General features: G+C 71.7%; 78 protein-coding genes (1 of these 78 cut by a window edge). 12 read left to right on the forward strand and 66 right to left on the reverse strand.

The window, feature by feature from the left end:
• Nucleotides 1–119: 119 nt before the first annotated feature.
• A complete protein-coding gene (locus tag OO63_RS33760) occupies nt 120–458 on the reverse strand; it encodes a hypothetical protein (protein ID WP_030357904.1) in 339 nt (112 codons plus the stop codon).
• Between the two features lie 93 nt (nt 459–551).
• On the opposite strand from OO63_RS33760, the gene OO63_RS45695 reads away from it, so the two are divergent.
• The 3 genes from OO63_RS45695 (at nt 552) to OO63_RS45700 (ending at nt 1766) form a co-directional block, all read left to right on the forward strand.
• The gene (locus tag OO63_RS45695; protein ID WP_157854106.1) at nt 552–782 is read left to right on the forward strand and encodes a hypothetical protein; all 231 of its coding nucleotides are present in this window, start codon (nt 552–554) and stop codon (nt 780–782) included.
• A gap of 2 nt (nt 783–784) precedes the next feature.
• Entirely contained in the window at nt 785–1330 is a 546-nt protein-coding gene (locus tag OO63_RS33765) for a hypothetical protein (protein ID WP_157854107.1), read from the forward strand.
• Between the two features lie 247 nt (nt 1331–1577).
• The gene (locus OO63_RS45700) at nt 1578–1766 is read left to right on the forward strand and encodes a hypothetical protein (RefSeq protein WP_157854108.1); all 189 of its coding nucleotides are present in this window, start codon (nt 1578–1580) and stop codon (nt 1764–1766) included.
• Nucleotides 1767–1814: 48 nt separating this feature from the next.
• Here OO63_RS45700 and OO63_RS33770 read toward each other — a convergent pair whose 3' ends face one another.
• The 11 genes from OO63_RS33770 to OO63_RS33800 all read right to left on the reverse strand — a co-directional run bounded on the left by OO63_RS33770 (nt 1815) and on the right by OO63_RS33800 (nt 5986).
• On the reverse strand, nt 1815–2075 hold the full coding sequence (locus OO63_RS33770; protein WP_030357906.1) for a hypothetical protein: 261 nt from the start codon (nt 2073–2075) through the stop codon (nt 1815–1817).
• Nucleotides 2076–2222: 147 nt separating this feature from the next.
• Nucleotides 2223–2369, reverse strand: coding sequence for a hypothetical protein (locus OO63_RS45705; RefSeq protein WP_157854109.1), 147 nt, complete (start codon nt 2367–2369; stop codon nt 2223–2225).
• Between the two features lie 86 nt (nt 2370–2455).
• On the reverse strand, nt 2456–2884 hold the full coding sequence (locus OO63_RS33775; RefSeq protein WP_030357907.1) for a hypothetical protein: 429 nt from the start codon (nt 2882–2884) through the stop codon (nt 2456–2458).
• Nucleotides 2881–3402 (reverse strand): hypothetical protein, encoded by a 522-nt coding sequence (locus OO63_RS33780; protein ID WP_157854110.1) that lies wholly within the window; start codon nt 3400–3402, stop codon nt 2881–2883. The genes OO63_RS33775 and OO63_RS33780 overlap by 4 nt, the downstream gene beginning before the upstream one ends.
• Nucleotides 3403–3410: 8 nt before the next feature.
• The gene (locus OO63_RS45710) at nt 3411–3584 is read right to left on the reverse strand and encodes a hypothetical protein (RefSeq protein WP_157854111.1); all 174 of its coding nucleotides are present in this window, start codon (nt 3582–3584) and stop codon (nt 3411–3413) included.
• A 7-nt stretch (nt 3585–3591) separates the two neighbouring features.
• The gene (locus tag OO63_RS33785; RefSeq protein ID WP_030357909.1) at nt 3592–3801 is read right to left on the reverse strand and encodes a hypothetical protein; all 210 of its coding nucleotides are present in this window, start codon (nt 3799–3801) and stop codon (nt 3592–3594) included.
• Nucleotides 3798–3971, reverse strand: coding sequence for a hypothetical protein (locus tag OO63_RS45715; RefSeq protein WP_157854112.1), 174 nt, complete (start codon nt 3969–3971; stop codon nt 3798–3800). The genes OO63_RS33785 and OO63_RS45715 overlap by 4 nt, the downstream gene beginning before the upstream one ends.
• Nucleotides 3968–5239: a hypothetical protein gene (locus OO63_RS42595; RefSeq protein WP_051811428.1), complete on the reverse strand. Its 1272-nt coding sequence runs from the start codon at nt 5237–5239 to the stop codon at nt 3968–3970. The genes OO63_RS45715 and OO63_RS42595 overlap by 4 nt, the downstream gene beginning before the upstream one ends.
• A gap of 59 nt (nt 5240–5298) precedes the next feature.
• Nucleotides 5299–5511 (reverse strand): hypothetical protein, encoded by a 213-nt coding sequence (locus tag OO63_RS33795; RefSeq protein ID WP_030357911.1) that lies wholly within the window; start codon nt 5509–5511, stop codon nt 5299–5301.
• Nucleotides 5508–5678, reverse strand: a complete 171-nt coding sequence (locus tag OO63_RS46145) for a hypothetical protein (RefSeq protein ID WP_169786651.1) — start codon at nt 5676–5678, stop codon at nt 5508–5510. Before OO63_RS46145 ends, OO63_RS33795 begins: the two co-directional genes overlap by 4 nt.
• Nucleotides 5675–5986, reverse strand: coding sequence for a hypothetical protein (locus OO63_RS33800; protein WP_033264716.1), 312 nt, complete (start codon nt 5984–5986; stop codon nt 5675–5677). The genes OO63_RS46145 and OO63_RS33800 overlap by 4 nt, the downstream gene beginning before the upstream one ends.
• A 413-nt stretch (nt 5987–6399) precedes the next feature.
• Between OO63_RS33800 and OO63_RS42600 the strand changes: the two genes are divergently transcribed.
• Complete coding sequence (locus OO63_RS42600) at nt 6400–6762, forward strand: DUF6221 family protein (protein ID WP_078619533.1); 363 nt, start codon at nt 6400–6402, stop codon at nt 6760–6762.
• Between the two features lie 102 nt (nt 6763–6864).
• On the opposite strand, the gene OO63_RS33815 is transcribed toward OO63_RS42600, so the two are convergent.
• Entirely contained in the window at nt 6865–7248 is a 384-nt protein-coding gene (locus OO63_RS33815) for a hypothetical protein (protein WP_030357915.1), read from the reverse strand.
• 138 nt (nt 7249–7386) lie between these two features.
• Between OO63_RS33815 and OO63_RS33820 the strand changes: the two genes are divergently transcribed.
• Complete coding sequence (locus OO63_RS33820; RefSeq protein ID WP_030357916.1) at nt 7387–7602, forward strand: hypothetical protein; 216 nt, start codon at nt 7387–7389, stop codon at nt 7600–7602.
• A 104-nt stretch (nt 7603–7706) separates the two neighbouring features.
• On the opposite strand, the gene OO63_RS33825 is transcribed toward OO63_RS33820, so the two are convergent.
• From OO63_RS33825 to OO63_RS42620, 19 genes are all read right to left on the reverse strand, one after another.
• Nucleotides 7707–8021, reverse strand: coding sequence for a hypothetical protein (locus OO63_RS33825; RefSeq protein ID WP_030357917.1), 315 nt, complete (start codon nt 8019–8021; stop codon nt 7707–7709).
• Nucleotides 8018–8548 carry a hypothetical protein gene (locus OO63_RS33830; RefSeq protein ID WP_030357918.1) on the reverse strand — a complete coding sequence of 177 codons (531 nt, stop codon included), beginning with the start codon at nt 8546–8548 and terminating at the stop codon, nt 8018–8020. The genes OO63_RS33825 and OO63_RS33830 overlap by 4 nt, the downstream gene beginning before the upstream one ends.
• Nucleotides 8549–8561: 13 nt before the next feature.
• On the reverse strand, nt 8562–8939 hold the full coding sequence (locus OO63_RS33835) for a hypothetical protein (protein WP_030357919.1): 378 nt from the start codon (nt 8937–8939) through the stop codon (nt 8562–8564).
• 97 nt (nt 8940–9036) lie between these two features.
• Complete coding sequence (locus OO63_RS33840) at nt 9037–9678, reverse strand: hypothetical protein (RefSeq protein ID WP_030357920.1); 642 nt, start codon at nt 9676–9678, stop codon at nt 9037–9039.
• On the reverse strand, nt 9675–10403 hold the full coding sequence (locus OO63_RS33845) for a hypothetical protein (protein ID WP_030357921.1): 729 nt from the start codon (nt 10401–10403) through the stop codon (nt 9675–9677). The genes OO63_RS33840 and OO63_RS33845 overlap by 4 nt, the downstream gene beginning before the upstream one ends.
• A complete protein-coding gene (locus OO63_RS33850; protein ID WP_030357922.1) occupies nt 10400–10615 on the reverse strand; it encodes a hypothetical protein in 216 nt (71 codons plus the stop codon). The genes OO63_RS33845 and OO63_RS33850 overlap by 4 nt, the downstream gene beginning before the upstream one ends.
• Nucleotides 10612–11010, reverse strand: coding sequence for a hypothetical protein (locus OO63_RS45050; protein WP_051811430.1), 399 nt, complete (start codon nt 11008–11010; stop codon nt 10612–10614). The genes OO63_RS33850 and OO63_RS45050 overlap by 4 nt, the downstream gene beginning before the upstream one ends.
• Nucleotides 11007–11471, reverse strand: a complete 465-nt coding sequence (locus OO63_RS33860; RefSeq protein WP_030357924.1) for a hypothetical protein — start codon at nt 11469–11471, stop codon at nt 11007–11009. The genes OO63_RS45050 and OO63_RS33860 overlap by 4 nt, the downstream gene beginning before the upstream one ends.
• The gene (locus OO63_RS33865) at nt 11468–11668 is read right to left on the reverse strand and encodes a hypothetical protein (RefSeq protein WP_033264717.1); all 201 of its coding nucleotides are present in this window, start codon (nt 11666–11668) and stop codon (nt 11468–11470) included. Before OO63_RS33865 ends, OO63_RS33860 begins: the two co-directional genes overlap by 4 nt.
• Entirely contained in the window at nt 11665–11898 is a 234-nt protein-coding gene (locus tag OO63_RS33870) for a hypothetical protein (protein WP_030357925.1), read from the reverse strand. The genes OO63_RS33865 and OO63_RS33870 overlap by 4 nt, the downstream gene beginning before the upstream one ends.
• 372 nt (nt 11899–12270) lie before the next feature.
• The gene (locus OO63_RS47440; RefSeq protein WP_051811431.1) at nt 12271–13191 is read right to left on the reverse strand and encodes a LuxR C-terminal-related transcriptional regulator; all 921 of its coding nucleotides are present in this window, start codon (nt 13189–13191) and stop codon (nt 12271–12273) included.
• On the reverse strand, nt 13188–14108 hold the full coding sequence (locus OO63_RS33880; protein ID WP_030357927.1) for a hypothetical protein: 921 nt from the start codon (nt 14106–14108) through the stop codon (nt 13188–13190). Before OO63_RS33880 ends, OO63_RS47440 begins: the two co-directional genes overlap by 4 nt.
• Nucleotides 14109–14174: 66 nt before the next feature.
• Entirely contained in the window at nt 14175–14795 is a 621-nt protein-coding gene (locus OO63_RS33885; RefSeq protein WP_063750490.1) for a hypothetical protein, read from the reverse strand.
• 35 nt (nt 14796–14830) lie between these two features.
• On the reverse strand, nt 14831–15427 hold the full coding sequence (locus tag OO63_RS33890; RefSeq protein WP_030357929.1) for a hypothetical protein: 597 nt from the start codon (nt 15425–15427) through the stop codon (nt 14831–14833).
• 28 nt (nt 15428–15455) lie between these two features.
• Complete coding sequence (locus tag OO63_RS33895; RefSeq protein ID WP_030357930.1) at nt 15456–15926, reverse strand: hypothetical protein; 471 nt, start codon at nt 15924–15926, stop codon at nt 15456–15458.
• A 68-nt stretch (nt 15927–15994) separates the two neighbouring features.
• Nucleotides 15995–16186 carry a hypothetical protein gene (locus OO63_RS33900; protein WP_030357931.1) on the reverse strand — a complete coding sequence of 64 codons (192 nt, stop codon included), beginning with the start codon at nt 16184–16186 and terminating at the stop codon, nt 15995–15997.
• Nucleotides 16183–16812 (reverse strand): PDDEXK family nuclease, encoded by a 630-nt coding sequence (locus OO63_RS42615; RefSeq protein ID WP_030357932.1) that lies wholly within the window; start codon nt 16810–16812, stop codon nt 16183–16185. The genes OO63_RS33900 and OO63_RS42615 overlap by 4 nt, the downstream gene beginning before the upstream one ends.
• Complete coding sequence (locus OO63_RS33910; protein WP_033264718.1) at nt 16809–17543, reverse strand: ATP-binding protein; 735 nt, start codon at nt 17541–17543, stop codon at nt 16809–16811. The genes OO63_RS42615 and OO63_RS33910 overlap by 4 nt, the downstream gene beginning before the upstream one ends.
• Before the next feature lie 9 nt (nt 17544–17552).
• A complete protein-coding gene (locus OO63_RS42620; protein WP_030357934.1) occupies nt 17553–18440 on the reverse strand; it encodes a hypothetical protein in 888 nt (295 codons plus the stop codon).
• Between the two features lie 160 nt (nt 18441–18600).
• Between OO63_RS42620 and OO63_RS33920 the strand changes: the two genes are divergently transcribed.
• A complete protein-coding gene (locus OO63_RS33920) occupies nt 18601–18825 on the forward strand; it encodes a hypothetical protein (protein WP_030357935.1) in 225 nt (74 codons plus the stop codon).
• 62 nt (nt 18826–18887) lie between these two features.
• Here OO63_RS33920 and OO63_RS33925 read toward each other — a convergent pair whose 3' ends face one another.
• The 25 genes from OO63_RS33925 to OO63_RS34035 form a co-directional block, all read right to left on the reverse strand.
• A complete protein-coding gene (locus tag OO63_RS33925; RefSeq protein WP_030357936.1) occupies nt 18888–20090 on the reverse strand; it encodes an RNA ligase in 1203 nt (400 codons plus the stop codon).
• Complete coding sequence (locus OO63_RS33930; protein WP_030357937.1) at nt 20090–20296, reverse strand: helix-turn-helix domain-containing protein; 207 nt, start codon at nt 20294–20296, stop codon at nt 20090–20092. Before OO63_RS33930 ends, OO63_RS33925 begins: the two co-directional genes overlap by 1 nt.
• 117 nt (nt 20297–20413) lie before the next feature.
• The gene (locus OO63_RS47445) at nt 20414–20548 is read right to left on the reverse strand and encodes a hypothetical protein (protein ID WP_267885473.1); all 135 of its coding nucleotides are present in this window, start codon (nt 20546–20548) and stop codon (nt 20414–20416) included.
• Complete coding sequence (locus OO63_RS33935) at nt 20545–20781, reverse strand: hypothetical protein (RefSeq protein ID WP_033264719.1); 237 nt, start codon at nt 20779–20781, stop codon at nt 20545–20547. The genes OO63_RS47445 and OO63_RS33935 overlap by 4 nt, the downstream gene beginning before the upstream one ends.
• Complete coding sequence (locus tag OO63_RS33940) at nt 20778–21059, reverse strand: WhiB family transcriptional regulator (protein ID WP_030357939.1); 282 nt, start codon at nt 21057–21059, stop codon at nt 20778–20780. The genes OO63_RS33935 and OO63_RS33940 overlap by 4 nt, the downstream gene beginning before the upstream one ends.
• Nucleotides 21056–21631 (reverse strand): WhiB family transcriptional regulator, encoded by a 576-nt coding sequence (locus OO63_RS46150; RefSeq protein ID WP_063750491.1) that lies wholly within the window; start codon nt 21629–21631, stop codon nt 21056–21058. The genes OO63_RS33940 and OO63_RS46150 overlap by 4 nt, the downstream gene beginning before the upstream one ends.
• Nucleotides 21628–21801 (reverse strand): hypothetical protein, encoded by a 174-nt coding sequence (locus OO63_RS45720; protein WP_157854113.1) that lies wholly within the window; start codon nt 21799–21801, stop codon nt 21628–21630. The genes OO63_RS46150 and OO63_RS45720 overlap by 4 nt, the downstream gene beginning before the upstream one ends.
• Nucleotides 21798–22403, reverse strand: a complete 606-nt coding sequence (locus OO63_RS33950; protein WP_051811432.1) for a hypothetical protein — start codon at nt 22401–22403, stop codon at nt 21798–21800. The genes OO63_RS45720 and OO63_RS33950 overlap by 4 nt, the downstream gene beginning before the upstream one ends.
• Nucleotides 22396–22581: a hypothetical protein gene (locus OO63_RS33955; RefSeq protein WP_030357942.1), complete on the reverse strand. Its 186-nt coding sequence runs from the start codon at nt 22579–22581 to the stop codon at nt 22396–22398. The genes OO63_RS33950 and OO63_RS33955 overlap by 8 nt, the downstream gene beginning before the upstream one ends.
• Nucleotides 22578–22862 carry a hypothetical protein gene (locus tag OO63_RS33960; protein WP_033264720.1) on the reverse strand — a complete coding sequence of 95 codons (285 nt, stop codon included), beginning with the start codon at nt 22860–22862 and terminating at the stop codon, nt 22578–22580. Before OO63_RS33960 ends, OO63_RS33955 begins: the two co-directional genes overlap by 4 nt.
• The gene (locus tag OO63_RS33965; protein ID WP_051811433.1) at nt 22859–23287 is read right to left on the reverse strand and encodes a hypothetical protein; all 429 of its coding nucleotides are present in this window, start codon (nt 23285–23287) and stop codon (nt 22859–22861) included. The genes OO63_RS33960 and OO63_RS33965 overlap by 4 nt, the downstream gene beginning before the upstream one ends.
• The gene (locus tag OO63_RS33970; protein WP_030357944.1) at nt 23287–24012 is read right to left on the reverse strand and encodes a 3'-5' exonuclease; all 726 of its coding nucleotides are present in this window, start codon (nt 24010–24012) and stop codon (nt 23287–23289) included. Before OO63_RS33970 ends, OO63_RS33965 begins: the two co-directional genes overlap by 1 nt.
• Complete coding sequence (locus tag OO63_RS33975) at nt 24009–24773, reverse strand: ERF family protein (RefSeq protein WP_234311123.1); 765 nt, start codon at nt 24771–24773, stop codon at nt 24009–24011. The genes OO63_RS33970 and OO63_RS33975 overlap by 4 nt, the downstream gene beginning before the upstream one ends.
• Complete coding sequence (locus tag OO63_RS33980; protein WP_030357946.1) at nt 24770–25828, reverse strand: YqaJ viral recombinase family nuclease; 1059 nt, start codon at nt 25826–25828, stop codon at nt 24770–24772. The genes OO63_RS33975 and OO63_RS33980 overlap by 4 nt, the downstream gene beginning before the upstream one ends.
• On the reverse strand, nt 25825–26061 hold the full coding sequence (locus OO63_RS45725) for a hypothetical protein (protein ID WP_030357947.1): 237 nt from the start codon (nt 26059–26061) through the stop codon (nt 25825–25827). The genes OO63_RS33980 and OO63_RS45725 overlap by 4 nt, the downstream gene beginning before the upstream one ends.
• On the reverse strand, nt 26058–26510 hold the full coding sequence (locus OO63_RS42625; RefSeq protein ID WP_051811435.1) for a hypothetical protein: 453 nt from the start codon (nt 26508–26510) through the stop codon (nt 26058–26060). Before OO63_RS42625 ends, OO63_RS45725 begins: the two co-directional genes overlap by 4 nt.
• Complete coding sequence (locus OO63_RS33995) at nt 26507–26749, reverse strand: hypothetical protein (RefSeq protein ID WP_030357949.1); 243 nt, start codon at nt 26747–26749, stop codon at nt 26507–26509. The genes OO63_RS42625 and OO63_RS33995 overlap by 4 nt, the downstream gene beginning before the upstream one ends.
• A complete protein-coding gene (locus OO63_RS34000; protein ID WP_030357950.1) occupies nt 26746–27000 on the reverse strand; it encodes a hypothetical protein in 255 nt (84 codons plus the stop codon). The genes OO63_RS33995 and OO63_RS34000 overlap by 4 nt, the downstream gene beginning before the upstream one ends.
• Nucleotides 26997–27455, reverse strand: a complete 459-nt coding sequence (locus OO63_RS34005) for a hypothetical protein (RefSeq protein ID WP_030357951.1) — start codon at nt 27453–27455, stop codon at nt 26997–26999. Before OO63_RS34005 ends, OO63_RS34000 begins: the two co-directional genes overlap by 4 nt.
• Nucleotides 27452–27685 carry a hypothetical protein gene (locus OO63_RS34010; RefSeq protein ID WP_030357952.1) on the reverse strand — a complete coding sequence of 78 codons (234 nt, stop codon included), beginning with the start codon at nt 27683–27685 and terminating at the stop codon, nt 27452–27454. The genes OO63_RS34005 and OO63_RS34010 overlap by 4 nt, the downstream gene beginning before the upstream one ends.
• Nucleotides 27682–27906, reverse strand: a complete 225-nt coding sequence (locus OO63_RS34015; RefSeq protein WP_030357953.1) for a hypothetical protein — start codon at nt 27904–27906, stop codon at nt 27682–27684. Before OO63_RS34015 ends, OO63_RS34010 begins: the two co-directional genes overlap by 4 nt.
• The gene (locus tag OO63_RS42630; RefSeq protein ID WP_051811436.1) at nt 27903–28829 is read right to left on the reverse strand and encodes a hypothetical protein; all 927 of its coding nucleotides are present in this window, start codon (nt 28827–28829) and stop codon (nt 27903–27905) included. Before OO63_RS42630 ends, OO63_RS34015 begins: the two co-directional genes overlap by 4 nt.
• Nucleotides 28826–29176 (reverse strand): hypothetical protein, encoded by a 351-nt coding sequence (locus tag OO63_RS34025; RefSeq protein WP_030357955.1) that lies wholly within the window; start codon nt 29174–29176, stop codon nt 28826–28828. Before OO63_RS34025 ends, OO63_RS42630 begins: the two co-directional genes overlap by 4 nt.
• Nucleotides 29177–29266: 90 nt before the next feature.
• The gene (locus OO63_RS34030) at nt 29267–29587 is read right to left on the reverse strand and encodes a hypothetical protein (RefSeq protein ID WP_030357956.1); all 321 of its coding nucleotides are present in this window, start codon (nt 29585–29587) and stop codon (nt 29267–29269) included.
• Nucleotides 29544–29840 carry a helix-turn-helix domain-containing protein gene (locus OO63_RS34035; RefSeq protein ID WP_063750492.1) on the reverse strand — a complete coding sequence of 99 codons (297 nt, stop codon included), beginning with the start codon at nt 29838–29840 and terminating at the stop codon, nt 29544–29546. The genes OO63_RS34030 and OO63_RS34035 overlap by 44 nt, the downstream gene beginning before the upstream one ends.
• A gap of 162 nt (nt 29841–30002) precedes the next feature.
• On the opposite strand from OO63_RS34035, the gene OO63_RS34040 reads away from it, so the two are divergent.
• The 3 genes from OO63_RS34040 (at nt 30003) to OO63_RS34055 (ending at nt 32464) form a co-directional block, all read left to right on the forward strand.
• Nucleotides 30003–30470 carry a helix-turn-helix domain-containing protein gene (locus tag OO63_RS34040; RefSeq protein ID WP_030357958.1) on the forward strand — a complete coding sequence of 156 codons (468 nt, stop codon included), beginning with the start codon at nt 30003–30005 and terminating at the stop codon, nt 30468–30470.
• Nucleotides 30471–30896: 426 nt separating this feature from the next.
• Nucleotides 30897–32276 carry a hypothetical protein gene (locus tag OO63_RS47450; RefSeq protein ID WP_030357959.1) on the forward strand — a complete coding sequence of 460 codons (1380 nt, stop codon included), beginning with the start codon at nt 30897–30899 and terminating at the stop codon, nt 32274–32276.
• On the forward strand, nt 32276–32464 hold the full coding sequence (locus tag OO63_RS34055) for a hypothetical protein (RefSeq protein ID WP_051811438.1): 189 nt from the start codon (nt 32276–32278) through the stop codon (nt 32462–32464). Before OO63_RS47450 ends, OO63_RS34055 begins: the two co-directional genes overlap by 1 nt.
• Before the next feature lie 151 nt (nt 32465–32615).
• On the opposite strand, the gene OO63_RS34060 is transcribed toward OO63_RS34055, so the two are convergent.
• The 4 genes from OO63_RS34060 to OO63_RS34075 are packed head-to-tail and all read right to left on the reverse strand — an operon-like array spanning nt 32616 to nt 40721.
• Nucleotides 32616–33647, reverse strand: coding sequence for an alpha/beta hydrolase (locus OO63_RS34060; RefSeq protein WP_051811439.1), 1032 nt, complete (start codon nt 33645–33647; stop codon nt 32616–32618).
• Nucleotides 33644–34942, reverse strand: a complete 1299-nt coding sequence (locus tag OO63_RS34065; protein ID WP_030357962.1) for a CHAT domain-containing protein — start codon at nt 34940–34942, stop codon at nt 33644–33646. The genes OO63_RS34060 and OO63_RS34065 overlap by 4 nt, the downstream gene beginning before the upstream one ends.
• Before the next feature lie 5 nt (nt 34943–34947).
• A complete protein-coding gene (locus OO63_RS34070; protein ID WP_157854114.1) occupies nt 34948–37401 on the reverse strand; it encodes a hypothetical protein in 2454 nt (817 codons plus the stop codon).
• A 53-nt stretch (nt 37402–37454) separates the two neighbouring features.
• Complete coding sequence (locus tag OO63_RS34075) at nt 37455–40721, reverse strand: tetratricopeptide repeat protein (RefSeq protein ID WP_030357964.1); 3267 nt, start codon at nt 40719–40721, stop codon at nt 37455–37457.
• A 170-nt stretch (nt 40722–40891) separates the two neighbouring features.
• Here OO63_RS34075 and OO63_RS34080 point away from each other — a divergent pair, with 170 nt between their 5' ends.
• Entirely contained in the window at nt 40892–42919 is a 2028-nt protein-coding gene (locus OO63_RS34080) for a thioredoxin domain-containing protein (RefSeq protein WP_030357965.1), read from the forward strand.
• A gap of 110 nt (nt 42920–43029) precedes the next feature.
• Here OO63_RS34080 and OO63_RS34085 read toward each other — a convergent pair whose 3' ends face one another.
• On the reverse strand, nt 43030–43794 hold the full coding sequence (locus tag OO63_RS34085; protein ID WP_030357966.1) for a Mut7-C RNAse domain-containing protein: 765 nt from the start codon (nt 43792–43794) through the stop codon (nt 43030–43032).
• Nucleotides 43795–44035: 241 nt separating this feature from the next.
• Nucleotides 44036–44758: a PAQR family membrane homeostasis protein TrhA gene (trhA, locus tag OO63_RS34090; RefSeq protein ID WP_031192626.1), complete on the reverse strand. Its 723-nt coding sequence runs from the start codon at nt 44756–44758 to the stop codon at nt 44036–44038.
• A gap of 294 nt (nt 44759–45052) precedes the next feature.
• Between trhA and OO63_RS34095 the strand changes: the two genes are divergently transcribed.
• Nucleotides 45053–46903, forward strand: coding sequence for a phosphoenolpyruvate carboxykinase (GTP) (locus OO63_RS34095; RefSeq protein ID WP_030357968.1), 1851 nt, complete (start codon nt 45053–45055; stop codon nt 46901–46903).
• Between the two features lie 58 nt (nt 46904–46961).
• Here the strand turns inward: OO63_RS34095 and OO63_RS34100 are convergent, their stop codons facing one another.
• Both OO63_RS34100 and OO63_RS34105 read right to left on the reverse strand, forming a co-directional pair.
• Nucleotides 46962–47372 (reverse strand): SCO4983 family protein, encoded by a 411-nt coding sequence (locus OO63_RS34100; RefSeq protein ID WP_030357969.1) that lies wholly within the window; start codon nt 47370–47372, stop codon nt 46962–46964.
• A 123-nt stretch (nt 47373–47495) separates the two neighbouring features.
• Entirely contained in the window at nt 47496–48707 is a 1212-nt protein-coding gene (locus OO63_RS34105; protein WP_030357970.1) for a pyridoxal phosphate-dependent aminotransferase, read from the reverse strand.
• A gap of 251 nt (nt 48708–48958) precedes the next feature.
• On the opposite strand from OO63_RS34105, the gene OO63_RS34110 reads away from it, so the two are divergent.
• Nucleotides 48959–49828: a S1 family peptidase gene (locus tag OO63_RS34110; protein WP_030357971.1), complete on the forward strand. Its 870-nt coding sequence runs from the start codon at nt 48959–48961 to the stop codon at nt 49826–49828.
• 12 nt (nt 49829–49840) lie between these two features.
• Here OO63_RS34110 and OO63_RS34115 read toward each other — a convergent pair whose 3' ends face one another.
• Nucleotides 49841–51013, reverse strand: the 3' portion of a protein-coding gene (locus OO63_RS34115; protein WP_030357972.1) for an N-acyl-D-amino-acid deacylase family protein. It continues 450 nt past the right edge of the window; the window shows 1173 of its 1623 coding nt (coding positions 451–1623); the start codon falls outside the window, past its right edge; the stop codon is at nt 49841–49843.

Genomic DNA, 51013 nt, shown 5'->3' on the forward strand with positions numbered 1-51013 from the left:
ACAACTGCCCCGCAGGGACCGCCCCTGCGGGGCAGTCCGCTTCTCAACCATCGGCACCCTGAATGCCCCACCCGTGAGCATGATCAGTGCCGCCTAACAGGCATGTGCGTCTCTCTGGCTCAGGCGGCGAGGGCGAGGCGGGCGGCGGCGGTCTTGTAGGCGGCCTTGCGGGGGCGGTAGATGACGGCGATCGCGGCGACCTGTGCGGGGGTGTAGCGGGTGCACTGACGGGCGCGGCCGTGGGTGTAGCTGACGGAGGAGGTGCCGGTGACGCCTGCCTTGGTCGCGTTCTTGCGGAGGCTGCTGGCGACGGTGCGGGCCTCCTTGGGGGCGAGTCCGGCGGCGATGCAGTGGGTGGCGAGGGTGCCGTTGCCCTGGCGGCGGATCTTCGCGGCGGCGCGGTTGGTGCGGGTGCGGTCGCGGAGGATGCGGCGGGCGTTGCGGCTGCAGTCGTTCATCGGGTCCCCCTACGGTGTTGCGCTTGTCTGTTGCGATACACACTAGCGCTTCACCCTTATGTAGCGCAAGGGGATTGCGCTACTCTGTATCGCATGGATCCGATGACCAAGCTCGACAAGGCAACGGCCAGTTACCGGGAGGCCAAGGCGGTGCACGACGCGGCACAGAAAGCGGCGGCAGCTGCCGTGGTTGAAGCCCTCCGAGCGGGCGAGCGGCCGACCGACGTCACTGCTCGCTCGCCTTTCACAGCCGCCTACGTGAGGCGTATCGCTCGGGACAATGGCATCGAGCCTGCCAAGCCAGGGCCGAAGAAGGGAGCCTGATCGTGGCCAAGCCAGCCAAGCTCTGCTCATGCCGTGACCCCGAGACGAAGAGCCCGCTCGGCAAGCGGTGTCAGCAGTTGGCCAACCCGGATCACGGGAAGTGGTACGCCCGGTACGAGCGGCCTGCCGCGCCGAACGGCATGCGCCGACAGCCGCGCATCGGCCCGTACGACACGGAGCAGGAGTGCCAAGAGGCGTTGGACAACGTCCTGAACGGTGGCCCGACCGTCAACGAGATCCTGGACGACTACATGGAGTCGCTGACCTGCGTGCAGCGGACGCAGGACAACTACCGCCGCTCGCTGCGCATCGTGCGCGAGCTGATCGGCGAGTACCGCTCGCAGTACGTTGAGCGCGACGACATCGACTTCATGGTCAGCTACATGGAGAAGCACGGGAAGCGGGACGGCAGCGGCGGCCTGTCGAAGCGCACGATCGACATGGCCGTGTGCCAGCTGCGGGCCGCATACGAACTGGCCGTCCTTCGCAAGCGGATCAAGCGACGGACCATCCCTGTCGGACCTGACCCAAGGGTGGTGACCCTGTGAGCCGGTGCACTGCGCTGCTGCAGAAGGGCGGCGGCCGCCGCGTTCAGTGCGAGCGCCCGCAAGGCCACTACCAAGCGTTCCTGCGAGACCGGAAGCTTGAGTGGCCGAGTGGCGAGGCCCCTACCCCTGACGGCTGGCACCTGAACAGCGGCGCACTCTGGGGCGACTTCAGTAGAGGTGCTCTGCCGGACATGCGAGAGCAGGCACCGAGCGCGGGCCCGGTGCGCCCGGACGAGGAGCCCACACCATGAGCCTGACCGCACGCCTGCGCGCCCTGCTCCAGCGCCCGCGCGGTGGCCGTCTACATGCCACCCCGCCCGCGCGCGGGCGGCCCGTGGAACTCAGCCCCGGCCGCGCGATCACAGACCCAGACGACGCCGAAGCACTCGGCCTGACCGCCGACGCCCGCCGGATGCGAGGCCTCCCCACCGCATGACGAAGGCCCCGCCCGGACAACCGGAGCGGGGCCGCTGCGCACCCGGGCTCACCCCGGGTAGTCGTCGCCGAGCACCGCGCGCCGCTCCCGCTCGGCCCGCCGGTTCAGCGCGTTCGTCATCCGCACCGCCGTGACGGTGGCCGCGACACCGAGGCCGATGAATACGACCTGCGCGACGAGGCCCCACGGCTTCATTTCCTTGGTGGTGACCATGACGCCGACGCCGACCCAGCCGCCGCAGAACCAGGCTGCCCAGATGCGGAACTTCTCCACGCGCACGGCCTTCTGCACGTCGCTGTAACTGGCCACGGTGCCCCCAGAGGTCGGTGTGGCCCGGAGCGTAGCGGCGCGCGCACGGTGATCGGGCGGGAACGGCGAAGGCCCCGCCGCGACGGAGTAGCGCGGCGGGGCCGGTGCCGGGCGCTACCCGGCGTGAGATGCCAGTGTGGCGGGCGTTCAGCGGTCCTGTGGAGTGCCGGGGACGGGTTTCTCAGCGGTGGGGTACCAGCCGCCGCGGTTGGCTTGGTAGTCGGTGCCGTAGTGGGGGTCGGGCTCGGCGTCGTCGGGTGCTCGGGTGGGCATGTCCTGCGGGAGCGGTGCCACGAGGAGGCTCCTGTCTCGTGTCCGGGATGGGTGGTCCGGGGCGGCCGACTGCTTGGCGGTAGGGCGGCCGCCCCGGGGCGTGTGGGTCAGTCGGTGGGCTGGGTGGGGGTGCCCTCGACGCGGACTGGGTGGATGATGCAGCCAACCCCTTCTGCGATGAGGTCTACTCGCTCGACGTCGCCCGTCTCATCTGCGATGACGTCGCCGAGAGGGGCCACCCCTCTCGGTGGGGGAGTGGCGGACGAATCGGACATGTGCCATGCGCCGTAGAGCCACACGACCGGCACGGCGTAGATCAGGTGCGGGGCCCGCAAGAGCAGCAGTCCGTAGAAGGTGGCGGCGAGAACGGCGAGGACCAGGCGCCTCAGGAGGACTCCGGCGGCGTGGGCGAGGGCGGCGGGCCCGCGCCCGGCGGCGCGCGCGTCGGTGGCGGTCTGCCAGCGTCCCCACGCGGTGATTCCGAGCCACGTGCCGCGGCACAGTCGGCGGCCCGCGGCGGCCGCGCGCGCCTTCACAGGAGCCCCGCGACGTAGTCGCCCGCGGTGGATACGACGGGGGCCGTGATGTAGCCGACGACCCCGGCGATGCTGGAGGCGAGGCCGAGGCTGATTCCGGCGAGGATGCCGCGTACGAAGTCCCAGCGCAGGCCGCGGCGGCTCGTCACGGCGGCGACGATGACCGTGACGATGATGACGACGGCGTGTCCGCCCGGGGTGAGGGAGAGGTACGAGGTGCGCGTGACGTCGGGTGACGTGCCGCCGACGCCGTAGACCAAGGCGAACTCTCCGACCTGGTTGGTGCCCCACAGGGACCAGTCGGCGATGCCGCCGATGATGCCGCCGGCGGAGAGGACGAGCAGGGCGCCGTAGAGCATGCAGAGCACGAACGGGGCCAAGGCGCGCAAGGACTTGAGCGCGAGGCGCTTCTTGTGGCTGGCCCACCAGCGGGTGATGTCCCAGGCGGCGAGGGACAGGCCGACGGTCACGCCGCCGAGGGAGACGGCGGTGTACACGGGAATTCCGAGCGGGGTCACGGTGGGTCCTATCGGAGGACGGCGACGCCGAGGATGGCGAGGGCGAGGATGGCGAGGGTGGTGGCGCTGATGGGGCTGAGGTAGAGCAGGCGGGCGCGGCGGGGCGCGAGGGTGCAGAGGCCGAGGAGGCCGATGAGGGCTGCGGTGGGGAACAGGGCGTCGAGGGCGGGTGTGTTGGTCACGGGTGCCTCAGTGGATGAGGTGGGCGGCGAGGGCTGCGGTGGCGGTGACGGCGGTGAGGGTGGCGGCGGGGCGCCGGTGGCCGTGGGCTGCGGCGGACAGGGCCAGGAGCAGCGCGACGAGCTCGGTGAGGACGGCGCTGGTGGGGCTGGCGAGTCCGGCGAGGACGAACAGGTGCCATGCGTCGGCGACGTCCCGCCAGACGGTGGTGTCGCTCATGGGTTCACCGCGTTCAGGACGCAGGCGGTGAGCAGGCAGGCGATGGCCAGGACGACGGCGGCGGTGCGCACGATGAGGACGGGCCGGTAGCGGGTGGTGGGGGCTGCGGCGGTGAGGATCGCGGCGGTGGCGAAGGCGGTGAGCCCGGCGGCGTGGACGAGGTAGATCATGCGTAGCCACCCCCGCCCTTGCCGACCCCGTCCTCCGGCCGCGGGTTCCGGGACAGCACGGTGCGGATGTACGCGGTGTCGACGGCGTGGCCGTTCTGCGCGAGGAGCAGCGCGATATCGGCCGGGCGCGCGTGCGCATCAGGCTGCAGCATGGATGATGCGTAGAGGATCAGCTCGGTCTTGTTCGAGGTTTGCGGCAGTGCAACCGGGGGCTGCTGCGGCTCGCTGACCTGCGGCGCATCAGGGTTCGCATCATCCGCGTCAGGTGATGCGTCGTGCGCATCATCGGGCGTATCAGGTGATGCGTGGGTGTGCTGGTCGATGAAGGAGGCGAGGTCGCCGGTGTTCTCGAACCAGTCGGTGTCGCCGACGCGGTAGGGGGCGAAGAGGGCGTGCATGCGGCGTTGGATGTCGGGGCCGCCGTGGATGGCGCAGCGGAGATCGCTGTGGTCGGGGAGGCCACGGGTGGTGGAGATCTTGATGTGGTTGCCGCTGGCGAGGAAGTACACGACCGGGCCGTGCGTGCCGTGCAGGGTCGAGAGGTCGTCGACCGGTGTGCCCGCTGCGCCCCGGAGTTCGGTGCTCAGCGGTGGCTGGGCGGTGTCGCGGGCTTCTGCCGGTGTGCTGGCGCGGGGAACCGCTTCGTCTGCTGCTTCGAGGGCCCGTGTTTCGGCGTCGCGGATGGCGCGGGCGCGGTTGACGCGGCGGACGACGGGGATCCTGGCGAGCTCGGCGCCGGCCTCGCCGAGTTCCTGCTCCAGGAACGCGGCGGTGCGGTTGTCGAGGGGGGCGGACTGGTAGGCGAGGAGGATCGTCCAGGTGCCCTTGGCGAGTCCGGAGACGACGGCGCCGACGATGCCGGTGGCGGCGTTTCCGGCGAGCCAGCCGTGTGTGCCGACGGCGCCCATGGCGACGACGAGGGCGATGCCGCCGCCGATCTGTGCCGGGCGGGCGCGCGAGGGGGTGTAGCGGGCCAGCCACTCAATGATCATGAGGGCGATCCAGGCCAGGTCGAACACGGCGGCTGCGCCGTACGCGGCGGGCTCGGCGACGACTCGGTCGAGGAGGTCGCCGATGGAGACGGTCGACCAGACCACGCACGCGATGACGAGGGTGGTCACGATGACGGTGACGGTGTTGAGGGCGATCTGGTCCCAGTCGCGGGGTGGCAGGGGGACCTGGGTGATCTCCTCGTCGGGGACCATGCGGGTCTTGCCGTCGAGGGTGTGTGGGACGAGGCGCTTGCGTTTGATGGTGCGGGTCTTCACGGTGTGGCTCCGGGTGGAAGGGCCGGGCCCGCGCGGTGAGGGCCCGGCCGGTCGGTGCGTCAGGGGCGCGGCAGCGCGCGGCACTTCTCCGCGTGGCCCTGGGCGTGCTCGCGCGCGACCCGCTCGACCCAGCGATGGCCTGCGTAGCCGCAGCCGGTGCAGCGGTAGTCGGCGTGTTCGCCGCGCCTGGTGAGGTCGACGGTGGCGCCTGCGACGGTGAGGTAGCGGGCGATGACGCCGTCGGGCCAGGGCTCGGCGAAGGTGGTGGTCACCTGGTGCCTCCCGGGGTGGCGGCCTGCTCGGCGCCGTGGGCGCGGGCGAGGGCGAGTTGGTCGCGTGCGGCGGCCTGGGTGGCGGGGTCGTGCGCGTGGGCGTAGTCCCTGGCGGCTGCCTGCTGGAGGGCGGCGATGCGCTCGACCTCGGTGGGCTGCTGATTCATCGCAGCCCCCTCGCGGCGCCGCGGAGGACCTGGGCCTGGACGTGGTGCGTGTTGCCCTCGACGCCTGCGGGGATTGCCTCCCACACACGCTTCACGACCGCGTTGACGACGGCGGTGGGGAGACGGTGGAGGCGAGCGGCGACGGCGACCGTCAGGGCTCGGCGCAGCGTGCGCTCGGTGACGCGGCGGTCCTCGCCCATGTCCTCCAGCACGTCGGCCGCGGTCGTGAGGACCTGCGACGCGTACGAGGGCGTGGGCGGGGCGGGCGGCGGGGCTTCAGGAGGCGCGGTGTGGTGGATACGATCCATGGCTAGGACCTGCCATTTCGTCGCTGTTTTGGTGGGTCCGGCCCCCGGCCCATATGGCGCTCCAACGCCGGGCCGGGGGCCTTAACCGTTGCCGAATCGACCGTAGCGAGAAGTGTGGACAATGTCCACACTTCTCGTAGAGGATGACCCATGCCTGAATCCCCCGAGCGGCCTCAGCCGGAGAGGGAGACCATGACCATCCCCAAGCTTGCCGAGCGTGTCGGCAGGAGTCGGACCTTGATCCATCGACTCGCCACGAACCCCGCTGAAGGGTGGCCTGACCCTGTGTTCAAGCCGGGCAGTTCGCGCCCGCAGTACGACGTGGCCTGGTTCGATACGTACTGGGCGGAGCGCCAGGCTGGGATTCGTCAAGGGCGGCGTACGGACCTTGAGGACCCTGAGGAGTGAGCGGCGTGGATGATCTCGTGCAGTGGCTCGGCGAGCAGCTCGACGAGGACGAGCGGATCCTGAGCGAGGCGAATACGTCGCCCGAGATTGTGACGGGGATCCCCCGCTCCTACGCGGCGGCCCCCGTGGCGCTCCACATCGCAGCGTTCGCTGACCCGGCACGGGTGCTGCGCGAGATCGACGCCAAGCGGCGGGTGCTCACCGAGTACGTTGCCGCCGGGGACGCGATGGACCGGGCGGCGCGCGACAACGACACCGCCGGATACAACACGGCCCGTGCGGAGCGGCAGGTGCTGGGACGGGTGATCCGCCGTGACGCCGCCGTATACGCGGACCGGCCGGGATTCCGCGAGGAGTGGCGGCTGTAGCCCCTGTGGGCGTGTGGCTATGCGGCCGTCCAGCGACCAGCGGGCAGGCCTGACGTGCGCTCGTCGACGGCGGCGTGGAGTAGCTCGCCCGGTGTCGCAGTGCTACCGGCGGCCGTCGCGGATCTGGTAGATGCGGGCGCGCGTCAGCTCGGCAGCGTTCGCGATGGCGGTCACAGGGACCCGTCCGATGGCGGCGCGGATGAGGCTGTCTCGGTGTTCTTCGGCGTTAGTGATGGCGCGGGCTGCGGTCGCGATGTCGTCGAGGAGGTCCCCCTCGGCGGTGGGGCCGGGGTGGGCGTCGGGGATCTCGCTGTTCACCTGGTCGGCGAGGACTTGCCACATGTCTTCGGTGGGGGTGCCGTCGTCGTCGGTGTCGATGTCGAGGCCCTCGAAGTCTTCGAGGGTGACGGGCGGGAGGTCGTCGCCGCGATCGATGGTGCCGTTGGTGGCCCAGAGGGTCTTGATCTGCTGCGCGGTGACCTTCATGGTGTGCTCCCTTCCAGCGCCACCCCGTGTAGCGCGCTATGCATACAGTGGCAGTCACCAGCAGTCATGTCAAGCGTGCTATACATCAGGGGAGTTGGTCGGCGTGCCGGACTGGTCCGTCTGACGCACGCTGGGATCATGGCCTCCAGCACGCCCGTAGTGATCTACCCGCCCGACGAGGACGGCGCCCGGCGCGTCCGTGTCGACGGCACGATCCTCGGCCTGGCGTACAGCGTGCGCGATGTCGCCCGGTTCATGCAGGAGGCCGGGCTCCAGTCCTTCGATGAGATGGACGTGGTCCGTTCCCCGCTGATCGAGTGGCGTGGCGGCGGTCCCGAGGTCTGGACCCGCTGACGGGGCGGGCGTACGGTCGTGTCGCGTCACCGTGAGGGGGGCACTCACACCTCGGCCCGCTGTTCCCGTTGGGAGCGGCGGGCCGCGTGCTGTCCGGATCGCGGCTACCGCGGGGAGTCCGGTACGGCGTACACGGGCCAGATCTCCGGCGGCTCCACGACGAGCGGCACGATGCGCTCCTCCACGGCCGGATGCTCCCCGCAAGAGCACGCGTACTTCGCGCCGTCGGCGTTGCGGAGCTGCTCGTGGTAGCGGATGACGCGGCCGTCGGCGCCGTCCTCGACGATCAGGTCGTGGTCGACGGAGATCACGTCGGGGTCGAGGCTGTTGGCGCGTGCCCAGTCGGCGATCTCGTGGGTGCGCCCTTGGGCCTGGTGGAGGCCCCAGAGGGTCTTGCTGGAGATGAGGCGAGCGTTCACGGGATCTCCTTGGGCATGGGCACGTAGCCGCTGATCTTCTTCAGGTCGGGCTCCAGGATCTCCAGCGCCTTCTCCTCCGGGCTCGGCCCGGCGGGCTGGAAGCCGATGAAGTTCGCGAGGAGCCGCCTGGCTATGGCCTCGGCGAGCGGTTCGGGGATCAGGGACGGCCCGGTCGGCGTGGGCCGCTCGAGCTCGGGCCGGTCCAGTTGCGCGCGCTGTTCGTCGGTGAGGCCGTAGCCCTCGGCGAGCGCGAGCAGCGTGGGGCAGTCGTTGATGTGCCTGGTGATCGGTTCGGGGCAGTACCCGCCGTCGTAGCCGCAGCCCTCGCAGGCGTAGTGGGACGGCCAGCCGCCGCCTTGGGGTCGGTGCTCTTCGAGGATCTTCCGGTCGGCCGTGCACCGGCGCAGCACCGTGGCAGCCACGCTGTCCTCGCCGAGCGCGATCTGCCACAGGCTGCTCGTCGTCTCGCGGGCGAGGTGCTCGTGAGCGTTGATCTGCTGGGTGATCCAGCCGTGCAGGTCAGGCACGAACGTGCCCCTCTCAGGAGAAGTGCCGGTCACAGAAGTCGAAGCCCTCGCACTCGAAATCCGAGGCGCGCAGGCTGTCGTACAGGGCCGCGCCGTGGACGCGGCGGGCTTCGGGGTCGTACGCGGTGTGGCTGCGCCCGCCCTGCTTCGCCTCGACCAGTGCAAGGAGTTCGTCGAGGGTGACGGTCCGGCCGTACTCGTCGTTGATCACTCCGGACTTGGCGCGCTCCACCCACAGGCTGTACGCCTTCTCGCGAGGCCAGTCCTGGCCGGCCTGGAAGAGGAACCGCCAGCCCGCGGAGGACTTCCCGAGGTGGAGTTCCTCGCTGGCAGAGCAGTGTGCGCACGCGTCAGCGCAGGGCGGGGTGCGGACGAAGTAGTTGGTTCCCATGTCGTGCTCCTGTGCGTGCAGTGGGGCGTACGGTGAGTCCACCGGGGAGGGGCGTGCCTGGCCTGGGGAGGTCTGTGGGCGCGCCCCTTCGTCGCGCTCAGGTCTCCGGCTCCTCCTCGTGGACCATCGGCCGTGTCGCGTGCGCCTGGCCACTGCCGTACCGGCGCCGCCACGCGGCCTCGAACTTCTTGATCTCGTCCTCGCCGAGCCGCCGGTCGAACGTGACGGCGACGGGCCGCCGCCAGTCCTCCACCAACCCCAGGAGCAGGCACGCTGACTCTGCGTCGTAGCCGACGACTTGGTACAGCACCTGATCGGCGATGTTGATCTGATCGGTGCCGACCATGCTCAGGCCCCACCCGTGGTCGGCGAGTGCTGTGAGCGTCATGCGGGTGTGCTGCGGCGCGGAGTTGACGATGAGGCCGTGGCCGCGTTGGCGAGTGATGGTGATGTCCTGGACGGGCGCCGAGCCTGTGGGCTGCGCGTGCTCGTGGCGGTGGTGGGCGTTGGTGCAGAGCTCGCCGGTGAACTTGTGGTTGATCCGGCAGCGGGCGTACAGGCGGTCGCGCCACATGGTGAGCTCGGCGGCCTGCCCGGGGTGCTGGCGGATTGCGTCGTCGAGGAGCCGCGCGGTCTGGCAGGCCGTGGATTCGTAGGGCTCGGGGGTGATGAGGTCGAGGAGGTGGGTGGGGAGTTGTTCGCGGGTGTCGCCGGGTGGGGGCGGGGTCCAGTCGGTCATCGGTCGCCGCCCATCTCGACGTCGTGGTTCCGGTCGGCGTCGGCGCATTCGCGGACGCTCGGGCCCTCGTCGTGGGCGGGCCGGGGCGGCGCGACGATCGTGACGGGTTCACCGACAGCCATGGCGTGGTCGATGGCGGCCTCGGTCATGTCCGTGTCGCCGGGCTCGTCATCGGAGCGGCGCCGGATCTCGGCTTCCATGTCGGTGGCCCATTCGGCGGGGGCGTGGATGGGTATGTTGTCGCTGCGGCAGGGCTCGGCGGTGAGGTGGCCGCCGCCGCGCCAGCAGTACCAGCCGACTTGGGGCAGAGGGTCGGTCGTTGGGGTCGTTGCCGAGCCGGGGCCGTCGAGGGCCGTGCGCAGGATGCGAGCCCAGTGCCGAGCTCCGGTGATCCGCTCCATCTCGTCGACGACGTCGCGGATCCGGGCGACGATCACCCACGCCTTGCGGTCATCCGTGAGGCGCGTGTCGTGGTCCGCGAGGAAGCAGTTGGAGCCGAGCTGTGCTGCTCGCCGCATGTCGTCGATGATCTGGAGGCGGCGAGCGGGGTCAAATCTGTTGAAGCTGTACAGCCATTGGCCGTTGCTCAGCTCGACGCGCGGGTCCTCGTAGGGTTCCTCGCCCTCGCGGAGGCGGTCGAGCTCGGCCTCGGCCCGCTCGGCGCGTGCGTACAGGGCATCGAGGGCGTCGTCGGTGATCGTGTCGACGGTGTAGCGATCGTTCACGGCTGCTCCAGGACGTAGCCGGTACGGCGGGGCTTGCCGTCCCAGGTGAGCGGGCTGTCGTGCAGCTGGCCGACGAGGATCCACCGGGGTCGCTTGCCGGTGGTGGCGTCGGCGACGCGGGCGTGTGCGTCGCCGGGCCGGTAGGACTCGATGCGGAGGCGGGTGGTCTCGCGGGGGTTGCAGGAGCGGTAGGTCTGGCCGGGCGTGATCATGCGGCGGTCCCGTGGTCGTAGTGGGCTTCGATGTCGGCGATGACGGCACGTTCGTGAGCGTCGAGCGGCGCCCCGTCCTGGGGTGTGCGGGCGGCGGTCGGCCGCGGGCAGTCGGGTGCGTGGACTTCGCCGTCGGAGTGCTGCCAGAACGAGCAGCACGGGGCGGGCGGGGGCGGAGACGCGGGCCGGGCGGCGCGCTCGGCGCGCTGCATCAGGGCCCGCACGCGGCGGTCAGCGGCGGCGTCGCACCGCCCGCACCAGAGCAGGGTCAGCACGCCGTAGACGAGCCCGACGGTGGGGACGACGTGGCCGTGGTGGCCGGTGTACGCGGCGGCGGTGGCGAGGAGGGCGGCGCCGGTGTAGCAGGCGATCGCGGTGCGGCGGCGACTCGTCATGGCTTCGCCTCCGGCCGGACGCGCCACGCGGCAGGGTCGTGCTTGTGCTCGCGGTCGGGCATGACGATCTGGTCGCCGTGTATCCCGTAGCCGATGACGGTGCCGGGCTTGAGGTGGTGGTTGCCCTTGGACGGGCCGCCGCAGGAACCGCATTCGTCGCCCTGGTGGCGGCCGTGCATGCACCGGTCCAGGTCGGTGAGGACCTTGAGGAGGTCGGTGGTTTCTCGGGGCAGGAGCGGCGTGGCTGTCACGGTGGCCTGCGTGCGGTTGAGGGCGTGTTCGATGCCCGCGATGGCGGCGGTGACCTTGGCGTGGAGCGGGGAGAAGAAGACCTCGGTGGCGCAGTGGAGGGCGGCGTTCATGTGGGCATGGGCGGACAGGTGGGATTGGGCATCGACGAGGGCCAGGCGGGCTTTCTCCAGCTCGCGGCGGAGGTCGGTGATGGTGGGGTCGGTCGTCATGGGGTGACCTCGATCTCTGAGAGCGGTACGCGGGCGGCGAGTTGGGCGTGGAGCTGGCGGACGCGGGTGGTGGCTTGGGCGTCGCAGCGGGTGAGGGCGGCCTGGGTGGCGATGGGGAGGGCGAACCAGCAGTGGCTGCACAGGAGTCCGCTGCGGCGGGTGTTGTGGCAGGTGGGGTTGGGGCAGGGCGTGGTCACGGCTGCTCGCTTCCGCTGGTCGGTGGTTCCATGCCGAGCTGGACGGCGGCGAGGTTGACGGCCTCGCGGATGGAGAGGCCGTCCTCGGACGCGACGCGTAGGGCGAGCGCTCGGGTGTGGAGGTCGTCTGCGAGGGCGAGTTGCTCGGGGGTGAGGGCGCGGGTTCGGCCACGTGGTCGGCGGGTGGGCCCCCAGTGGTCGTCGGGGTTGGCGGGTTCGGTGTCGGTCATTGAGGTCTCTTCTCGGGGCTGTAGCAGGGCTGTGGGGGCCGGTCCCCGGCCTGGTGGCGTTCGGGGACCGGCGGGGTGGTTGGAGGGCTCAGGCGGGCGTGTGGGGCTTCGGGGCTGTCGGGGTGCGATGCGGGCGGAGCGCCCTGCAGGGCCCTGAGAGCCGTTCTGCGGGCCGCAGTTCGCGAGGGACGCTCGCGCGGCGTTCGGCCGGGAGACGGGCGCTCAGGGCTCTTCTCGCGGCCCGTACGCCTCGACTGAACCGCCACGCGAGCGTCTGGCGTGCGCGGCGGGGCATCGGGGGCAGGTGCGCCCAGTGCGCCAGCGGAAGACCGGCCGCCGCGACGACGAGGACGACGAACGCCACCACGAAGATCACGCGGCATCCCGCCCCTCCACCACACCCGGGCCGAGCAGTCCCGCCTGCCAGCCCAGCGCCACCGCATGCGCCCGCGTCCGCGCACCGAGCGCCCGCAGGAGGCGCCGCACGTGGGTGCGCACCGTCGGGACCGACACCCCCAGCTCGGCGGCGATCTGGCAGTCCGGCAGGCCCCGCCGCACACCGTCGAGGACCTGGACCAGCCGCCGCGGCAGAGGCTGCACATCGCGTGGCTCCGGCGCGAGCCTGGCGAGGGCCCCGGTCTGGTAGCCGTACTCGACGAGGCGCTGGTGGTACGGGCTGCTGAGCCGCGCTACTGCGGCGGCGCCACGGATGTGGGCGCGGACGGTGTGAGGGCTGAGGAACAGGGCGCGCGCGATCTGTTCCTCGGCGTGGCCGCGTGCGAGTCCGGCGACGACGCGGCGCTGCTGCGCGGTGAACCGACTGGTGTCGGGCGGCGGGGCCGGCGGTTCGGGCGCCGGGGCGGGCGGTACGGCGGTGAAGATGCCCTGCTGCCAGGCGATCGCGATGGCGTGGGCCTGGTTGCAGGCGCCGAGGCGCCGGTAGAGGTGGCGCCGGTAGTCGCGGGCGATGCCGGGGGTGACGCCCAGTTCGGCGGCGGTCTCAGGTACGGACAGTCCGCGGGTGATGGCGTCGAGGGTGTGGGCGAGGAGCGGCGGTAGGTCGGTGGGGGGCTGGTGTGTGGGGGGTGGGGTGAGGTGGCCGTGGAGGTAGGCGTGGTGGACGAGGCGGGCATGGCGGGAGCGGTGGATGCCGGTGCGGGTGGCGGCGCGGTGGATGCGGGAGCGGATGGCGTCGGTGGGGAGGTGGAGGGTGGTGGCGATGTGGTGGGTGTTGTGGCCGTGGGCGAGTTCGGTGATGACTGCGAGTTGTCGGCGGGTGAAGGTGGCGGTCATGACGGCCCCGGGGCGGGCTCGGTGACGCCCGGGCAGGTCGTGGGTGCCTCGCTGCTGATCCGGTCCGTGAGCGGCAGCTCGAAGGGCGGCCGTCCGCAGCAGGGGGTGAGGCCGGAGCCGTCGGGAGGGCAGCCGTGCACGACGTCGGGTCGCTGCGTACCGCCCTGCGGGATGAGCACGTCGACCCCGCACTCGTCGCAGATCCCGCCGTCGGGCAGGTCGTCGGACTCCAGCGGGGTCAGGCCGGGTGTCCCGTCGCCGTGCTGGCGGCACAGGTAGGCGCGGGGGCGGGTGGGGTGCTCGTAGGCGACGACCTCCGGGCTGAACACCTCCGGCTCGGCGGCCTGCTGCGCCTCGTCGGCCATGCGGCGCAGCTTCGCGAGGGCGGCATCGTCGGCGTCGGTGAACCCGTCGTCGGACACCATGCGGTCGAAAGCCAGGTCCAGGGCGAAGGTGAGGAACTGCCGCTCCTCGGCGGACAGTACGGCGGCCCGGGCGGTGGGCGCGGGGAGGACGGCCAGCACCGCGTCGGCGCGGCTGTAGGCGTTCTTCGTGACGGTGGCCGAGCGCCGGTACGCGGCGTACTTCGGGTCGTTGTTGCCTTCGGCCCACTGCATCAGGGCTTCGGCGATGCGGTCGCGGAGGCCGGCGTCGGCGGGCGCAGACAGCGCGGCCGCGGGCTGCTGCTCGGCGTCGAACGACATGACCGAGTCGAGCAGCTCGCGGACTGCGGGCGTCTCCTCGTCGGCGGTGAGCTCGTCGGCGTGGGAGTCCAGGGTGCTGGCGGCGAGCCAGGCCCCGGGGCCGTCAGCGGTACGCCAGCGGGCGGCGATGACATCGGCGTGGTGGGCGAGGAGCGCGGCGAGCTCGCCGCGGCTGAGGGTGAGGCGGTCGGGCGGCGGTGTGTGCATGGTCATCTCCGGTGGGTTCGTGGTGTGCTGGGGGTGCGGCCCGCCCCGGTAGCCACGGGGCGGGCCGTCCTGTCAGACATGGCGGAACGTGATCTCCGCGAGCTCGGCGCGCGCCTCGGCGATCGTGGTGCGGCCGTTCGCGAGGTCGTAGATCAGGCCGACGGCGTGGTACTCGCCGCTGTCGGTGGCGTCGCGCAGCCGTGAGGCGATCTCGGAGATCAGGTCGAAGACGTCGCCGTCGGAGTCGCCTTCGCGCTCGACTCCCGCCTCGTTGATGGCGTCGCCGATGCCTTCGACGAGGCCAGTGCGCATGTCCTCCGGCATGTCCGGCTCGAACGCGAAGTGGATGCGGGCGAGCGGACGCCCTGCGTTGAGCGTGATCTCGTGCTCGGTGGACGGGACCAGGCCGTCGGCGCCGAGATTGATGGCCCACTCGGACGTGTCGGCCGCGCCGGTCAGCAGGTCGTCGATACTGCGCTGCGCCGCGTCGAAGTCGTCGCGAGCGAGCATGTCCCAGGTGCGGCCTCCGGCCACGGTGGTGACGGGCGCGCCGGGGTCGGTGACGGTCGACTCGATGCGCGAGCCGTCCATCTGCTCGCCGATGCCCATGAAGTCGGGGTCGTCGAGGGAGGCGCGGTGCTGGCGGGCGGCTTCGTGGCGGAGATCGTCGTCGGTGTACGGGCGGTCGGGCATGTGGTCCTCCTGGTGGTGTCGGGTCGGGTTGGTGGTCAGAGGCAGACGGCGCAGGCGTGGGCGAAGTCGGTGGACTCGTGGCAGCGGTCCACGCAGCGGCGGCAGTAGTCGGTCAGGCCGTGTCGGGCGTGGCCGTCGTGGCGGGTGTCGGCCGGGGCGAACGGCGTCCCGCACTTCCCGCACGCGGCGGCCTCCCGCCCCTCACGCATGTGCGGCGGGTCGCAGTCCTGAGCGCCCGCGAGACGCGCCGTCGGGCACGGGAAGGGCACGAGGCCGTCGCCGCCCGCCGCCGCGGCGTCAGCGTCGATGCACAGCGGGCAGGGGCCCATCGGCGAGTCCTTGTGCAGGTGCCGGATCTCCTCCAGGGCGGCGTGGAGCCGGCGGACTTCGGTGAGGAGCGCGGGCACGTCCGTCCGGGCCGCGGCCACGAACGCGGCGTCTGCGCGGTCCTGCTCCGGGCTGCTCGTGCCGCGACAGGTCTCGCCGATCCAGAGGGAGATACCGGGCTGGTACTCGGTGCCCTGGTAGATCTCCCAGGCGTCGGTGCACCAGGGGCCGGGGGTGGCGGCGTTGGCGCGGGCTTCGATCTGGTCGAGCTGCTCGGCGGTGAGCGGGTCGGGCTGGCTGGTCATGGGCTGCTCCTTCGAATCGGGTTGGGGTTCACTCGCTGGTCTCGTCCGCGGCCCAGGCCTCGCACGCTGCGGCCGTGGAAGTCGCACACACCCACTCGCCGATGCGCTGGCGTGGCGTGGCGCCGGTGTTGATGAGTTCCGCGAGCGACCAGGCGACCTGCACCGGATTCGCGAACCCCGGCACGAGCAGCGGGACGGGGTCGGTGTTGGAGCCGTCAGGCAGCCGCTTCGCCCACAGCCACACCGGTCCCTTCTCGGCCTCACCCTCCTCGACGCCGGGGTGCCACTCCCAGAGCAGCTGCAGACCGTCCGGCCAGCGCCCGGGGTCGACTCCGTAGGTGTCCTCTGGGGTGAAGTGGAGGCCGGCGCGCAGGTATCGGTACGTACCGCGGGTGTCGCAGTCGTCGGCCCAGGTGTCCGCGGGGTCGAGTCCGACCTCGGCGAGGGTGTCGGTGACGGCGGTGATGTAGGCGTCGTGGGGCAGGTCGGCGGTGGTCATGTGCTGCTCCTGGTGGGGTGTTGGGGTGACGGGCGGATGGGGTGCGGGTTGTGTCCGGCGGTGCGCGGTCAGGCGGCTGCGGTCTGGTGGACTGGTTCGGGTGGGGCTGGTCCGAGGTGGTCGAGGGCGGTCTCCAGGTCGCGGGCGATGCGGCGCCATTCGGTGGCTTGGGGGGTGCCTTCGCGGGCGCCGGCGGCGACGTGGAGGGCTTCGATGAGGCGGTCGGTGGTGGGGATGTCGGGGAGGTCGAGGCGGATCACTGGGTGGCTCCGGTGTCGTCGGTGAAAGGGCTGCCGAGGTCCGGCATCGTGAAGGCGCTGCCGAGTCCGGAGGTGGCCTCGGCAAAGCGGAGTTGCCTGTCGACGGCTCGGTACACGGGCTGCTTTTCGAGGCCGTTGCGGCACGCGCGGCAGCGCCACGGGCGACGCAGGGTGATCCACTGGACGCGGCGGCAGGCGGGGCACGTCACGGAGTAGGCGGACGGCCCGTACGGGGTTTCCCAGTTGGCGTATCCGCAGGTCGGCCGGTGACCGCGCGCGCCGGGGAGTGGGCCGAGGGAGGTGCGGCCGAGGATGACGAGTTCACCGCCGGGCCAGCGGCAGGTGCATTCTCGCGCGCAGTGGCAGGCGCGGGTCTGGGCGAGTTCGGCGGTCTTCTCGGCGCGGGGGATGCCGGGGCCCTTGACCTCGATCCAGGTGCCGAGTTCGGGCAGCCAGAAGTCGGGGATGTACACGGTGCCGGAGGGCAGGGTGATGGTCTCGGGCTCGTATTGCCAGGTGGTGCCGTTGGTGCTCAGGGTGTGGGCCCAGTCGGCTTCGAGGCGGGAGCGGAAGAGGGTGCCCGCGTACTGGGTGGGGACGGCGTGGATGGTGGGTTCGTCGGTCACGAGACGCTCCGGAGTCCGCGCCTGCGGTCGGGGCCGTCGAAGCCGACGATGGTCGCGGTCTGCGCGAGGCGGGAAGCAAGCCGGTCGCCGAGACGGGTCACCAGGTCGGGTGTGGGTGCGCCGGTCTGGATGGGAAGGTTGGTGGTGATCAGCAGTGGAAGTGACTCGTTGTAGCGGTAGTTGACGATGCGGGTGGTGGTCTCCTCGGTGAACTCGGAGAGCTTCTCGGTGCCGAGGTCGTCGAGGAGGAGCAGTGGGATCTGGCGCAGCCGCTTCAGCTCGTGCTCGCTGCCCTTGTCGGATCCGCCGGGGCGGAGCAGGCCGTAGAGGTCGGGGGCGGTGGTTGCGATCATCTCGAAGCGCTTCGGCCCGGCTTCCGCGATCCGGCGGAGCGCCCCGTACGCCTGGTGGGTTTTGCCGGTGCCGATGTTCCCGTGCAGGACGAGGATCCCGGCGTCACGAATGTCTGCGGCGGCGCGGTCGGCCCATGCTCGGATGACGGGGTGCTCGGCGGTCGCCTGCCGGTAGCGGTAGGGGACGGCGTTCTGCCAGCGGGCGAGGGCGAACTCGGCGCGCTGACGACGGTGGTACTCCGGGTGGCCGGGCTCGTCCGGGGTCGGGGCGTCGTCGATGGGGCCAGCCGTCACGCGGGGTGCGTGTTCGGCGATTCCGGCCATGAGCCGGGCGAGCATCGTGGGTCGGTTCTCGGCGAGGCTTTCGGGGTCGTTCATGCGGGGCTCCTAGAAGTGGCCGAGGTCGGAGGCGCGGTCTTCGGGGGTCGGCTCGCGGTACGGCTGGTAGCCGCCGGACACGGCACGCAGTGGTGGGCGTTCGGTGTCGGGGGCGGGCATGGGCGGGAGTTCGCTCCAGCCGCGCAGGAAGTACTTGGCGGAGTCGACGGGTTCGGGGGCTCGTCCGGCGGCCTTGATGGCGTGGGCGACGAGGGCGGGGACGCCGGTCTTCTCGATGAGGGCGAGGAGGGGGAACCACTGGTTGCCCTTGAAGGGCCAGCGGACGATGACGCCTGCGGCGGTGAGGCTGTCGATGAGGGGGCGTGCGGCTTCGGGGATGCCGTAGTCGAGCGGCGCGGGGGGCTGGCTCTCCTGCTTGCTAGCTGAGGGGGTAGTTACTGAGGGGACTGAGGGGAAGGGGTCCGGGGTTTCCGGACCCTTTCCATGTGGTTCCCGGACCCTTTCGGGGTCGTTCCCGGACCCTTTCTCGCTCATTGGGTCCGAGGTTTCCGGACCCTTTTCCTCGGATTGGGTCCGGGGTTCCTGGACGCTTTGTCCGGGGTTCCCGGACCCTTTCTCGTCGATAGGGTCCGGAGAACCTGGACCCTTTGCGGACCTGAGGGCGGGGATTCGGTAGACCGCGCGGCGCCCGCGATGCCCCGCCGAGACACCTTCGAGGGCGCCCTTCTTCCGCAGCGCCTTGATCACTTCGTACCGGCTGGAGCGTCCGGGCAGGCGCATCCTGTGGGCGATCGCCGGGTCGTCCTCGATGCCGGGCCAGCACTCGCGGGTGGAGTCGTTGGCGTTCTCGGCGAGGACGGCCAGGGCGTATCGCTCGCGCCAGGTCAGCGTCTCGGGCGCGTGATCGAGCACCTCGACGAACAGGCGGATTCCCACGGGCGGTCTTCTCTCGTTCGTGCTGGTCAAGGCATGGGTGAACTCCGCGAGTTCACGGATCCCTGCCGCACACCCATGATGCCACATTCATGTGGCCACTGTGATGTTGCGTGGTGCGGTGGACTTTGATGAGGCCACATCGGTGTGGGAACATGCCGACATGCCCGCCCCCGAAGAGACCGTCGCCGCCCTGCGCAAGGCGGTACGGGCCAAGAACGCCGCCGAGAAGCGCGCCGACGATGCGCGCGCCGTGCTCGCGATCGCCATGGCCAGGGCCATCCACGGGGGCATGAAGCAGAGCGAAGTCGTCGCGGAGACCGGGTACACGCGCGAGCACGTGCGGCGCCTCGTCCGCGAAGTCGAAGAGCAGGCATCTGCCTCCTGACACCGCCTTCTCCTCTCTCCTCCGGGCCCCGCACCGTGCTGGTGCGGGGCTTCGTGCTGCGGTCAGGCCTCGTCGTCCTGCACGTACGGCACGGCCGCCTCGGGCCGGACCGCCCGCCACAGATGCAGGCCCGTCGACCGCCCGTCGAGCATCAGGAACATGCAGGCGCGCACCGCGCGGTCCTCGATCTGCTGAGCAGCACGCGCGAACGCCCCCCGGTCCGGGCCAAGGTGGGCGATCGCCTCGTACGCTTCGACGACCTGCTTGCCGCGCTCACGGGCCTGGGTTTCCAGGCGGGTGGCGACCGACCTCACCCACTGGTCGAACTCGTCGGGGACGGCGTCCAGGAGCGCGTCGAGCGGAGCAGGACCGGTACCGAGGGCGGTGATCTCGGCGACCGCGCAGCCAAGGGCTTTGGCCACGAGCTTGGGCGGCTGGTCGGCGTACTTCTGCATGCCGAGCATCCGCCAGATGTCCCGCTCGGTGATGCCGGTGAGGACCTTGTGGAGGCGGACGTACTCGGCCAGCTTGGCCTTGGCGCGGAGCCCGTTGGCGTAGCGGATGACGTAGCCCTCGGTGGAGATGCCGCTCGTGGGGGTGCCGTCGGGGCGGGTGTTGGCCTCGGTGAGCTTCAGCAGCTCGGGCAGCGGCGGGGCGGGCCAGGAGCGGACGACCGAGCCGAGCCCCTGCCACTCGTCGGACGCGGCGTCGAGCGGGACCTCGGTGCCGTCCCTGTCGAACGCTCCGAGGAGGACGAGGTCTTCGCGCTGCCCGTAGTCGACGACGATCCGGTTGGCCGGGTACAGGATCTCGGCGAGGTACGTGGTGTCTGGCCACAGCGCGCCGGTGTCGCGGCTGTCGAGCCGCCTCTGCGCCCACTGGGCCTGCTCGCTGGTGAACGAGCCCTTCGATGCGGCGTGCCAGCGGCCGGAGTACCAGAAGACGATGCCGAGGGAGCCGTCGACCTTGTCGAACACCTCGAACGGTTCGTCGGGGAGCGGTGGCGCGTACGTGTAGCCCTGCTGGTGCTCGGCGACGTTGAAGAACTTCGGGAACGGCCAGGCGATGATCTCGTCGGTGATGTTGTTGGCGATGAGGCCGCGGCATTGGAGCGTGGCGGTCGTCCAGGCGCGTTCGTACTGGGCTGTGCGCGTGTAGGTGTAGATCGACAGGGGTAGCTCAGGGTGTTCCTTGCGGCTGATGTGCCCGGCGTCGAGGGCGGCATGGAGTTCGTCGGCGGGGATGAGGTCGGTGAGGTAGGGCATCAGGCGGCCGCCTTCCGGATGCCGCCGCCGCGGGGCCGGAGGGTGACGCCGGCCTCCAGCAGCAGCGCCCGAGTCCCGCCGTACGACCGGCCGAGCTGCCGAGCGACGGACGCGATCGTGCAGCCCTGCGCGTACAGTCCGGCCGCGCGGCGGGCCATCTCTTCGCGGTCGGTGCCCTTCAGGTAGGGGCGCCGGGTGGTGGTCATGTGTGGTGCCTTTCTGGGTGGTTGGGGTCCGGGCCCGCCCGCCCGGGGGGACGTACGAGCGGGCCCGGGTGGCGGCCGCGGGGCGTGGAGTAGGGGCACGGCCGCCGGTCTCGGTGGTCAGTCGCAGTCGTCGACGTCGACGCGCGGGGCCTTCGCCTTCGGCTTGGGCTTCGGCTTGGCCAGCAGGCCAAGCACGAGGACGGTGCCGACGGCCGCGGCGGCGGCACGGCGGGCGGGGTGGCGGGTCATCATGGGTTTCCGATCTCGTAGGCGTCGGCCGCTTCAGCGGCCTGGTCGGCAAGTGCCTGCTCGGCGCAGACCTTGTCCGCGGGTTTGCCGCGGGAGTCGCGCAGGTGGGTCGGTGATCCGCAGTAACGGCAGGGCAGCTGCTCCCACGACCAGTGCGAGGAGTCGCGCCAGTCGAGGAGCGTCCCGGGCACGTACTCCCGCTCCGGCGGCGCGCGACGACGCTGACGGCCGGTCACGGCGTCGACCCCGCGGCCTTGCGGCGCATCGCCGCGAGCCGCTGACGTCTCCTCCAGCCGAGACCGCCGCGCACGCCGTGCTTCACATCGCCGGTCCGCAGCGCGTCATCGAGGCACGCCATCCGTACCGGGCACGACCGGCAGATCTGCTTGGCGTACGTGACGCCCGCTGGGGTCTCGTCGTCCATGGCGGACCACTGGCCGACACACGCGGCCTGGTGGATCCACTGGCCACGGCCGGGCAGGGTGTCGGGGGCGTAGCGGGACGGCCTGCTCATACCGCCTCCCGCGTACGAGGCCGGGCCGCGACCCGCATAGGCCCGTCACGCAGACAGTCAGCAGCCACACATGCCTCGCGGTCACACGTCCTGACCACGGACCCGACAGGCGCACGGCCATGAACGGCTCGGAACGCCAGCTGGTGGACCGTGTACGAGGTGCCCCGCACGCTGATGAGACGGCGCCGGTCGACCCACGCCACGTGCCCGTCGCCGGGCCGGGTGTGCTGCTCGTAGATGTGCCGCAGCAGGAGGAACGTGTCGCCGGTGGCGTCGGCCACAGCGCGGGCCGCGACACCGCCCGCGTCGCGGAGCAGGTTCGAGCGCTGCCGCGGGGTGTAGCCGCCGCGGATGCCCCATTCCTCAGGCTCGTCGTACGCGGCGGTCAGGCACACGGCGCGGACCGGGCACCTGTCGCACACGCGGCGGGCCTGTTCGATCTGGGCTGCGTCGCGGATGGCGTCGTTGACGTAGAAGATCTCTGGGTCGACGGCGGTGTCGGCGCAGGCGGCCTGGTCGCGCCAGTCGGCGGGGCGGTGGGCGCCGAGCCCGTAAGCGGATCGTCGGCTCATGCTCCCTCCCTGCTCGCCGCGGGCCGTCGGCCGGGCTTGGCCTTGGGCAGTCCGAGTGCTCGGCGGGTAGGCGCGACGGTCTTGGTGGCGTCGACGCCGAGGCGACGGGCGATGGCCCGGTCGGAGAGTCCGGCGTGGAGGAGCTCGACGACATCCGGGCGGATCTTCATGAGCGGGTCACCGCCTCGCGGTCGGGCCACTGCACCCCGCCGAGCGCCGCCCGGTGCCCGTCCGGCACCTCAGCGAGGGGCTGGCCGAGCCAGTGCAGGCCCATCGCCCGCAGCACGAGCGAATCCGCCTCGTTGTCGTTCGGGAGGATCGCCCCGTACCGGCGCTGGGCTGCGTCGAGGACGGCCGCCTTGCGGCTGTTGCCCTTGCCCGTCGCGTACTTCGCCCGGGACATCGGCGGCACGACGGCCACGGGGATCTCGCGGTCGACCAGGGCGCCGACGATGCACCACCACAGCCCGGACAGGTCGTGGTGCCCGGCCTGCCCCATGGAGGCGTGGGAGGGTCCTTCGACGCAGGCGAGGTCGACGGTGCCGACCTCGTCGAGGGCGCGGCCGACGATGTACTTCTGGCGGGCCCGGCGGTTGGGGATGGAGTCGGCGCGGCGGCCCTTGGTGCGGATGCAGGTGGTGCCGCCGAGGGTGGCGATGCCTGTGCCGGTGAGGCTGATGTCGAGCCCGGCGACGCGGTAGAGGCGGGGCCGGGGCCCGGCCGCCGCGGGTGCGGCCGGGTCGCCGACGGGGAGCAGAGTGCATTCAGACACGGGGCGCCTCCTCGCGGGGCGGGTTGTTGAGACCGATCGCGTTGCACAGCGCCCGCAGATCAGCCAGGGACCGGGCATGCCGGAGCACGAACCGGGACGCCGCCACCCGCTGCTCGCGGGTGGCCTCGCCCGGGGCGAGGGCGGCGACGGTGTCGATGTCGAGCTGGCCGGTGCTCACGAGTCACCTGCCGTCGTCGACGAGCACGTCCAGCAGGTGCGGGTGCCGTTGCGGTTCATCGCGTGCGCCGTCTCGCTCTCGCACTCCGCGCAGTGCGCCACCTCCGTGCCCACGACCTTTTCGGAGCGCAGGAGCAGGGCGAGGGTGTCCTCGTCAGTGACTCCGCACGCGACGGGGCCGGCGGGCGGATCGATCGGGACGTCGGGCAGGAGGAGGGGCCGGGGCCGGTGGCGTCCGGTCGGCGCGACGATCTGCCGGAGGACTCTGAAAGGGCTGGTCACGGCGCGTCCATCTCCTTCATGACGTCGGGGCGGGGCGCTCGGCGCCAGGCGAGGACGGCGGGTGCCGTCACCCCGCAGGCGTCGTCGAGCCGGGCCTGAAGCAGCGCGTTGTCGCGTGCGGCGCGGGCGAGGTCGGCCCGGTAGCGGGCACACGCCCGGACGAGGCGGTCGATACGGTCGGCCTGGCCTTCGATGTCCGCGTCGTGCGCGCCCTCGGCCGCGAGCAGTCGCTCAATCCGCTCGGCCAGGGCCGTGTTGCGGCCCGCGGTACGGACGGCGGCGGCGCGCTGCGCGGCAGCCTCCGCACGGGCAGCATCGCGCTCAGCGCAGGCCGCATCCCGCCCGGCCTCAGCGCACTTGGCCCGCACCTCCAGCGTGAAGACGCGCCAGTACCGGCGGTGGAGGACTCGCTTCAGACCCCACATCAGCGACCACCGCCCTGACGTGGCGCGGGCACGAGTGGCCATTCGACACGGACGCCGTCGGCCTGGTGCTCCTTGCCGGGCGTACGCCGGAAGTACGACGCCAAGCTCTCGGCCTGACGCTTCGCCCACGCCACCTGAAGCTCATGCAGCTCGGCGAGCGGCAGCCGCCCCAGGTCCGGCAGCGTGCTGCCCAGCCGCCACACGACCCGGCACGCCGCGATCGCGTCCGCGTCCGCACTGTGCGCGCCGTCGAGCGGCACCTCGTAGTGGCGGCACAGGTCCACGAGCTTCCGTCCGCCGCGCCGGTACGGATCGATGTGCTTGTCCAGCACCCGCGGGTCCAGCACGAGCGGAACGGCCCGCGCCCACAGGGACTTGACGCCGTGCCGCTCACGCTCACGATCGAGCAGCGTGAAGTCGAAGGCGGCGTTCATCACCACGATCGGCACCCCGGCTTCGGCCGCCTCGACGAGCGCGTCGGTGACCTCGGCGACGACCTCGGCCGCCGGGCGTCCCTCTGCGCGCGCCTTCTCGGTGGTGATGCCGTGGATGGCGGCGGCCTCTGCCGGGATCTCCACGCCGGGGTCGGCGAGCCACGTGGCGGACTCGGTCGGCGCGCCGCCACCGCAGGCGACGACGCACGCTGTGACGATGCGGGCGCTCTCGACATCGACGCCCGTCGATTCAAGATCGAAACCGGCCATGCGGTTGGTGGGCCAGCTCATGAGCCACCGCCCGTGCGCTCCATGTACATCCGGCCGCCGATCGAGTCGAGCGTCTCCAGCTCGCCCGTCTCGTTCTGCACGCGGGAGTTGAGCATCCGCAGGCTGTCGAGCTCGTCGCGGATGATGCTCAGGCGCTGCGGGCTCGTCTTCGGGTCGAGGATCTCGTCGCGGTACTCCTCGGCCGACCGGATCCGGGCCTCGCCGCGGTCGATGTACACCGAGTCGGGGTCCGGGTCGCCGGTGGGGACCATGCCCGCGGTCAGGAGCAGCACGCGCAGTGCGACGCTCTGCGCCTTCGCGGTGCCCTTGTCGGCGGAGTCGAGGGCTTCACCGGCGGACTGCGCGGTGAAGTGGTCGCCCTTCGGCCCGTAGATCGTCCAGGTGACGATGACGGTGCACTCGCGCTGGATCTTCTTGTTGCTGTTGGTGAAGTCCCGGTACGAGGCCTGCACATCGGAGGGGATGACGAGGACTCCGTGGCGGCGCAGCACCGGGGCGAAGGCGTTCACGGTCCGGTCGACGCCGCGGAAGTTGTACCGCGTGCCCGCGGCGTTGTACTGCTCCCTCTTGCTGATGCCGCGGATGTCGTCCATCACGCGGGACCAGGCGACGACGGCCGACACCTGCTCGGGTCCCTCGGGCCCGGGCCCTTCGATGTCGATGTCGGGCAGCGGCTCGGCCGCCAGCGTCGGCGGGGTGTACGGCGCCTCGGGCTCCGTACCGGTGGCGGCCTGCTCGGCTCGCTCGGTCAGGGACGTCATGCGGCGTACTCCTCACGCACGTACTTAGGGATGGCGATGCGGTCGTGGGCCTTGTCGGCGACGCACGCGCGGTAGGCCTCGGGGTACTCCTCAGCGAGGCGGGCCAGGTCGGGTGTCTTCTTCGAGGACTGCTCGATGGAGAAGAAGGGCCGATCCTGGACGTGTGCGGCCTGCGCCCCGCCGAGTGCTGCGAGGAGCGCGGCGTACTTGGCCTTCCGCTTCTTCTCCGCGGCGCTCTTCTCCGCGACCGCTTCGAGGTATTCCGTCATCGCGTCGAGCGCGTCGACGTCGCGGTCCAGGACGGCGATGCCCTCACGGTCGGGGTGCAGCCGGTCGTACAGCTCGATCAACGCGTCCGGCGGCTCCTGCCCGGACACTTCCGGGGCCCGGCCGGGCACGATGTGCTCGTGCCACAGCCGTCCGGCCTCGGCGTTGAGGAACGCGACGAGCCGCACGTGCTCTTCGCGGCGCACGGTGTACTGCCGGTAGTCCTGGCCCCCGATCAGGCACACCACGTGGATGTGGTCCAGGCCCGTGACGAGGATCTGCCACAGCACCTGCGCGAGGACGTCGTCGGGTGGCCCCTGGCGCCAGAGGTTCGCGACGAACGCGTTGCGCGTCTTCACTTCGAGGGCGCACAGCGACCGGACGGACCGGTCGAGAGGGCACTCGGCGCACAGCCGGTCCAGGGTGCACATCTGCCACGGCTCGTCGACGTTCGCGATCAGGCCGACGGGCTCGACGACGGTGCGGTTGCGGCGTGCCCAGTCGCGGGCGAGCGGGTCCTCGAAGAGCACACCGAAGTGCGCGGCCTCGCTGAACTCATCGTCGTGCGGGAGGCGTCCGCGCTTGTCGTGGAAGACGTGCAGCGGGGTCTTGAAGCCGGAGAGGTTCATGACGGCGGGGAGGTCGCTGCTGCCGATGCCTTGTCGGCGGGCGTCGAGCCACTCTTCGCGTGGGGTGTCGTGGTGGAGGATGAGGCGGCCGGTCGGGGTGACCCGGCGGCCGGCGGCCGGGGCCGTGGTGGCCCCGGCGCGCACAGTCGTTTCACTCACGCGGCACCTCGCAGGGGCTGGCACGAGCAGCCCGTCGACACACTCGGGTCGCAGTGCTCCTCGTGCCGCAGCGGCACGGGCGCGGGCGGGCGTAGGGCGGTGGTCGGCCAGACCTCCTGGCCGTACGCGGCCTCATGGCGGGCGGCGATCGCCCGGGCCCCGGCACGCCCGGCCAGGACTTCACCGCGCCGGATCTGCGCCAGGACGCGCTCAGTGTCGGACTGCCGGATCATGCGCCCGCCTCCGCGTCGTACTCGGTGGCGACCATGACGCGAGACACCATGTAGTCGGTGGTCTCCTCGGCGCCGTCCTGGCCGACGACCAGCTCGTGCGGGACGTCCGGGTCGGAGTCGTCGGCGATCCAGCCGAAGACCCAGCCCTCGTACTCCGGGGAGTGCTTGAGCGCGTCGGCCGCGCAGTGCTCGCGGGCGGCCGCCAGGGTCGTGTACATCCCGAGCGCGTGCCTGCCCCACGCGGCCCGGTAGACGTACGCGACGCCGGAGGCCGTCTCCAGCTGCGCGGGGGCAGGGGCCTGTGCGGCGAGAGCGAGCGTCGCGTACACCTGTGCCTCGGCGATGGTGCGGTCCGCCTCAGGGTTGTGCCCCTCGAAGGTGGTGTCCTTACTTTCGCGAGCGAGGGCGAGCAGGCGCAGAGCTTCACGGGCGTGGTGCTCGGCGGTCATGAGCGGCCGTCCTTCCTGGTGGCGAGGAGGTAGTAATGGCCGTCCGCGGGCCCGTGCTGGGTGAGGTGGCCGCGCCGGTGCAGCTCGGCCAGATCCCGCCGGGCAGTACCGCGCTGCGGCGCGCCCCACCCGGGGCTGCGGTACAGGGCGTGGACGCGGGCGGTGGTCCAGCGGCCGCCGCTGCTGCCGATGTGGTTGAGGAGCCGCGCGAGTCGGGCTTCCTGCCCGCGGGCACTCATGCGGCACCGCCCTTCGGCGTCTCAACGCCCGCAGCCTCGCGCCACGCGCAGGTGTCGGCGTTGATGTGTGCCACGGCGGACCCGCGGTCAGGGTTCGAGAGGGCGGTCGCGGCGGCGAGAGCGAGCGTCGCGTGCACCTGCGCGGCAGCGATCACCTCGGCAGTGCCGTCCTCCACGAGGATGGCGCCGTGCTCGGTCGTGATGGCGGAGAGGATCTTCTGGGCCTTGCGGTAGTGCTCGGGGCCGGTCATGCGGCACCGCCGATCCCGCGCTGCTCGGGCAGCGGGGTCTCCGCGAGGTGCGCGCGGGTACGGGCGTGCGACGGGTGCTTGATCAGCGACGCGCCCTTCGACGGACGCTCGGCCCGCGCCGGGTTGAACCGGGACAACGCCGTGATCGCCTCGTCCAGCTCATCCCGCAGCCGCAGAGCCGCCGCCAGATCCACCTCGACCTGCGCGTCATCCATCGCCGCCGCGTCCTCGACCTGCTCCACGAGCGCGTCCAGCTCGCCCTCACGCGGCGAGGCCACGGCCTCGGCGAGCGCATCAAGCTGCGCGATCACGTCGTCCCGCGCCTCGTCGTCCGACGCCCACGTCGCGACGAGGGAGACGAGGGTGTCGTGCCGGATCTGGTCCACGCGGAGGATCGCGGCGAGCGCGTCGGCGCGGAGGGAGAAGGACAGCTGCGGATTCGTCGACTCGTTCATCGGTCGCCCTCCGCGTGGATCTCGGGCTGACCGGAATCGTCGCGGAACACGTTCCACTCGCCGTCGATGTTCAGCGACTGGTTGTGCTTCAACGAAGCGCACTGCCAGCAGAGCGTCGGGGTCTCCGCTTCGAGGGCCGCTTCTTCGAGCTGCTCGACAGTCGCGCCCTCGGGCGCCTCGAACTCGACGACGCAGGAGGCGGCTTGCGTCAGGATCGCGCGGTACTTCATCGGACGGCACCCTTCGGGGCTGTGAGGATCAGGAGGAGAGCGGCAGCCGACAGGGCGGCGCGGGCGTACGCCTCACGCGCAGCGGCCGGGGTGGCACGCAGCCACGCAGGGACCAGACACTCGGCGTTGACCAGCAGCAACCACGGCACCAGCGACGCCGCGAACACGCTGACCGCGAGGCAGATAGCGGCGGCGATCTCAGACGGGGACTCGTCGATCACTCGTCGGCCTCCTCGTCGTACGCGGAGGCGATCTCCAGAGGCGTCACGACGTAGCCCGTGCACGTCTGGACAGGCACGTCGTTGCCGTCGCAGTACTCGACGTCGAAGTACGTCAGCTCTTCGGGGCTGAACGCGTCGTCGTCGGTGTCGGGCACCCACGAAACGAGGCCGGTCGCACCCTCGCGCGTGGCGAGCGCCTCGCAGTGCGCGACGGCCGCCTCACGGTTGGAGTACGTGCCGAGGACGATCCCGGAGTCCGGGTGCTCCGCGCGGTACACGATCACCGGGGGCTCGTCGGCGGGCTTGTCCTCGCGGAGGGCCTGCGTCGGCGCGAGCAGCCGCGTCAACTTGTCCGCCGACTCCTGCACCGACGGACCCCGCCCGGCCTCCAGCTCAGCAACCCGAGCCAGCAGCCCGTCCCGCTCCGCCTCGACATCCATCAGACGCCGCAGCAACGGACCCGCCCGCTCGCCCATCCAGCCGCGAAGGTTTCCGCAGAAGATGTCCTCGTACGCCGGGTGCTCGTGCTCCTGGCAGTCCCGCAGCGTCTCCGCCATCGCGACCACCAACCCGGCCGTGGCCGGGGCCGTGTCGGCGAGCAGCACGGCGATCCGGTCCCGCTCCTCCGGATACAGCTCCGACGCCCGCTCCGGCGCCTCCTCCCGCAGACGATCCAGCGCGGCACGCAGCACCTCGGCGAACGGCGACCCCGGGCCCACCGGCACCGGCAGCACATCCGCCGAACCCGCGATCCCGCGCTCCGCCAAATCCGCCAGCGTCGCCAGCACGAACTCCGGGGCACCCAACACGGCGCCGTCCATCGCGTACAGAGCACGCCCATCCACCGTCACCGCACGCCGCAACCACACGACGCCGTCTCGGGTGTTGACCACGATCGGGTCATGCGACGTCGGGGCGCTCATGCGGCCACCGCCGCGCGGATGTACGCCATGACCGACTCGCCCATCGGCACCGGCACCGACACCCGCACCGGCACCGACGACCCATCCGCGCGCGTCGGCGTTGTGGTGAGGAGCGTCCACAGCTCCAGACCGTCACCGGCCGAGCTCACGTGGACGATCCCGCCCCGGGCCCGCAGCCACTCGCCGAGGTCGTCCAGGTCGGCGACCGTGACGAACACGGCGTCGGCCCGCGAGATCAGAGTGGGCGCAGGCAGGGTGTGGAAGTCGAGCATCGCCTCCACGGCGACGCGGTTGTCACTGATCAGCCCGAACTCGCTGAGCGGTCGGACGATAGGCTCCGCTTTCACGGTGACCTCATTTCTTCTGGTGGTGAGGCGCCGAGTCGTGGGGGTCCGCCGGGCCTGGCAGTCGGGCGGCCCCTGCGGCGCGTGAAGGGGTCAGTCAGTGGCGGCCGGGCGCCGGCGGCTTCGCCGCGGTCGGCTGCGGCCGTCGACCTTGTTGCGCTGCATGGCGGCGATCTCCGCAAGATCGGCGTCGCTGAACATCAGCTGTCCGGCCATCCGGTGGCAGGGGAACTTCGGCCCGTCCGCGGGCTTCCGGTTCACGCCGCGGCGCAGCCAGTCGATGCCGCGTGTGTCCTCGGGGTCGGCCGGGTCGTTGAGGCCGAGGCGCTCAGCGGCCTGCTTGAGGTTGTAGAAGTTCTCCAGGACGGGCTCAGAGGCCTTCTTCTTGCTGGGGGGAGCCTTCGCGGCGGGCATGCGTTTCCTCTCGCGCCGCCGCCGTCGCCGGGGCGAGGAGGCGGTCGTCGTCGTCGGGCACGTCAAGGACGGTGCGCAGGCGCAGGTACGTGGGGGGCCGCACGCTGTCGCGGTGACCGGTTTCGAGCTGGCTCAGATACGGCCTGCTGATCGCCGCGCGGGCCGCGCAGTCGTCCTGAGTCATGCCGAGAGCCATGCGACGGGTGCGGATAGCCGTCCCGTCCACCTGGAAGGTGGCTGGGGGTCTGTGCATGTGATGAAGCTAGCGGCTACCTCTAGAGATTTCTAGAGAAACTCGCCAGTAATCTCTAGTAATCTCTAAATCTCTCTACCTTGGGGGGCGGATTCTGGCTGGCCGGCGCCAAGATTGGGTCATCGCTCCGGGTGCTTCTGGCGGTAGCTAGAGGTAGCTGCGATGATTGGCGGCATGGCGCCCCCCAGCGATCACACCGACCGCCACCTGCAGAAACTCGCCGCGCTCATCACGCAGCGGCGTGTCGCACTGGGCCTGACGAACAAGGAAGCGGGCGCGGCTCGATGCGGCCTCTCGCCGATGACGTACCGGAAGATCGAGGGTGGCGAGCGCGTGACCGACACGTCGTACGCCAAGCTGGAGATCGGCTACGGCTTTCGCCCGGGCGCGTGCAGGGAGGTTCTCGACGGGGCCGACTCGATCACCCTGGAGGACGGCACCGAGTTGATCGAAGGCGGCCAGATCCGGGACCACGTGGATCCGGCCCGGCTCGCCGAGGTGACGCCGGGTGCCCTAACGAAATCTGCGAGCCTGCATGCGCCAGAGCTAACACTCGGTCAGATTGAATCGATCGCCGGGGGGTTCATGGAGGAGCTGCGAAGACTCGGCGTCGTACCGAAAGAGGACTGATCTGCACTCCTTGGCGTACAACCATTCGTGCGTAATCGAATCGTGACTCTATGGAGCTGATGAAACCTCAACATCCCCCTCCCGCCCGGCCGTTCCGCATGCAACTCTGACGGTCCACCTGGGGGGTTCTCCGAGTAGTGGAGGGGGACCTATGGCGACGGTCATAATCTACGATCGGCCCGGCTTCACGGCCCACGTGCTGGTCATCAAAGGACAGATCGTCTGTGGACTGGCCCCAGCAGCCGCCACCGACGCGGGAATTCAGGCTCGCGTCAGACGGCTGATGAAGGGCCAGGGGATCGACTGCAGAGAGTGCGGCGGCTGCCCAGTCGGCCGGACGCGCTAGGCGCAGTCAGTACGCGGAAGCCGGTGGTAGGGGTGCCTGCCGGCACATCCGCCCAAGCCCGTTTCTTTCCGGGGGGGCGCATGCCTTACGTGGAGGTGCGCGGAAACTCGATCCGCGTGAAGTGGTGGGCTGGCGAGTACAAGCTCGACGGAGACGGCCGCCCCACGAAGACGAAGAAGTACGAGTCCGCCAGCGGGCCCGAGCCGGGCATCCCGTTCGAGGATGAAGACAAGGCCTACAACTTCGGGCTGGACCGCGAATACGACGTCCGGCACGGCAAGCACATCCCGCGGGCCGACTCCCAGACGCTCATGGAGACGTACGTCTGGCTCTGGTTCGAAGCGGCATCCCTGAGGCCGAACTCGCGCAAGACCTACAAGTCGATGCTCAACTCCGTGATCGTGCCGCACTGGGGGCAACGCCCTGTCGGAGCCATCTCGGCACTCGAATACGACCTCTGGAAGGCGCAGATCGAGAAGAGGTACTCGGAGAACTACGCCGACGGGCTGCGAGGCCTGTTCCGCATGCTGATGGAAGACGCGGTCCTCAAGTACAAGCTGCGTACCGACTCCCCGATCATCGAGCAGCGCCGCCGCGGCAAGTACACGAAGAAGAAGACCCGCCGCGAGAAGTCGGACCTGCCCATCGGCGCCATCCACAAGGCGGCCGTGAACGCCTACCACGTGTGGGGCTTCACGGGGTGGACCTACATCTGGACCATAGCTTTCACGGCCATGCGCCCGCCCGGCGAGATGTACGGGCTGCAGCGCGGCTACTCCTCGCCCCACTGGCCGGCCTCTGACTCCGACCGGAAGCGGCGGGAAGAAGGCCTGAAGAGGTACACCAAGAACGGCTTGCACGCCATCCGGGTGCAGCACCAGCTGTACAAGGTGGAGGGCAAGCCCACGCTCGCCGGGCCGAAGTACGAGTCGTACCGGACGCTGGTGATCCCTCCCTGCCTCCACGAGATGCAGTGCGCGCTGCTGGCGTCGCACGATCAGCCGTTCACGTTCCTGTCGCTGATGGGCAAGCCGCTGCTCGGGGTGCGGTTCGACCGGGACTACTGGCACCCGATCCGGGACGGGGCGGACGAGCGGAAGTCGCGCAAGGGGTACGAGCGTTTCACCCGGCCGAAGCTGCTTGCGGTGGAGGATCTGGCGGGGGAGGACATCTACCGACTGCGGCACTGGCACCGGGAACTGCTGGACGAGCCGGGCGCGGACATCGCGCGGGTGGCGAAGGAGGCTCGGCTGGGGCACGAGCTGCCGGGCGTCGAGGGCGTGTACAGCAACGTGACGCTGGCGATGGAGATGCGTATCGTCGAGTACCTGCAGGGAGTCTGGGAGACGTTCCTCGCGACGGGGCCGTGGTTGCCGCCGTTTCCCATGCCTCTCCCAGATGATCACCGATCTGGGGTTCCTTCCCTGTTCAGTGACTTTCCCATCCTTGAGGGCGACTGATGAAGTCCATGAACCGGCACATGGGGAAGGTCGACTTCAAGGAGGCACCTGGCCCCTCGGCCTCCCCGGACGGCTCTGGCCCCTCGGCCTCGTCGGACTCCTCGGGTGGCTCCGAGGGGGCTGAGCCTGCGGCCTCCGGCGCGGCGGGCGCCTCCGGCGCGGGGAGCGAGGGCGGCAAGGGAGCCTGAGGCTTCTGGTGGGGCGCACGGGGCAGGTCGTCCGGCGCGCCCCTCTCGGGGGCTCCGCCCCCGGACCCCCGTATCGGCGCTCCGCGCCTCGTCCTCAATCTCCCCCAAGCTCTTAAGGAGCAGGGGGGACCCCCACGACGGGCTGAAAGACTCACCGCGAGTGGTCCGCCAGTGACAGCAGCAGGTGTGCCGACTCCGGGCGCAGGTGGTCGGAGTGGGCGCCTGCGGGGCCGCGGCCGTGGGTGAAGACCTCGCTTGCGTCGACGTTGACGAAGTGGTGGTCGAGGGTGGTGTGCGGGTACGGCTCGGTGGTGTCCCGCATCCGGATGCCCGAGACGGGTGCGGGAGCCGTTCCGATGCCCGCGTAGCCGATGCCCGCCCGTTTCTCGGCGCGCAGGTGCCAGAAGCCCGTGGCGCGGTCGTGCTGGGAGTACGTGGCCACGACCGGCCCGTGCAAGGGCGCCCCCGCGAGCGCGGTGAACGTGGCCGCGAAGGCGTCACGCGCCGCCGCCATCTGCAACAGCAGCATCGAGTCGACGGTGAACGGCCGCCCCGGCGGCGCGGGCATGCTCCACCCCAGCGTCCCGCCCGGCGGCGCCGCCGCCCACTGCACCGCCTCGCACAGCAGCCGGCAGCCGAACGAATGCCCCACGAGGTGCAGGTACTGGCCGCCGCGGTTGGCGAGGACGGGCGCGGCGTACGGGTCGCCCCTGTGGGTGTCCAGGTATCCCAGGAGCTGTGCGATCACGCGGGCCGCGTGCCCCTCGGTGCCCATGGCATGGGCGCGGTCGCGGATGCGGCGGTAGCCGCCGAGGGAGGGCAGCGAGCGCGACGGCCAGCGGACCAGGACCGGCCACGGGGCGAAGCCACGGTGTGCGGGGGTGGCGCGCCGGAGCTGCGGATACAGCTCCGCCTGTTCGTCCCGCTGCCGCTCCACCAGGTCCATCAGCGTCCGCAGCGCCCCCAGCGCCGACGCCTGCGAGGTCTGCCACCCGTGGACGTAGACGACGATGTCCGTCGCCCAGGGCGGGGGCGTCAGGCGTTGTGCGAGGTACGCGTCCAGGCCTGGCGGCGGCACGGGGCGCGGACCGTCGCGGGTGGGCCGCAGGGGCCAGCCGGTCGCGTCCAGGTCGACGACGGCGACACGGCCGTCCCCGTACTGCTCTGTGGAGTCCTCGTTCACGCTGTGCGCTCCAAGCGGCTGTCCATGCCGCTGTGCAGGGCGTACGCGAAGCCCAGCGGGTTGTGGCAGGTGTCGGCGAAGTGGCGGGACAGGGCGTGGGCGATGTCGCCCGCCGTCTCCCGTCCGGTCAGGTAGCGGGTGACGAAGGCGAGCGCGTACTCGGCGGCGAAGCGCTGGGGCATCTCGATCTGGGGGCCGAGGATGCCGCTCGCGCCCGCGTCGAACAGGGCCCTGCCGAGGTAGGCCAGGTCGGCGTTGCCGGGGAGCCCCGCGTAGCAGGCGTTGAGCAGGACGAAGGGGCGGAACGGCACGCAGGAGTGCGGGGGCGGGCGGTGGGCGCGCAGGCTGTGCGCGTCGATGGCCCGCTGGTCGGTCAACTTCAGGACGAGGTAAGGGGGTTCGTCGCCGGACGTGGTGAAGTGGCCGTGGCACCAGAAGTACATCAGCTGCTCGTCGAGGAGGGTGTCGCCGAGGGCGCGTTCCAGCTGGTCGCGGGTGGTGCGCTCGACGAGGTCGCCGCCGTCGGCGAGGGCGGTGGCGACGTCGGCGGCCCGGGTCAGGCCCTGTGCGTCGACGCCCGTGTCGTGGTTGAGGCTGACCGTGGGGGCGGAGCGGGGCGGCGGGTCGCGGTCGTCGGCGACGCGGGCGTAGGCGTTGCCGCCGGTGTGTTCGAGCTGGTGGCGGTAGCCGAGGAAGCGGTCGAAGAGGCTCTCGGGGCCCGGCCCCGGGTCCTCGTCCGGCGTGGCGGGCAGACACAGCATCGGCCACGGCAGGTACAGGTCCGAGTGGAAGCGGATCCGCAGCGGCCGGTCGCTGCCGAGGACGTCCGTCAGGAAGCCGCGGAAGAGCTTCAGCTCCTCGGACTCGCCGCCGAGGAGGACGTCGTAGAGCAACTGGGTGCCGTCCAGGGCCAGCCGGGCGAGCGCGGCCCGCAGTTCGGCCGATGGCCGGTCGGTCAGGTCGATGAGGGAGGCGTACGGGAGCGGGGTGGTCCCGGGGGCCGGGCGGCCCGTCGCGTCCAGCGGCTGGAGCGCCACGAACTCGTCCTTCCACACCTGCCGCAGCCGCGCCGCCACCGAACGGACCTCGCGGGGGCGGACGTTGAGCGTCACCGTGTGCTCGGAGCCGCTGAGGGAAGGGACCTCCGGTCCGTACATCCGGGCCTGCACGGGCTCGTCCTCGCGGCGCGCGTCGAGGCCGACGACGACGTCCGGGTGGCGGATGACATGCCGGGGGAGCCGGGTGAAGCCGAGGCTGGGGTCGTGTGTGACGCGCGTCGGGAGTTCGTGGGCCATGGGTCCTAGGCCCTCCGCAGCGCTTCGGGCGAGAGCGCGTCCCGCGGGCCGCCCGGGTCGTCGGTGACGTCGATGTACGTCTCGACCTGCTGCAGGACGGTGGCCGTCGCGGAGTCCTCCACCGTGAAGAGGAGTCGGTGGCGGCCCGCCCTGCGCGGCGTGAACAGGAACTCGGCGCCGTCCGGGTCTTGGGAGGAGGGCTTGAGCGTCAGGGCGTGCGCGGGTTCGACGTCGGCGGCCGTGAGGGGGGTCGCGCGGGCGGTCAGCCAGGGGAGGTCGGGGGTGGGGGCGGACCAGGGGTGCCGCGGGCCGGGGTCGACGTGGAGGGTGATGCGGGACGCGGTGCCGGGGGTGGAGTCGTCGTCGAGGAGGGTGAGGCGGATGTGGGAGAGGGGGGTGGGGAAGGGGGTGAGGTTGTCGGCGCGGGTGCCCGGTTCGGGGATGAGGTGGCGGGCGGTGAGGGGGATGCCTTGCGGACGGCTGCCGGGGCGGACGGCGCTCCAGCGCAGCGACATGGCCCACTCCTCACCGCAGGGGTCACCGATGGCCTCGAACTGGCGTTGGGCGTTCCGGTACAACCCGGCCGCGGCCGACTCCCAGATCAGCCCGTCCCCCAGCCACATGTTCGCCAGCTCCAGGGTGTTCCAGGCCTGGCCGTGGCGGCAGCCGGACTGTTGGAAGCGATCCATCGCCGCTTGGAGCTGGGCCTCCTTCGTCCGTGGTGGCGCAAGACCGGCGAACGGCAGGAGCGCGCGACAGTGCTGTGCCCAGGCGTGGCCCAGCTGGTCGGGGACGTCAGACAGTTCCTGTTCCGCCATGCGGGCCAGCGGGGCGGCCCCCTCCCGGTCGCCGGACGCGTCGTGGGCCAGGGCGAGATGCAGGTGCGTCCACCCCTTCCCGCGCGCGTCGCCGTTCGACAGGTGCAGGCCGAGTGCCGTGCGCAACTGGTGGAGTGCCTCCGTATGGTTCCCGAACAGCACTTGGTTCCGGCCGAGTTCGGTCTCGGTCCAGGCCTGGCCCTGACGGTCGCCCAGCTCCATGAACATGTGCCGGGCGACCTCCAGGCGCTTCTGTGCCTCCTCCAGGTCGCCGCGCACCATCCGCAGCCGCCCGTAGTGGTGGATGGCCCAGGCCTCGCCCCGTGCGTCGCCCCGGACCTGGTGGGCTTCCACGGCGCTGCGCAACAGCCTTTCGGCTCCCTGTAGTTCACCCATGTCGCACTGGACGGCCGCGCGGGTGTGCAGGGCCCAGCCGTCCGGCGGTACGGAGTCGGGGATGGCGTCGAGCGTGGCCACGGCCTCGCGCAAGTGGCCCGCGTGGCGGAGGGTGATCGCCTTGTGGACGGTGGCCCGCGGGGAGTCGAGGGTGGCCAGGGCCTCCAGGGCGGGAAGGGGACTGCCGGTCTCCCTGGCCGAGACGGCCGCCGTGAGCTTCAGCGGTTCCCAGTCCCCGGTGGCATGCCAGAAGGACTGCTTGAGCCGCAGCAGTCTGAACAGGCCGTGCCGTCCGACGAGTTGAGCTTCCAGCCGATCGGGCAGTGCGGCAGCCACCTCGTCCGCCCCGGCGCGGGAGAAGCGCGCCATGAGGTCGACGTACGCGTCCGTGCCGTCGCGTGGGTCGGTGAAGCCGTCGAGCACTGCCGTGGCGAGGTCGATGTACAAGCGAGTGCGGGCGTCCGTGCGTGGGGCCGGGCGTAGCCGGTACCGCTCTTGCCGCGTCTCCTGGAGCCGCCCGCTCGCGTACAGCTCCCGAAGTGCCCTCCGGACCCCGCTGGGGGGCCGCCGTGTCGTCCTCAGGAGCGTGGTCGCCACTTCCGCGTTGACCTCGTAGCCCTGCCAGCGTTCGAGCGACTTCAGCAGGGTCTGGGCCAGTGGGCTGGTGTCGGTTGTCCGGCTTTCCGGGGCATCCGTCACCTCGTAGGCGACCAACGGCACCTTGGGCGCTTCGTGCACGGCCTCGGAGACGGCGAGGACCCGGGAGTCCGTGCCTTGGACGAGCCGGTGGGCGAGCCGCAGCAGATCGGCTCCGGCCGCCCCGGAGGGCAGCCCGTCGAGCACCACCAGATGCCGCCGTTGCAGCAGCACGTCACGGCACGGCCAGATCAGCGCCTCCTCCAGCGCGGCGGGCTCGGCCAGCACCAGTCGGTACAGGGACTGCGGAGGGCGGCCGTCGAGCAACTGCTCAAGGAGCGGCAGCAGCACGAGGTCGGGCGTGGCGCCCGCAGCGCCGAGCGGCACCCAGCAGGGCGTGAACCGCGCCGTTTCCTCCCCCGCGTCCCGCGCCAGATGCGCAAGCCGGACCGCCTGCTGGTACGTTCCGGCGCCTGGTGCCCCGTACAGCTCCAGGATCGGGAGACTCTCACCGCCGGGCCGCAGGAACACATGCAGCGCGTCCGGCAGCTCCCCCACCTCCCGAGGCCCGTCGAACGGCGCCAGATCCTCCGGAAGCCACCCCTCCACGTACCCCACCCCCCGGACCGCCGCTCCCTCAACTCCCCACTATGGCCCGCCGCTCAAGGCGTCGGCACCGGAACTCCCATGATCTCCCTGGCATGCCGGTCCGGCGTCATCCCCAACCGCCACGCCTGCCACCCCGCGTCCAGCTCGGCCCCGCGCTCCAGGAGCAGCAGATACGCCTCGACGTACTGGTCGAGCTTGCCGTCCCGCAACGGGTGGACGGCGCGGGCGAGTTGGACCAGCTCCTCCTGGGCGACCGCCGTGCCGATCTCCCAGCCGCCGGGGGAGGCGTAGGGCAGGAGCGTGGCGCGCAGGAAGTGGGCCCAGTCCTCGCCGCGGCGGTCGCCGTAGGAGGCGAAGAGGGCGATGGCCTCGTCGCAGAGGGAGAGCGCGGCCTGTGTGCGGGCGTTCCCCGCGTCGACGACGGCCAGCTCCAGGCACGTCCACCCCTCGCCGTGGGCGACGCCGATGCGCTGGAAGTCGGCGCGGGCGTCCATGAGGAGCTGGCGGGCGAAGCCGGAGTTGCGCAGGGATCCTGTCTGGGCGGCGCGCTGGTCGCGGGTGACGCGGGCGGAGTGGTGGCGGGCGCAGGCGAGGCCGTAGACGTCGCGCATGCGGGAGAACATGGTGCGGGCCCGCTCCAGGTCGCGGACGGCCTGTTCGAGGTTGCCGGTCTCCTCCAGGGCCTGGCCGAGGTAGTACAGGGACCAGGCCTCGCCGCGGGCGTCCTCGTTGTCGCGGTGCCGGGAGACGGCCTGGCGCAGGCCGTCGACGGCGGGCGCCGGGTCGCCCGCGACCAGCCGGGCGCGGGAGAGCTGGGTGAGGGCCCAGGCCTCGCCGCGCGCGTCACGGGTGCTGCCGTACAGGTCGAGGGCGCGCCGCAGCTCCTCCTCCGCGCGCGGCACATCGCCCTTGCGCAGGCACACCTGGCCGAGCTGGAAGTGGGCCCAGGCCTCGCCGTGCACGGACTCGCTCTCGCGGTGCAGGACCAGGGCGGTGCGCAGCATGTCCTCGGCCTCGCCGAGGCGGGACCGGTCGCGTTCGACGGCGGCCAGGGCGTGCAGGGTCCAGGCGCGGTCGCCCGCGAGCTGCTCGGACACCTGGAGGTCCAGGGCCTCGCGCAGGCGGGCGGCGGCCTCGGACAGATTGCCCTGGTGGTGCAGGGTGATGCCGAGGGAGCCGAGCGCGCGGGCCGCGCCCGCGTCCTGGTGGGCCTCGAAGTACAGGTCGACGACGGACGACAGGGTGGAGCGTGCCTGGTCGAGGTCGCCGATCTGGCGGGCCGCGATGCCGGTGCGCCACTGCACGCTGCGCTCCATCCGGCCCCGCCCCGCCGCGCCCCCGGCGGCCGTCCCGCCCTGCTCCAGCTTCTCCAGGGACTGCGCGAACTCGCTGATCTCGCCGAGGCGGTAGAGGTCGCCGCGCAGCAGGCAGTAGTCGCACAGGGCGCCGAGCAGATTGAGGACGGCCTGCGGGTCGACGCCCTCGGCGTGCCGCAGCGCCGCCGTGATGAAGCTGGACTCGTCGTCGAGCCAGCGCAGCGCGGAGTCCAAGGACGTGAAGCCGTGCTGCCCGAAGTGGTCGGCGCGGGTGGAGGTCTTGCCGTCGACGAGGCGGATCACGGAGTCGGCCAGCTCGCCGTAGCTGACGATGAGACGTTCCTGCGCGGCGGTGCGCTCGCCCGGCTCCTCCTCGTCCGCGAGCCTGGCCTGGGCGAAGGAGCGCACGAGGTCGTGCAGGCGGTAGCGGTCGCCGCGGACGTGGTCGACGAGGCCGGCGCGGGACAGGGCGGTGAGCTGGCGGCCCGCCTCGGCCTCGTCGGTGGCGAGCAGCGCGGCGGCCGCGGCCGCGCCGAGCGAGGCACGGCCCGCGAGCGCGAGGCGTCGCAGGAGGCGGCGCGCGGGCTCCGCCTGGTCGGCGTAGCGCAGCGAGAGGGCGCGCTCGACGGGGGCGAGGGGCCCGTACGCGGAGAGGTCGTTGACCAGCTCCAGCGGGGTGCGCGGCCCGAGCGAGGACCCGGCGGCGCGCAGCGCCAGCGGAAGCCCGCCGCACAGGTCCCGCACGGTCTCCAGGGACGCCGCGTCGTAGGGCCCGGTCAGCTCCTCCGCCGAGGTGCGCAGCAACTGCTCGGCGCCCGCCGCGTCCAGCTCCGCCACGGGCAGCTGGTGCACCCAGGCGGGCATGTCCTCGGGCAGGTCGAGGGGCTTGCGGGCGGTGACGAGGACGAGGCTGTCGGAGCGCTCGGGGATGAGGGTGCGCACCTGCTCCGGGTCGCAGGCGTCGTCGAGGACGACGACCACCTCAAGGCCCGTCAGATACTGGTGGTAGATCTCGCTGAGCCGTCTGACCTGCTGTTCCTGCGTGGAGCGCTCACGGAACAGGAGCTGTTCGCGGGGCGCGCCGAGGCGGTTGAGGAGGTGCAGGAGCGCGTCGCGGGTCGACAGGGGCGGGGTGTCGGGGCTCTCGCCGCGCAGATCCACCAGGCAGGCCCCGCGGAACTGGTCCTTCACGTCGTGTGCGGCCCGCACGGCGAGCGAGGAGCGGCCCGCGCCGGGCGCCCCGTGCAGCACGACCACCGTCGGCTTGGTCTGGGTGCTGGCGCGCGCCGCGTGCACCCACTGCGCGATCCGCCCCAGCTCGGCCCGCCGCCCCGCGAACGTGCCGCCCGGCTGCGGCAGTTGCGCGAAGGACTGCTCCAGGACGGTACGCCGCCGGGCCGCCGCGCTCTTGTCGGTGCGGCGCAGCTGCGGCGCCGGCTTCTTCGGCCCGCCGCTGCCGCCGGTCACCCCGGCGCCGCTCGCGGCGTTGAAGACCCGCTGCTGGTCGAGGAACGGCCGGATCCCGCGCACCTCGAGGGCCGTCAGCCACTGGAGCCGCAACTGCTCGGGCCCGCCCGGCTGGCTCACCGCGCCCGCGTGCCGCTGCGCGGCGGGGACGTGCGACGCGGTCACCTTCACCACCGTCGCGGCGGCGCCCGCCACCGCGACCGCCGCGCCCGCGCCGAGGGCCGTGCCGCCGCCCGTGCCGAGCGCGAGGTCGGCGGCCGTGGCCGCGACGGCGGCGACGGCCACGACGAGCAGCGGCGTGCCCGCGCCCTCCTTCGCGTACCGCTGGCCGAAGGTGAGCTGTCCCGCCGCCGCCTCGTCCAGGGCCCGCGTGTACGCCTCGTACTCCTCCGCCGCCGTCTGCGCCATGGTGTCGAGCGCGCCGCGCGCCCGCGACAGGAGCACCCCGCCGTCCGTGCGCCCACCGGTGCGCCGCACCTCCTCCTCGACCGCCCGTGCCAACAGCCGCTCGGCTTCGGCCCGATGGCTGTCCCGCATGTGGTCCCCCTCCGAGAGCGGCACGTGCCGTCGACACGTGTCCGTGCGTGTGCCCCATGTAGGGATACGTCTGCCCCGTACCTCTACATGTACGTGTCAGTGTCCTGCGTACGGGGCGTCGGCGCGAGGGAGTCGGCGGATCAGGGGCCGGTGTGCGCGAGGATGGGGCCATGCCGAACCGACTGGCCCATGAGACGTCCCCCTACCTCCTCCAGCACGCCGACAACCCCGTCGACTGGTGGCCCTGGTCGGCCGAGGCGTTCGCCGCCGCCCGGGAGCGCGGCGTGCCGGTGCTCCTCTCCGTCGGGTACTCGAGCTGCCACTGGTGTCATGTGATGGCCCACGAATCCTTCGAGGACGAGTCGACGGCCGCACTCATGAACGAGCACTTCGTGAACATCAAGGTCGACCGGGAGGAGCGCCCCGACGTCGACGCCGTCTACATGGAGGCCGTGCAGGCCGCGACCGGGCAGGGCGGCTGGCCCATGACGGTCTTCCTCACCGCCGACGCCGAACCCTTCTACTTCGGCACCTACTTCCCGCCCGAGCCCCGCCACGGCATGCCGTCCTTCCCGCAGGTCCTCGACGGCGTGCACCGGGCGTGGACGGACCGGCGCGACGAGGTCGGCGAGGTCGCCTCGAAGATCACCCAGGACCTGTCGGAGCGTCAACTGGCCGTCGGGGACGGCGGCCGGCCCGGCGAGGAGGAGCTGGCCCAGGCGCTCCTCGGCCTGACCCGGGACTACGACGCCACGCACGGCGGCTTCGGCGGCGCCCCCAAGTTCCCGCCGTCCATGGTCGTGGAGTTCCTGCTGCGCACCCACGCCCGCACCGGCTCCGAGGGCGCCCTGCAGATGGCCGCCGACACCTGCGAGCACATGGCCCGCGGCGGCATCTACGACCAGCTCGGCGGCGGCTTCGCCCGCTACTCCGTCGACCGCGAGTGGGTCGTGCCGCACTTCGAGAAGATGCTGTACGACAACGCGCTGCTGTGCCGCGCCTACGCCCACCTGTGGCGGACCACGGGCTCGGACCTGGCGCGCCGCGTCGCCCTGGAGACGGCCGACTTCATGGTCCGCGAACTGCGCACCAACGAGGGCGGGTTCGCCTCCGCCCTGGACGCCGACAGCGAGGACGCCACGGGCAGGCTCGTCGAGGGCGCGTACTACGTGTGGACGCCCGCGCAGCTCCGCGAGGTCCTGGGCGAGGCCGACGGCGACCTCGCCGCCGCGTACTTCGGCGTGACCGAGGAGGGCACCTTCGAGGAGGGCGCCTCCGTCCTCCAGCTCCCCCGGGGAGAGGACGGCACGGTCGCCGACGCCGACCGGATCGCCGACATCCGCGCACGCCTCCTCGCCGCCCGCGCCGAGCGGCCCGCACCCGCCCGCGACGACAAGGTGGTCGCCGCCTGGAACGGCCTCGCCGTCGCCGCGCTCGCCGAGACCGGCGCCCTCTTCGACCGCCCCGACCTGGTCGCGGCCGCCGTCGCCGCCGGGGACCTGCTCGTCCGCCTCCACCTCGACGACCGCGCCCGGCTCGCCCGCACCTCCAAGGACGGGCACGTCGGCGCCAACGCCGGGGTCCTGGAGGACTACGCCGACGTCGCCGAGGGCTTCCTCGCCCTCGCCTCCGTGACCGGCGAGGGCGTGTGGCTGGACTTCGCCGGGTTCCTGCTCGACCACGTCCTCGCGCAGTTCGTCGACGCGGAGTCCGGGGCGCTCTACGACACGGCGGCGGACGGCGAGCGGCTCATCCGGCGCCCGCAGGACCCCACGGACAACGCGGCGCCCTCCGGGTGGACCGCGGCGGCGGGCGCGCTCCTGTCGTACGCGGCCCAGACCGGCGCGACGCCCCACCGGGAGGCGGCCGAGCGGGCCCTCGGCGTCGTCGCGTCCCTCGCGCCGCGCGCGCCGCGGTTCATCGGGCACGGGCTCGCCGTGGCGGAGGCCGCGCTCGACGGGCCGCGCGAGGTGGCCGTCGCCGGGGAGGTCGGCGGCGCCCTGCACCGCGTCGCGCTCCTCGCGACCGCGCCCGGCGCCGTCGTCGCCGCGGGGCGGCCGGACGGCGAACTCCCGCTGCTCGCGGGGCGGTCGCTGGTGGACGGCGAGGAGACGGCGTACGTGTGCCGGGGGTTCGTGTGCGACCGCCCGACGACGGACGGGGAGGAGCTGGCGCGGGCCTTGGGGGTGTCCCGGTAGCGGCCCGGGCCGCCCTGGGTTGTGGGCGCTGACCGCCCTGGGCTGGGCGTGCCTGCTGACCGCTGTGGCTCCCGGCGGCCTCCTGACCGCAGCGGCTCCCGGGCGCGGGGTCAGCCCGGCGGCAGGGCGACCGTGCCCTCCGACGCGGCGACGGCCTGCCGGACGATGGACTGGAGGCGTTCGTGGTGGGCGCCCCGCCAGTACACGCGGGCGCAGTCACCGCACTCCGCGAACACGTCGTACGTCCCCCGCGTGCCGCCTTCGAGCCGCTCCGCCACGTCCTCCTTGGTGGCGGCCCGCAGCGTCCCGTTGCAGGCCGTGCAGCGCGTCCACGGCCTGAGCGGCGGCGCGAACCGCTCCAGGACGTCGCTGAGCTGGTCCTCGGGCCGGTCGCTGTAGACGTACGCGCCCGCCCACAGCTCCCGGCGGCGCAGCAGCCCCCGGTCCCGGCTCAGGAGCACGCGGCGCTCGGCGGCGGACCGGGTGGCGAGCGCGGGGTCGCCGATGTCCGTGCTCTCGTACGCGGTGTCGACGCCGAGCAGCCGCAGGCGCCGGGCGAGGGTGCCGAGGTGTACGTCGAGGAGGAAGCGCAGGGGCTCCTCGGGGGGCTGCTCGTCGGGGCGCACCCGCTGCGGCCGCGGTACGCACCGCACCTCGACGCGCTGGCCCGCGGCGGGCACGTGCCCGACGGGGACCTCGTGGCCGTCCACGACGAGCGCGCCGACCTCGGTGAGGGGGACGCCGAGCGACTCCACGACGTGCCCCAGGGAGGACGCGCCGTCGGTGACGGCGGTGGTGGTGCGGCCGCGCCGGTCGTGCGGGACGAACAGGGCCAGGTCTGGGGCGAAGTCGATGAGGATCTCCGGACCGTTCATTGGGCCAGCATGGCAGGTTCTGGCGGGGCGCCCTTGGGTTTATGGCTTGCCGCACTCGGCTGGGGCTTCGCCCCTTTCCCCCTTGTCGGCGCTTCGCGCCTCGTCCTCAAGCGCCGGACGGGCTGGTTCTCCCTGCGGACGGTTCTGACCTGCGGGTCGGAGCAGCCCCGGGGCACCCCTGACCTGCCCGGGCAGCCCGGATCTGCCCGGGCATCTCTGACCTACTGGTCACGCCTGCTGGTCACCCGTGCTGGTAGGCAACCAGCGAGATCCCCACGTAGTGCACCGCGAACGCCGCCAGCGTGAACGAGTGGAAGACCTCGTGGAAGCCGAACCAGCGGGGGGAGGGGTTGGGGCGTTTGAAGCCGTAGACCACGCCGCCGACGCTGTAGAGGAGGCCGCCGACGATCACGAGGACCAGGACGGCGATGCCGCCCGTGCGCAGGAAGTCGGGGAGGAAGAAGACGGCTGCCCAGCCCATGGCCAGGTAGCAGGGGGTGTAGAGCCAGCGTGGGGCGCCGACCCAGAAGACGCGGAAGACGATGCCCGCGGCGGCGGCCGCCCAGATGCCCCACATCAGCCACTGGCCCTTGGCGTCGGGCAGGAGCAGGAGGGTCAGGGGGGTGTACGTGCCCGCGATGATCAGGAAGATGTTGGCGTGGTCGAGCCTGCGCAGGACGCCGTCCGCGCGCGGGGACCAGTTGCCGCGGTGGTAGAGCGCGCTGACGCCGAACAGCAGGCACGCCGTGAGGACGTAGATCCCGCACGCTATGCGGCCGCGGGTGGAGTCGGCGAGCGCGGTCAGGAACAGACCGGAGACCAGGACCGCGGGGAACATTCCGGCGTGCAGCCAGCCGCGCAGCTTGGGCTTCACCGGGTGGACCGGCGCGGACGTCTCGGCCGCTGCCTGGTCGGCGCCGCCGGCGGGGGAGTTCACGAGCGCGTCGGGGACGGGTGAAGTCATGGGCGGCATCGTACCTACGGAACCGTAAGTTAGGTGTCAAAGGCGACGTGGGCAGAGCTTACTAGTGGTGAGGCTCACGGTCACGGGGTGCGTGCGTGCCCGGATGGGGGACCTGGGGAGTGGCAATGCTCACGCCGCTCAGTTGTGAGGCACTCTGGACAGATGCGCATATGCGTCGGATGATCAAATGAGTGCGGTCGGCACCGGATGAGCGCCAGGAAGATCGAAGCAGTGAAGCATCCGGGTCGCAGCCCCCACGGGGCCCCAACCACAAACCCTCGTATAGGAGCAATCGTGGCGCGCGATATCGCGGCTCCCCCGTCAGTGACGTCCCCGGGCACCGTCCCCACCGACCACCAGGCACTCGTGTCCTGGGTGAACGAGATCGCCGAACTGACCCAGCCGGACAGGGTGGTCTGGTGCGACGGCTCCGAGGCCGAGTACGAGCGCCTGTGCGAGGAGCTCGTGGCCAAGGGCACCTTCAAGAAGCTGGACCCGATCAAGCGGCCCAACTCCTACTACGCGGCCTCCGACCCGACCGACGTCGCCCGCGTCGAGGACCGCACGTACATCTGCTCCGAGAAGGAGGCGGACGCCGGGCCCACCAACCACTGGAAGGCCCCCGCCGAGATGCGGGAGGTCTTCGCCGGCACGGGCGGCGAGGGCGGCATCTTCCGGGGCTCCATGCGCGGCCGCACGATGTACGTCGTGCCGTTCTGCATGGGCCCGCTCGGCTCGCCGCTGTCCGCGATCGGCGTCGAGATCACCGACTCCGCGTACGTCGCCGTCTCCATGCGCACCATGACCCGCATGGGGCAGCCGGTCCTCGACGAGCTCGGCTCCGACGGCTTCTTCGTGAAGGCCGTGCACACTCTCGGCGCCCCGCTGGAGCCGGGCCAGGCCGACGTGCCGTGGCCCTGCAACTCCACGAAGTACATCTCGCACTTCCCCGAGGACCGCGAGATCTGGTCCTACGGCTCCGGCTACGGCGGCAACGCCCTGCTCGGCAAGAAGTGCTACGCCCTGCGCATCGCGTCCGTCATGGCGCGCGACGAGGGCTGGCTGGCCGAGCACATGCTGATCCTGAAGCTGACGCCGCCGACCGGCGAGTCCAAGTACGTCGCCGCCGCCTTCCCGTCCGCCTGCGGCAAGACCAACCTGGCCATGCTGGAGCCCACGATCTCCGGCTGGACCGTGGAGACCATCGGCGACGACATCGCCTGGATGCGGTTCGGCGAGGACGGCCGCCTCTACGCGATCAACCCCGAGGCCGGCTTCTTCGGCGTCGCGCCCGGCACCGGCGAGCACACCAACGCCAACGCGATGAAGACCCTGTGGGGCAACTCCGTCTTCACCAACGTCGCGCTGACGGACGACGGCGACGTCTGGTGGGAGGGCATGACGGAGGAGACCCCGAAGCACCTCACCGACTGGAAGGGCAACGACTGGACGCCGGACTCGGGCGTCCCGGCCGCGCACCCCAACGCCCGCTTCACCACCCCGGCCGCGCAGTGCCCGATCATCGCGCCCGAGTGGGAGGACCCCAAGGGCGTGCCGATCTCGGCGATCCTCTTCGGCGGCCGCCGCGCCTCCGCGGTGCCGCTGGTCACCGAGTCCCTCAGCTGGAACCACGGTGTCTTCCTGGGTGCGAACGTCGCCTCCGAGAAGACCGCCGCGGCCGAGGGCAAGGTCGGCGAGCTGCGCCGCGACCCGTTCGCGATGCTGCCGTTCTGCGGCTACAACATGGGCGACTACATGGCCCACTGGGTGGACGTGGCCAAGGACAAGGACCAGTCCAAGCTGCCGAAGATCTACTACGTGAACTGGTTCCGCAAGAACGCGGACGGCAAGTTCGTGTGGCCCGGATTCGGTGAGAACTCCCGCGTCCTGAAGTGGATCGTCGACCGTCTCGACGGGCGCGCCGAGGGCGTGGAGACCCCCATCGGCGTCCTGCCGACGCCCGCGTCCCTGGACACGAAGGGCCTCGAACTGCCCGCCGCCGACCTGGAGTTCCTGCTCACGGTCGACAAGGAGGTCTGGCGCGAGGAGGCCGCGCTCGTGCCCGAGCACCTGAACACGTTCGGGGAGCACACCCCGAAGGAGCTGTGGGACGAGTACCGCGCGCTGGTCGCCCGTCTGGGCTGACCCGAGCGGAGTGTGACACCCGGGCCGGGCGCCTCCGAGGCGCCCGGCCCGGGGTCGCTTAGGCGGCGCCCACGAGGTGGGCGGCGGCCGCGTGCGCGTCCATGCGCTCGGCGGCCAGGATCGCCGCGCCGGTGTCGGCGCGGGAGGCGGCCACCACCAGGGCGCGGCCCGCGAGGGCGTGCGCGCGCTGGTGCAGGCCGGACACATGCGGCTCGTGGATGGCGGCGACCACGCCCGCGCGGACCGGCGGGAGGCCGCCGCGCAGCCGGGCCACCTGGGCGGCCAGCTGGTCGGCGGCCGCGTCGAGGTCCGGCGAGGGGGTGAGCCCGCGCAGTTCGTCGGTCACGGCGAGCAGCGCGGCGAGGTGCCCTGCGAGCTGGATGTCCAGCTCCTCCTCGCGGGAGCGGTGCGGGAAGTCGCCCGGGTCGGCCATGGCGTGGACCGACTTGGTGCGGATCGGCTCGTACATGAGAGGCCTCCAGGCGGTTGCTTGAAAGCCATCCTAGCTTAGATTCTGTCTAAAGTTGAGTCGGTCCTGGAAAGCGGGGCCGGGGCAGGCCCCGGCAGCGGTCGCCCCCGCTGTGGGGGCGGGTCAGGGCTGGCTGTAGCCGTCCAGGAAGCTGCCGATGCGGGTCACCGCGTCCGCCAGGTCCGGCGCCGTCGGCAGGGTCACCACGCGGAAGTGGTCGGGCTCGGGCCAGTTGAAGCCGGTGCCGTGGACCACCATGATCTTCTCGGCGCGAAGCAGGTCGAGGACCAGTCGGCGGTCGTCCTTGATCTTGAAGACCTTCGGGTCGAGCCGCGGGAAGAGGTAGAGGGAGCCCTTCGGCTTCACGCAGGTCACGCCGGGGATCTGGGTCAGTAGGTCGTACGCCGTGTCGCGCTGTTCGAGCAGGCGCCCGCCCGGGAGCACCAGGTCGTTGATCGTCTGCCGGCCGCTGAGCGCGGCGACCACGCCGTGCTGGCCCGGCATGTTCGCGCACAGGCGCATGTTCGCCAGGATCGTCAGGCCCTCGATGTACGAGGCGGCGTGGGCCTTCGGCCCGGAGACCGACATCCAGCCGACGCGGTACCCGGCCACGCGGTACGCCTTCGACATGCCGTTGAACGTGAGCGTGAGCAGGTCCGGGGCGACGGCGGCGGTCGGCGTGTGCGTGGCGCCGTCGTAGAGGATCTTGTCGTAGATCTCGTCCGAGCAGACCAGGAGGTTGTGGCGGCGCGCGATGTCGGTGAGGGCGCGGACCATCGCCTCGTCGTAGACCGCCCCGGTCGGGTTGTTCGGGTTGATGATCACCATCGCCTTGGTGCGGTCGGTGATCTTGCGCTCGATGTCGGCGAGGTCGGGCATCCAGTCCGCCTGCTCGTCGCAGCGGTAGTGCACGGCGGTGCCGCCGGAGAGGGAGACCGCGGCGGTCCACAGGGGGTAGTCGGGCGCCGGGACCAGGACCTCGTCGCCGTCGTCGAGCAGGCCCTGCATGGCCATCACGATCAGCTCGGAGACGCCGTTGCCGATGAAGACGTGCTCGACGTCGGTCTCGATGCCGAGGGTCTGGTTGTGCATCACCACGGCGCGGCGCGCCGCGAGCAGGCCCTTCGCGTCGCCGTACCCATGGGCTTCGCCGACGTTGCGGAGGATGTCCTCCAGGATCTCCGGGGGGCACTCGAAGCCGAAGGCCGCGGGGTTGCCGGTGTTGAGCTTGAGGATGCGGTGGCCCGCGGCTTCCAGGCGCATCGCCTCCTCGAGGACGGGGCCCCGGATCTCGTAGCAGACGTTGGCGAGCTTCGTGGACTGGATCACCTGCATCCCCCGAGGGTATCGGGCGGGGGCGCCTTGGGTGGGGAGAGCTCGGTCACCTCTGGCCGGCGGCGGGTGCGGGTTCGTCGTGGTTGCTCGCGCAGTTCCCCGCGCCCCTTTGGGGCACCTTCCTCGGGTGGGTGGCTCGTGGCCCTGTTCTTGGCTGTACGCGGTCTTGTGGTGGGGGCCGGTGACCCCAACAATGCGCATGACAAAACCGAAGGACCTTCGGTCACAGAGTCATCAGAGGGGACCCCCACATGAACAAGCCTCTCGTCGGAACCGCGCTCGCTGCCGTGCTTCTCGGTGCCGCGAGCGTGCCCGCGGCGGCCGTCAGCAATGACGCGCCGTCGTCCGACAAGCGGACGGCGGCCGCCGTCAAGGCACCGGCCGCCAAGGCCGTGAGCTTCGCCGGCACCGTGGCGCTCAGCAACTGTTCCGGCTCCGTCGTCCGCGTACCGTCGTCGCAGCCGACCGACCCCGCGCTCGTGATGTCCAACGGGCACTGCCTGGAGACCGGCTTCCCGGCCCCAGGACAGGTCATCGTCGACCGCGCCTCGTCCCGCAGCTTCACGCTCCTGAACGCGAGCGGCGGCAACGCGGGCACCGTGCGCGCCAGCAAGATCGCCTACGGCACGATGACCGACAACGACGTCTCGCTGTACCAGCTCACCAGCACCTACAAGGACATCGAGAGCCGGTACGGCATCAAGGCGCTCGAACTGGACTCCGCGCGTCCGACGCAGGGCAAGGCCATCACGGTCGTGTCCGGCTACTGGAAGCGGATGTACAAGTGCAACGTCGACGGCTTCGCGTACCAGCTCAAGGAGGGGCGCTGGACCTGGAAGGACTCGGTCCGCTACACCTCCGCGTGCCAGACGATCGGCGGCACGTCGGGCTCGCCGGTGGTCGACGACGCGACCGGCAAGGTCGTCGCCGTCAACAACACCGGCAATGAGAACGGCGAGCGGTGCACGGACAACAACCCGTGCGAGGTCGACCAGAACGGCAAGGTGACCGTCCGCCAGGGCATCAACTACGGCCAGCAGACGTACACCATCGTCCCCTGCGTCGGGGCCGGCAACAAGATCGACCTGAACCGTCCGGGCTGCACGCTGCCCAAGCCCTGACCCTTCTGGGGATCAGCTTTCGGTCCGGCGCACGGCACGTCCCGCGAGGACGTCCGTGCGCCGGCCGTCCTCGATCACGAACTCGCCGTCGATGAGGACGTGCGGGATGCCCACCGGCAGGGTGCGCGGCGCCTCGAACGTCGAGCCCGCCGCGACCGTGTCCGGGTCGAAGAGGACCAGGTCGGCGCGGTAGCCCTCGCGGACGATGCCCCGGTCGGGGAGCCGGAGGCGGGCCGCGGGACGCGAGGTGAGGTGCGCGACGCACTCCTCCAGGGACAGCACCCCCAACTCCCGCACGTACTGGCCCAGATACTGCGGGAATGTGCCGTACGCCCGCGGGTGCGGCTTGAAGCCCTGCAGGATGCCGTCGCTGCCGCCCGTGTGCACGGGGTGGCGCATGATCGCCCGGACGTTCTCCTCGTGGCCCACGTGCTGGAGGATCGTCGAGCCGAGCCGGTCGTTGATCAGCAGCCGCCGTGCCGTCACCCACGGCTCCTCGCCGCGCATGTCGGCCGACTGCTGGATCGTCTTCCCCACGCAGGACGCGAGGCCCGGGTCGGAGACGCCGGAGATCTCGATCGTGTCCCACTCGATGGGCACGCCGTGGCAGCCGTCCGCGCCGATGACCTCCATGTGGTGGCGGATCCGCGCCGCCGTCTCGTCGTCCTGGAGGCGGGCGAGGATCGCGTCCGGGCCGCCCTCGCTCGCCCAGCTCGGCAGCATCGCCACGAGGGTCGTGCAGCCGGGCGTGTACGGGTACGTGTCCAGGGTGATGTCGGCCCCCGCGGCCAGGGCCCCGTCCAGGAGCGCCAGGAGGTCCGGGGCCTTGCCCTTGTTCACGCCGAAGTTCATGGTGGCGTGGGCGAGGTGGAGGGGGCAGTCCGCGGAGCGCGTCAGCTCCACCATCTCCTCGTACGCCTCCAGGGCGCCCGCGCCGTAACTGCGGTGGTGCGGGCAGTAGTAGCCGCCGTGCGCCGCCACCACGCGGCACAGTTCGGTGAGTTCGGCGTCCTTCGCGTACATGCCCGGGGTGTACGTCAGGCCCGACGACATGCCGACCGCGCCCTCCCGCATGCCCTGCGCGACCAGCTCCTTCATCCGCTCCAGCTCGGCGGGGGTGGCCTCGCGGTCCTCCCAGCCCATCGCGTACATCCGGACCGTGCCCTGCGGGATCAGGTACGCGGC

It is taken from the genome of Streptomyces alboflavus, from assembly GCF_000716675.1.
Lineage (GTDB): Bacteria > Actinomycetota > Actinomycetes > Streptomycetales > Streptomycetaceae > Streptomyces > Streptomyces alboflavus.

Coding starts and splice junctions, on each gene's coding strand:
- OO63_RS33760 (WP_030357904.1), bottom strand. CDS start 458: ATGAACGACTGCAGCCGCAACGCCCGCCGCATCCTCCGCGACCGCACC.
- OO63_RS45695 (WP_157854106.1), top strand. CDS start 552: ATGGATCCGATGACCAAGCTCGACAAGGCAACGGCCAGTTACCGGGAG.
- OO63_RS45700 (WP_157854108.1), top strand. CDS start 1,578: ATGAGCCTGACCGCACGCCTGCGCGCCCTGCTCCAGCGCCCGCGCGGT.
- OO63_RS33785 (WP_030357909.1), bottom strand. CDS start 3,801: ATGAGCGACACCACCGTCTGGCGGGACGTCGCCGACGCATGGCACCTG.
- OO63_RS45715 (WP_157854112.1), bottom strand. CDS start 3,971: ATGATCTACCTCGTCCACGCCGCCGGGCTCACCGCCTTCGCCACCGCC.
- OO63_RS46145 (WP_169786651.1), bottom strand. CDS start 5,678: ATGAATCAGCAGCCCACCGAGGTCGAGCGCATCGCCGCCCTCCAGCAG.
- OO63_RS33800 (WP_033264716.1), bottom strand. CDS start 5,986: ATGGATCGTATCCACCACACCGCGCCTCCTGAAGCCCCGCCGCCCGCC.
- OO63_RS33815 (WP_030357915.1), bottom strand. CDS start 7,248: ATGAAGGTCACCGCGCAGCAGATCAAGACCCTCTGGGCCACCAACGGC.
- OO63_RS33820 (WP_030357916.1), top strand. CDS start 7,387: ATGGCCTCCAGCACGCCCGTAGTGATCTACCCGCCCGACGAGGACGGC.
- OO63_RS33835 (WP_030357919.1), bottom strand. CDS start 8,939: ATGGGAACCAACTACTTCGTCCGCACCCCGCCCTGCGCTGACGCGTGC.
- OO63_RS33840 (WP_030357920.1), bottom strand. CDS start 9,678: ATGACCGACTGGACCCCGCCCCCACCCGGCGACACCCGCGAACAACTC.
- OO63_RS33850 (WP_030357922.1), bottom strand. CDS start 10,615: ATGATCACGCCCGGCCAGACCTACCGCTCCTGCAACCCCCGCGAGACC.
- OO63_RS45050 (WP_051811430.1), bottom strand. CDS start 11,010: ATGACGAGTCGCCGCCGCACCGCGATCGCCTGCTACACCGGCGCCGCC.
- OO63_RS33860 (WP_030357924.1), bottom strand. CDS start 11,471: ATGACGACCGACCCCACCATCACCGACCTCCGCCGCGAGCTGGAGAAA.
- OO63_RS33870 (WP_030357925.1), bottom strand. CDS start 11,898: ATGACCGACACCGAACCCGCCAACCCCGACGACCACTGGGGGCCCACC.
- OO63_RS47440 (WP_051811431.1), bottom strand. CDS start 13,191: ATGACCGCCACCTTCACCCGCCGACAACTCGCAGTCATCACCGAACTC.
- OO63_RS33880 (WP_030357927.1), bottom strand. CDS start 14,108: ATGACCATGCACACACCGCCGCCCGACCGCCTCACCCTCAGCCGCGGC.
- OO63_RS33885 (WP_063750490.1), bottom strand. CDS start 14,795: ATGCCCGACCGCCCGTACACCGACGACGATCTCCGCCACGAAGCCGCC.
- OO63_RS33890 (WP_030357929.1), bottom strand. CDS start 15,427: ATGACCAGCCAGCCCGACCCGCTCACCGCCGAGCAGCTCGACCAGATC.
- OO63_RS33895 (WP_030357930.1), bottom strand. CDS start 15,926: ATGACCACCGCCGACCTGCCCCACGACGCCTACATCACCGCCGTCACC.
- OO63_RS33910 (WP_033264718.1), bottom strand. CDS start 17,543: ATGAACGACCCCGAAAGCCTCGCCGAGAACCGACCCACGATGCTCGCC.
- OO63_RS33920 (WP_030357935.1), top strand. CDS start 18,601: ATGCCCGCCCCCGAAGAGACCGTCGCCGCCCTGCGCAAGGCGGTACGG.
- OO63_RS33925 (WP_030357936.1), bottom strand. CDS start 20,090: ATGCCCTACCTCACCGACCTCATCCCCGCCGACGAACTCCATGCCGCC.
- OO63_RS33930 (WP_030357937.1), bottom strand. CDS start 20,296: ATGACCACCACCCGGCGCCCCTACCTGAAGGGCACCGACCGCGAAGAG.
- OO63_RS47445 (WP_267885473.1), bottom strand. CDS start 20,548: ATGATGACCCGCCACCCCGCCCGCCGTGCCGCCGCCGCGGCCGTCGGC.
- OO63_RS33940 (WP_030357939.1), bottom strand. CDS start 21,059: ATGAGCAGGCCGTCCCGCTACGCCCCCGACACCCTGCCCGGCCGTGGC.
- OO63_RS46150 (WP_063750491.1), bottom strand. CDS start 21,631: ATGAGCCGACGATCCGCTTACGGGCTCGGCGCCCACCGCCCCGCCGAC.
- OO63_RS45720 (WP_157854113.1), bottom strand. CDS start 21,801: ATGAAGATCCGCCCGGATGTCGTCGAGCTCCTCCACGCCGGACTCTCC.
- OO63_RS33965 (WP_051811433.1), bottom strand. CDS start 23,287: ATGTGGGGTCTGAAGCGAGTCCTCCACCGCCGGTACTGGCGCGTCTTC.
- OO63_RS33970 (WP_030357944.1), bottom strand. CDS start 24,012: ATGAGCTGGCCCACCAACCGCATGGCCGGTTTCGATCTTGAATCGACG.
- OO63_RS33975 (WP_234311123.1), bottom strand. CDS start 24,773: ATGACGTCCCTGACCGAGCGAGCCGAGCAGGCCGCCACCGGTACGGAG.
- OO63_RS45725 (WP_030357947.1), bottom strand. CDS start 26,061: ATGATCCGGCAGTCCGACACTGAGCGCGTCCTGGCGCAGATCCGGCGC.
- OO63_RS42625 (WP_051811435.1), bottom strand. CDS start 26,510: ATGACCGCCGAGCACCACGCCCGTGAAGCTCTGCGCCTGCTCGCCCTC.
- OO63_RS33995 (WP_030357949.1), bottom strand. CDS start 26,749: ATGAGTGCCCGCGGGCAGGAAGCCCGACTCGCGCGGCTCCTCAACCAC.
- OO63_RS34000 (WP_030357950.1), bottom strand. CDS start 27,000: ATGACCGGCCCCGAGCACTACCGCAAGGCCCAGAAGATCCTCTCCGCC.
- OO63_RS34005 (WP_030357951.1), bottom strand. CDS start 27,455: ATGAACGAGTCGACGAATCCGCAGCTGTCCTTCTCCCTCCGCGCCGAC.
- OO63_RS34010 (WP_030357952.1), bottom strand. CDS start 27,685: ATGAAGTACCGCGCGATCCTGACGCAAGCCGCCTCCTGCGTCGTCGAG.
- OO63_RS42630 (WP_051811436.1), bottom strand. CDS start 28,829: ATGAGCGCCCCGACGTCGCATGACCCGATCGTGGTCAACACCCGAGAC.
- OO63_RS34030 (WP_030357956.1), bottom strand. CDS start 29,587: ATGCCCGCCGCGAAGGCTCCCCCCAGCAAGAAGAAGGCCTCTGAGCCC.
- OO63_RS34035 (WP_063750492.1), bottom strand. CDS start 29,840: ATGCACAGACCCCCAGCCACCTTCCAGGTGGACGGGACGGCTATCCGC.
- OO63_RS34040 (WP_030357958.1), top strand. CDS start 30,003: ATGATTGGCGGCATGGCGCCCCCCAGCGATCACACCGACCGCCACCTG.
- OO63_RS47450 (WP_030357959.1), top strand. CDS start 30,897: ATGCCTTACGTGGAGGTGCGCGGAAACTCGATCCGCGTGAAGTGGTGG.
- OO63_RS34055 (WP_051811438.1), top strand. CDS start 32,276: ATGAAGTCCATGAACCGGCACATGGGGAAGGTCGACTTCAAGGAGGCA.
- OO63_RS34065 (WP_030357962.1), bottom strand. CDS start 34,942: ATGGCCCACGAACTCCCGACGCGCGTCACACACGACCCCAGCCTCGGC.
- OO63_RS34075 (WP_030357964.1), bottom strand. CDS start 40,721: ATGCGGGACAGCCATCGGGCCGAAGCCGAGCGGCTGTTGGCACGGGCG.
- OO63_RS34080 (WP_030357965.1), top strand. CDS start 40,892: ATGCCGAACCGACTGGCCCATGAGACGTCCCCCTACCTCCTCCAGCAC.
- OO63_RS34085 (WP_030357966.1), bottom strand. CDS start 43,794: ATGAACGGTCCGGAGATCCTCATCGACTTCGCCCCAGACCTGGCCCTG.
- trhA (WP_031192626.1), bottom strand. CDS start 44,758: ATGACTTCACCCGTCCCCGACGCGCTCGTGAACTCCCCCGCCGGCGGC.
- OO63_RS34100 (WP_030357969.1), bottom strand. CDS start 47,372: ATGTACGAGCCGATCCGCACCAAGTCGGTCCACGCCATGGCCGACCCG.
- OO63_RS34105 (WP_030357970.1), bottom strand. CDS start 48,707: ATGCAGGTGATCCAGTCCACGAAGCTCGCCAACGTCTGCTACGAGATC.
- OO63_RS34110 (WP_030357971.1), top strand. CDS start 48,959: ATGAACAAGCCTCTCGTCGGAACCGCGCTCGCTGCCGTGCTTCTCGGT.